We start from the raw sequence: 57,168 nt of genomic DNA on the forward strand, positions 1-57,168 counted from the left end.
GACAGCAGCGAACCACAGGCCGTCGCCGGGGTCCATCTGGGTATCACGCCTTGAGATCGCGCTCCATGAACCACAAGACCCTGGCCCTGCTCTGTCTCGTCGCCGTCTCTGGCTCGGCCCACGCTTCCAGCGACCAGGCCTGGGCCGAACTGGAGCAGGCCATGCAGCGCGCCTGCGTCCAGGCCAGCGGCCTGAAAGACGCCAAACCGCTGGGCCCCGGAACCCAGTTCGACGACCGGGTCGGCTATAGCGCCCTGTTGCTCCAGGGCCAGTATCCACAGAAGCACATGCGGGGCCGCAACGGCATCGAGCTGTGCCTGTACCACCGGCCAAGCCGCAAGGCGGTGGTCAGCGAATGGGACAGCATTGGCCCAGCGCTTAAGAGCCGTTGACTGGCGCATAACTTGCTTCGCCAGGGCCATTCGCAGCGTCGAACAACAGAAAGCCGACGCGCCCTTTCGATCCGCTTTGGTTGCTCACACCATGAACACTCGGTTTTCCTGCGTAGGCTGTGGCAAGTGCTGCCACGACCACCATGTTCCCCTGACTCTCGCCGAAGCCCGGGCCTGGGCGGCCGATGGCGGCCAGGTGATCGTGCTGGTGGAAGCCTTCCTCGGCAATGGCCTGGGTCTGCCGGCACAGCAGCGCGACCATGCCCAGCGCCGTTCCTGCCGGGTGCCCAGCGGCAGTGCCGATGCCTATGTGGCGATCACCTTCGCCGCCTATAACGTCGGTCCCTGCCGGAATCTTGACGAAGACCAGCTGTGCCGCATCTATGAGCGCAGGCCGTTGGTGTGCCGCATCTACCCCATGGAGATCAATCCGCACATTCCTCTGGTTCCCACGGCCAAGGAGTGCCCGCCGGAATCCTGGGAACAGGGCCCGCAATTGATCCTCGGCGGACAATTGGTGGATGAGCAACTGGCCGAACTGATCCAGCGCTCGCGCCAGGCCGACCGGGAGGACATCCAGGCCAAGCAAGCCATCTGCGCGCGACTGGGCATCCGCACCACGGCGCTCAAGGGGGACGGCTTTACCGCCTACCTGCCGGACATGGGCGCCCTGTCCCAGGCCATCGACCAGCTCCAGGCCAACCCGCTCACAGCGCCGGAACAAGCCTGGCGCTTCCACCTGTCCAACGAACAAGTCGCCGCCGAGGTCGCGGCCAGTGGCGCCCAGGTGGCCAGCGATACGCCCCTGGACTACGCCTTCATCCCGCTGCGGGCCGCCTGAGCCCGGCGCCTGGCGGCATCGAGACGCGGCTCAGGCGCGCTTGTGCCAGAACTCCAGGGCCAGTTGGCGCAGATCCCCTGCCAGGCCGGCCACGTCGCCGGAGTTCACATGGCTGAGCTGGCCGGCATGGACGGTCGCCTCGCAGGCATTGCGAATGCCGATGATGTTGCGGTTGATGTCTTCGCTCACCGCGCTCTGCTCTTCCACTGCCGCGGCGATCTGCAAGCTCATCTCGGTGATCTGGTTGACCCGCTGGCTGATGCCGTCCAGAGCCACCGCCGCACGCTGGGCCTGATCGACGCTGCTTTCCACATGCTGGCTGCTGTGCTGCATGGCCTCGACGGCGTTGCGCGCACCGTTTTGCAGGGTGCTGATCATGCGCTGGATCTCATTGGTGGAATCCTGGGTCCGCTGGGCCAACCCGCGCACCTCGTCGGCCACCACGGCGAAACCGCGGCCCTGCTCCCCGGCGCGCGCCGCCTCGATCGCCGCATTCAGGGCCAGCAGGTTGGTCTGCTCGGCGATGCTGCGGATCACCTCCAGCACCCCGGAAATGTCGATGCTGTGGCTTTCCAACTGATGGATGACTTCAGTAGCCCGCTCCAGCTCGTTGGCCAGGCGCAGCACCGCGCTGCGGCTTTCCCCCACCAACAGGTGGCCCTCGCGGGTTTCGCTCTCTGCCTGGTCGGCCGCCACCGAAGCCTGCTGGGCATGGGTGGCCACCTCGGCCACGCTGGCCGCCATCTGGTTGATGGCCGCCGCTACCTGATCGGTTTCCGCCTGCTGCTCCAGGGTGCTGTTGTGGCTGCAATGCAAGTGTTCCACCAACTCGGACGCATGCCCGGCCAGGCGCTGGGAAGCGTCGCCGATACGCCCCACCACCGCGCCGACCTGGGCCTCGAGCATCTGCAGGGCGAACTCGATACGCCCGAACTCGTCCATCCGCCCGGTATAGATGCCCTGGCTCAAAGGGTTGTCACCGATCTGCCGCGCCCGCTGGTTCAGGCGCCCCAGTGGCCGCAACTGCCAGCCGACACCCAACGAGCCCAGGCAGCATCCCAGGGCCACCGCCGCGCCCTGGTACATCCATGACTGGGGCAACAGCCACACCGAGATGCCGAAGGTGCCGATGAAACTGGCGCTGATCCAGGCCCACAGGCGCAAGCGCAGGCTCATCACCGGCAGCAGGTTCCACCAGGATGGCCCCGGGTTGTTCAGGCGGCCATAGGCTCGCTCGGCAGCCTGTACCTGTTGCGGGCTGGGCTTGGTCCGCACCGATTGGTATTCCACCGCCTGGCCGTCGCGGGTCACGGGGGTGACGTAGGCACTGACCCAATAGTGATCGCCGTTCTTGCAGCGGTTCTTCACCATGCCCATCCACGAACGGCCGCGCTTGAGGGTCCGCCACATATGGGCGAACGCCGCCTTCGGCATGTCCGGATGGCGCAACAGGTTATGAGGAGAGCCCAACAATTCCTCACGGCTGTAACCACTGATATTGATGAAATCAGGGTTGGCGTAGGTGATCGCGCTGGTCAGATCGGTGGTCGAGAGGATGTTCGCATCAGGGGCAAAGTCCACGTTTCGCCCAGTAACCGGAAGGTTGATCTTCATGGATAGCGCGCTCGTAATTGTTGGGTGGAGTCAGCAGGGCTGCTGACTCTAAGCGCACTGAAAGCACAAACACTGATCCAGCTCAGTTTTAAAGCAATTAGCCATCATCGTGCTTGAAAAGCGTAAATGGCTGCTTTATCCGCGATTGTCGGCGATCTCAGCGTTTGCCCATGGAGCGTCGAGTGCCCGGAGGCGCTACACCGGGGGTCTTGGCGTGGTAATCGCCGGCACCGTTGCGATAGCTGGGCTGGCTCGCGTTTTTGGCCGCCAGGAATTGCGCGGGCTTGAAAGGAAACTTGAACGCCGGGATCGCGGCTTTGCCTTCGCTGTCGCTGGCGACCGACTCAGCCACAGGCTCTGTGTGCGAAACCGCATTGATATCGGGCTGTACGGGGGATGTCATGGAAACTCCGGGGAGATAGGACAACCGGGACCAGAAACGGACCACGGGGAGCGGCAGTATACCTGCAGGGCCCAGGACTTTGAGCGTGGCGACAGCGCCCATCGAGGCCTTTTCTGACAGCGCTGACAGCTGGCCGTCACGCTGCTGACCCGGTCGCCGGAATATAACTGTCCACAGATCCTGGCCATCCTTCCGACATCACTGCCCCCCGGCGCCTCCCTCCATGTCCATCGCCAAGAAAACCGCCGTCACCGCCGCCCTGCTCGTGGCCCTCGTCGCCACCGGGGCATGGTTCCTGTACCGGCCAACGACCGCCAGATCGGCCGCCCCCACGGCGATTCCGGTACGGGTGGTGGAAGTGCTCCGCCAGGACCTGCCGCGCTACACCAGCGGCATCGGTACGGTGCTGTCGCTGCACAGCGTGGTCATCCGGCCCCAGGTGGATGGCATCCTCACCCGGTTGCTGGTCAAGGAGGGGCAACTGGTCAAGGCCGGCGACCTGCTGGCCACCATCGACGACCGGGCGATCCGTGCCGCCCTGGACCAGGCCCGGGCCCAACTGGCGCAGAACCAGGCGCAGCTCCAGGTGGCCCAGATCAACCTCAAGCGCTACAAGCTGCTGTCGGTGGATGACGGGGTTTCCAAGCAGACCTACGACCAGCAACTGGCCCTGGTCAACCAGCTCAACGCCACAGTCCAGGGCAACCAGGCAGCCATCGATGCCGCCCTGGTACAGCTGTCCTACACCCAGATCCGCTCTCCAGTTACTGGACGAGTGGGTATTCGTACCGTGGATGAAGGCAACTTCCTGCGCATGACCGACAGCCAGGGCCTGTTCTCGGTGACCCAGATCGATCCCATCGCCGTGGAGTTTTCCCTGCCCCAGCAGATGCTGCCCACCCTGCAAGGCCTGGTGCAGGCCCAGGATCCAGCGGCGGTCAAGGCCTACCTGGGGGCCGACGGCGACCACCCCGGGGCGCTGCTGGGCAACGGCCACATGACCCTGATCGACAACCAGATCAACAGCGATACCGGCACCCTGCGCGCCAAGGCCGAGTTCGCCAATGCTCGCCAGGCGCTCTGGCCTGGACAATTGGTAACGGTGAAGATCCAGACCGCCCTGGACCAGGGCGCGCTGACCGTACCGCCGACCGTGGTCCAGCGCGGCCTGGACCAGCGCTTCGTGTACCGGGTCAAGGGCGACAAGGTGGAAGCGGTGCCGGTGCAGGTGCTGTACCAGGATAGCGCCCTGAATATCATTTCCGGGGTCCAGGCCGGCGATGTGCTGGTCAGCGACGGCCAGTCGCGACTCAAGCCCGGCGCGCTGGTCCAGGTGGTGGGCGATCCGCCGCAGGTGGCCCAGGCCCAGGAGTCCAAGCCATGAAAGGCCATGGCTCGATTTCCGCCTGGTGCGTCGACCATCCAGTGGCCACCGTCCTGTTGACCTTCGCCCTGGTGCTGCTGGGGCTGATCGCCTTCCCGCGCCTGCCGGTGGCACCATTGCCGGAGGCCGAGTTCCCCACCATCCAGGTCTCGGCGGCCCTGCCCGGGGCCAGCCCGGACACCATGGCCTCCTCGGTGGCCACGCCCCTGGAAGTGCAATTCAGCGCCATCCCCGGCATGACCCAGATGACCTCCAGCAGCGCCCTGGGTACCAGCCTGCTGACCTTGCAATTCACCCTGGACAAGAGCATCGACACCGCCGCCCAGGAAGTGCAGGCGGCGATCAACACCGCTGCCGGCAAGCTGCCCAAGGACATGCCCACGCTACCTACCTGGAAGAAGGTCAACCCGGCGGACAGCCCGGTGCTGATCCTCAGCATCAGCTCCACCCAGATGCCCGGGACCGAACTGAGCGACTACGCCGAGACCCTGCTGGCCCGGCAACTCAGCCAGATCGACGGGGTCGGCCAGATCAACATCACCGGCCAGCAACGCCCGGCCATCCGGGTCCAGGCCTCGGCGGACAAGCTGGCGGCCATCGGCCTGACCCTTGCCGACATCCGCCTGGCAATCCAGCAGACCAGCCTCAACCTGGCCAAGGGCGCACTGTACGGCGCCTCGAGCATCTCCACCCTGTCCACCAACGACCAGCTGTTCCATCCCGAGGAGTACGGCCAGTTGATCGTGTCCTACAAGAACGGCGCGCCAGTGCGCCTGCAGGACGTGGCCCGGGTGGTGGATGGCCCGGAAGACGCCTATGTCCAGGCCTGGTCCGGCGACCAGCCCGGGGTCAACCTGGTGATCTCGCGCCAGCCGGGCGCCAACATCGTCGAGACCGTGGACCGGATCCAGGCCGCCCTGCCGGGCCTGGAGGCGATGCTGCCGGCCTCGGTGCAGGTCAAGGTGCTGGTGGACCGCACCCAGACCATCCGCGCTTCGCTGCATGAAGTGGAGATCACCCTGCTGATCGCGGTGCTGCTGGTGGTGGCGGTGATGGCGCTGTTCCTGCGCCAGTGGTCGGCGACCCTGATCGTCTCGGCGGTGCTGGGGGTGTCGCTGACCGCCAGTTGCGCGCTGATGTATGTGATGGGCTTCAGCCTGAACAACCTGACCCTGGTGGCCATCGTCATCGCCGTGGGGTTCGTGGTGGACGATGCCATCGTGGTGGTGGAGAACATCCACCGGCACCTGGAGGCCGGCGATGGCATGCGCGAAGCGGCCATCAAGGGCGCCGGGGAAATCGGCTTCACCGTGGTGTCCATCAGCTTCTCCCTGGTGGCGGCGTTCATTCCGCTGCTGTTCATGGGCGGCGTGGTGGGCCGGCTGTTCAAGGAGTTCGCCCTGACCGCCACCTCGACCATCATGATCTCGGTGGTGGTCTCGCTGACCCTGGCGCCGACCCTGGCCGCGCTGTTCATGCGTGCCCCGGTGCATCCACCCCATGGCAAGCCGGGTTTCGGCGAGCGCCTGCTGGCCCTGTACGAGCGCGGCCTGCGCCGGGCCCTGGCGCACCAGAGGCTGATGCTGGGCATCTTCGCCCTGACCCTGGGCATGGCCATCGCCGGCTACATCCTGATTCCCAAGGGCTTCTTCCCGGTGCAAGACACCGGCTTCGTCCTCGGCACCACCGAGGCCGCGGCGGATATTTCCTATCCGGACATGGTGAAGAAGCACCAGGCCCTGGCCGAGATCGTCGCCGCCGACCCGGCGGTGCAGGCGTTCTCCCATTCGGTGGGGGTGTCCGGCAGCAACCAGACCATCGCCAACGGCCGCTTCTGGATCTCGCTGAAAAAACGCGGCGAGCGGGACGTCTCCGCCAGCGCCTTCATCGATCGCATCCGTCCGCAATTGATGAAGGTGCCGGGCATCACCCTCTACCTGCGGGCCGGCCAGGACATCAACCTCAGCTCGGGCCCCAGCCGTGCCCAATACCAGTACGTGCTCAAGAGCAACGACGGTGCGACCCTGGCCACCTGGACCCAGCGCCTGACCGAGAAACTGCGCGGCAACCCGGCGTTCCGCGATATCTCCAACGACCTGCAACTGGGCGGCAGCATTACCCACATCGATATCGACCGGGTCGCTGCGAGCCGCTTCGGCCTGACCGCCAGCGATGTCGACGAGGCGTTGTACGACGCCTTCGGTCAGCGCCAGATCAATGAGTTCCAGACCCAGGTCAACCAGTACAACGTGATCCTGGAGCTCGATACCCAACAACGCGGCAAGGCCGAGAGCCTCGACTACTTCTACCTGCGCTCGCCCCTGACCGGGCAGATGGTCCCGCTTTCCGCCCTGGCGCGCTTCGATGCACCCACCGTAGGCCCGCTGTCGATCGCCCACGACGGCATGTTCCCGGCGGCCAACCTGTCGTTCAACCTTGCTCCTGGCGTGGCCTTGGGCGATGCGGTGATCCTGCTCGACCAGGCCAAGCGCGAGATCGGCATGCCGGCAGCCATCAGCGGCAACTTCCAGGGTGCGGCCCAGGCGTTCCAGAGCTCCCTGGCCAGCCAGCCGTACCTGATCCTGGCGGCGCTGGTGGCGGTCTACATCATCCTCGGGGTGCTGTACGAGAGCTTCGTGCATCCTTTGACCATCATCTCTACCCTGCCCTCGGCGGGCCTGGGCGCCCTGCTGATGCTCTGGCTGTGTGGCCAGGACTTCTCGATCATGGCGCTGATCGGCCTGGTGCTGCTGATCGGCATCGTCAAGAAGAACGGCATCCTGATGATCGACTTCGCCCTGGAAGCCCAGCGCAATGGCGGCTTGTCTGCGCAGGAGGCGATCCACCAGGCCTGCGTCACGCGCTTCCGGCCGATCATCATGACCACCCTGGCCGCCCTGCTCGGCGCCCTGCCACTGATGCTCGGCTACGGCACCGGCGCGGAGTTGCGCCAGCCCCTGGGCATCGCCGTGGTCGGCGGCCTGCTGGTGAGCCAGGCGCTGACGCTGTTCACTACCCCGGTCATATACTTGTGGCTCGAGCGGCTGTTCCACCGGCCACGACCGGCCCTGGCGCCAGCAACCAATTCCTGAGGCGGGTCATGCGCGTCCTGATCATCGAAGACGAAGAAAAAACCGCGGACTACCTGCATCGCGGGTTGACCGAGCAAGGCTACACCGTGGACCTGGCCCGCGATGGCATCGAGGGCCTGCACCTGGCGCTGGAAAGCGACTACGCAGTGATAGTGCTCGACGTGATGCTGCCGGGCCTGGATGGCTTCGGCGTGCTGCGGGCCCTGCGCGCGCGCAAGCAGACCCCGGTGATCATGCTCACCGCCCGCGAACGGGTGGAAGACCGGATCAGGGGCCTGCGCGATGGCGCCGACGACTACCTGGGCAAGCCGTTCTCCTTCCTCGAACTGGTGGCCCGGCTGCAGGCCCTGACCCGACGCAGCGGCGGCCACGAACCGGTGCAGATCGGCATCGCCGACCTGTGGATCGACCTGATCAGCCGCAAGGCCAGCCGCGCCGGTACCCGCCTGGACCTGACCGCCAAGGAGTTCTCGCTGCTCAGCGTGCTGGCCCGGCGCCAAGGCGAGATCCTGTCCAAGACCGCGATTGCCGAGATGGTCTGGGACATCAATTTCGACAGCGATGCCAACGTCGTGGAGGTGGCGATCAAGCGCCTGCGAGCCAAGCTCGACGGGCCTTTCGAACACAAGCTGCTGCATACCATCCGCGGCATGGGCTATGTGCTGGAGAACCGCAGTGCCGAGTAATTCCATCGCCCTGCGCCTGAGCGGGCTGTTCACCCTGGTGGCGCTGCTGATCTTCCTGCTGATCGGCGGGGCGCTCTATCAACAGGTGGACAAGGGCCTGGGCCTGCTGCCGGAAGCCGAGCTGGATGCGCGCTACAGCGTGCTGGAGTCGGCCCTGACGCGCTACGGGAACCCGGAGCACTGGGCCAAGATCAACGCCAAGCTCAAGCTGCTCAGCGAGGAAGACAAGCGCATCCGCTTCTGGGCCATCAGTGGCGACCCGGGCTATGAATACGGCAACCCCGATGCACGGATCCGCGCCTTCGCCCAAGGCCCGCTGGGCATGCGCGACCTGACCCTGGAGGAACATCCCTATCCGTTGCGGGTGCTGGTCAGCCAACTGCCTGCCAAGGAACAGCGCCCGCCCCTGCGCTTTTTGATCGCCATCGATACCGATACCTTCCACCAAACCCAGCACCATCTGTTGATGGCCCTGATCGGCCTGGCCATCGTCGGCGTGCTGCTGGCCTCGGCCCTGGGCTACTGGGTGGCGCGGATCGGCCTCAAGCCACTGATCAAGTTGTCCCAGGAGGCCCAGCGCCTGGCCCCGCCACGGCTCTCCGGGCGCTTGCAGCTGTCACCGCTGCCGCCGGAACTGAGCCAGTTCGTCAACTCGTTCAACTCCACCCTGGAGCGGGTCGAGGTGGCCTACTCGCGCCTGGAATCGTTCAACGCCGATGTGGCCCATGAGCTGCGCTCGCCACTGACCAACCTGATCGGCCAGACCCAGGTGGCCCTGACCCGGGGACGCTCGGCGGAACACTACTTCGAAGTGCTGCAATCCAACCTCGAAGAACTGGAGCGCTTGCGCTCGATCGTCAACGACATGCTGTTCCTGGCCAGCGCCGACCAGGGCAGCAAGGCCACCAAGCTCACCAGCGCTTCCCTGGCCACCGAGGTGGCAACCACCCTGGACTACCTGGACTTCATCCTCGAAGACGCCCAGGTCAGGGTCGAGGTGGAAGGCGACGCCCAGGTCAGCATCGAGATCGCCCACCTGCGCCGGGCGCTGATCAACCTGCTGAGCAACGCCGTGCAGCACACCGCCGCCGGCGAAGTGATCCGGGTCCGGATCGAGGTTCAGGAACGGCAAGTGGCGATCGCCGTCAGCAACCCGGGACAGGGTATCGCCAGCGAGCACCTGCCACGCTTGTTCGAGCGTTTCTATCGAGTGGATGCCTCGCGCAGCAACAGTGGCGCTAATCATGGATTGGGCCTGGCCATCGTCAAGGCCATCGCCCTTATGCATGGCGGCGACGTCTTCGTGCTCAGCGACCGGGGCATCAATACCTTCGGTCTCTACCTGCCCCGCTGAAACCACCGCGACCCCTGACCTGGGACAACAGGCAGTAAAATCCTGCAACCATCGCGCTCTTGACTGTTGTTTTTTTAGTAACAGTCCTTATCCTGTTCGGCTCTTTTTCCAGCCTCATCGTGGTTATATTTTTGTCGTACCGAATTGAACTTGCACTGCAAGAAGGTCTTCAGAAATGTCCAACAGCATGGGTATTGCCAGCGCGTTCGTCTTGTCTTCCCTGTTCGTGGCGCCTGCCGCCATGGCCGAAGAATCCCAGGCTTTCGTCGCACGCAATGCCGCACGCGCCGCCGCGTTCGAACAAGCACAGATCGCCCAGGCGGCCCAGCAGCAGAACAGTCAGCAAGCCCAGAAGATCACTGCCGAGCACAGCAAGGCTGATGCCCGAAAGGACAGTTGATCCAAGCCACCGACTCGTTTCCCTCGATAACTTCTCTGCGCTCTACACCGGAGTAAGTTGTCTTAAAGCCGCTGAATCCAGCGGCTTTTTTTTGTCGTGGAGAAACCCGCAGCACGTTCGTCATCTACAGAACAAGAACGCACCGAATTCAAAATAAAAAATCATCTTCACCCACCAAAGGAGCAATACGTTGTTTAGGACTTCACTGAAGGTCAGCCCGCTATTCATTGCAATCGCTGCAACTATCCCAAGCCTTGGACAAGCCGCCGAGGACAGCGCGACCGAAGGTTTCGTCGCCGGCTCGAGCCTCAAGCTCAACGCTCGCAACTACTACATGCACCGCAACCGCCAGCAGCACAACGATGACAACATCGAGTGGGGCCAAGGCTTCCTGGGGGTTTTCCAGTCCGGTTATACCGAAGGCACCGTCGGTTTCGGCGTGGATGCCAATGCCATGCTCGGCCTCAAGCTCGATGGCGGTGGCGGCACCGATGGTTCGAGCATCCTGCCGATCAGCCGTAGCGGCAAGGACGGCGGCAAAGCCCCGGGCTCCTTCTCCACCGCTGGCGCGGCCCTGAAGATGCGCGCCTTCGACACCGAACTGAAAGCCGGTGACCTGTTTCTCAACAACCCGGTGATCGCCGGTGGCATGAGTCGCATGCTGCCGCAGACCTTCCGTGGCGTGAGCCTGACCAACCACAGCTTCGACGGCTGGTTGATCGAAGGCGGCCAGGCCAGCTTCACCAAGCTCTACAACCAGAGCGGCCACAAGCGCATCGGTACCGCCTACGGCACCTTGCCCAGCAACGATGAAAGCCGCCACCTGAACTGGGCCGGGGTGGCCTGGAGCGGCGTGCCGGGGCTGACCAGCAGCCTCTATGCTTCCGAGCTCAAGGACATCTGGAACCAGTACTACTACGACCTGGACTACACCTACGCGGTCAACGACCTGGTCAGCCTCAACCCGGGCCTGCACTACTACCACACCCAGGACACCGGCAAGGCGCTGCTGGGCAACATCGACAACAACACCTACAGCCTGCATTTCACCGTCGGTGTAGGCAGCCACAGCGTCACCGCCGCCTACCAGCGGGTCAACGGCAATACACCGTTCGACTACATCACCCAGGGTGACAGCATCTACCTGGACAACTCCCAGCAGTACTCGGACTTCAACGGCCCCAACGAGCGCTCGTGGAAGCTCAAGTACGCCTATGACTTCGCCGGCGTCGGCCTGCCCGGCCTGACCTCGGCGCTGTCCTATTCGCGCGGCGAGCTGGACCTGACCAAGGTCAACCCGGACAGCCGTGGTTATGCCAACTGGTACAGCGCCGATGGCAAGAATGCCAAGCACTGGGAACGTGACCTGGATCTCAAGTATGTGGTGCAAGGTGGCAAGGCCAAGGACCTGGCGGTGCGCCTGCAATGGGCTACCAACCGGGGCGGCAATGGCTACGGCGCCGTGGATAACGACACCGACGAATACCGCGTGATCGTCGACTACCCGATCAATGTGTTCTAAGACGCTATAAATAGAAGGCCAGCAGGTTTTGCTGGCCTTTTGTTCATGTGGGATTTATACAGGCGCGAGGGCCTGGCCGCATGCCTGACCAGTTCCCCGTAGAGCCGGTAAATCCTCGAGGTGGTAGAAATCAGAACCATGAGCGCGAGCAATGCGATATCCCCCCCGGGGAAACCCGCATCGACCTCCGAACGACTGTTGATCCTGGCCAGCTCGCTGATCGTCGCGGCCATTCTCAGTATCGTCACCTTCCTGCTGATCCGTGAGCGCGCCGCCGCCGAGCAAGCCGCCATTCGCGCGGCGAACAACATCGTGCAACTGATCGACGCCGACGTGATGCGCAACGTCGAACTCTACGACCAGTCCCTCAAGGGCCTGATCAGCGCTGCCCAGCGCAGCGACCTGCAAGATGCCTCCGCCGCCATCCGCCACCTGGCGTTCTTCGACCGTGCCAGCGCCGCGCCGTACAAGGGCGATATCCTGCTGCTGGATAAAAAAGGCGATGTACTCGCCGACTCGGCCTCGGTGCAGCCACGGGAAGGCAACTTCGCCGACCGCGAATACTTTCGCAACCATATGCAGAACCCGACGCTGGACATGCTGATCAGCCGTCCGTTTCGCGCCCGCACCAGCGAACAGGACTGGCGGATCAGCTTCAGCCGTCGGCTCAACGATGAAGACGGCCACTTCCTCGGCGTTGCCGAAGCGGCCATGCGCCTGAGCTATTTCAACCAGCTGTTCAAGAGCCTCGATATCGGCCGCAACGGCACCATCAATCTGATCAGCCGCGAGGGCATCCTCCTGGCCCAGCAGCCACAACTGGCCGACGACCTGGTGGGCAAGGACTTCAGCCAGCGGCCGAATTTCGTGCGCTTCCTGCGCGAGGGCTATGGCAGCTTCAGCAGTATTTCCAGTGTCGACCAGACGCCCCGGCTGTACACCTTCTCCAAGGTCGGCGACCTGCCGTTGATCGTCATCGTCGCCCTGGCCAACGACGAGGTCTTCGGTTCCTGGCGGCGCACCGCACTGCTGGTCAGCGGTGCTACCGGAGCCCTGTGCATCGCCCTGCTGTGGCTGACCCTGTTGCTGTGCCGCGAGCTGCGCCGCCGGCACAACGCCGAGCAGGAACTGGCGCGTCTGGCCGCTGTGGATGCACTGACCGGGCTGGCCAACCGCCGGAGCCTGGACCTGGCCCTGAAGAACGAATGGGCCAGGGCCCAGCGCTCGCTCCAGCCGTTGTCGCTGCTGATGATCGACATCGATCACTTCAAGTCCTTCAACGACCGTTTCGGCCACCCCCTGGGAGATCAGGCCCTGCGCCTGGTGGCGCAGAACATTGCCGACTGCGTGGGACGCCCTACGGACCTGGCCGCGCGTTATGGTGGCGAAGAGTTCGCGGTGATCCTGCCCGGCACCGATACGGCCGGCGCCTCGCTGCTGGCCGAGAAGATCCGCGCCAGCATCGAGGCACTGCCGGCCATTGCCGAACATGCCGCCAGCCTGACCGTCAGCATCGGTATCAATACCTGGTCGGGCAACCCCGGCACTCGCCAGGAAGACTGGGTCGGCAACGCCGACAAGGCCCTGTACCAGGCCAAGTCCAGCGGCCGCAACCGCGTGGTCTCCAACATGTCCCAGGGCCACTCCAGGCGCAGCGCCTGAAATATCGCAGGCATAAAAAAAGGCCATCCGGGGGATGGCCTTCAAAACAAAAGGAAAGAGAGTATTACTTACACGGCCGCGACTGGACGCATGTAAGAGATCGGTGCAGTGCTGGCATCTTCGAAGGTCACCACTTCCCAAGCATCCTTCTGCTCAATCAACTTGCGCAGGAGTTGGTTGTTCAGGGCGTGGCCCGACTTGAAGCCTTTGAACTCACCTATCAGGCTGTTGCCCAGCAGGTAGAGGTCACCAATTGCATCCAGGATCTTGTGCTTGACGAATTCGTCTTCGTAACGAAGGCCGTCTTCATTCAGTACGCCATCCGAATCGACCACAATGGCGTTTTCCACGCTGCCGCCGAGTGCGAGGTTGTGCTTGCGCAGGTACTCGATGTCACTCATGAAACCAAAGGTACGGGCGCGACTGACTTCTTTTACGAACGAAGTACTGGAGAAGTCCACGCTTGCACTCTGGGTGCGGTCACGGAAAACCGGGTGATCGAAATCGATCTCGAAGCTCACTTTAAAACCATCGAAAGGCACGAAAGTGGCGCGCTTGTCGCCGTCTTCCACTGTCACTTCACGAAGGATGCGGATGAACTTTTTAGCTGCGTCCTGTTCTTCGAGGCCAGCAGATTGAATCAGGAATACGAAGGGTCCGGCGCTACCGTCCATGATCGGGACTTCGGACGCGGAGAGCTCGACGTAGGCGTTATCGATGCCCAGGCCAGCCATGGCCGAGAGCAAGTGCTCCACCGTGTCCACTTTGACGTCACCATTGACCAGAGTGGTCGACATGGTGGTTTCGCCAACGTTTTCCGCGCGAGCAGGAATCTGCACCACAGGGTCCAGGTCGGCACGACAAAACACAATGCCGGTGTCGACAGGCGCAGGCTTGAGGGTCAGGTATACCTTCTCCCCGGAATGCAGGCCTACACCTGTGGCACGGATAATATTCTTCAGGGTGCGTTGTTTAATCATGGCTTGGGCCGCTTCAGCGCAAATTGCGAACTGGTATCAACAAAGGCTGGCGATAATAGCAGACCACGCCTTTGCTGAACACCAATCACCCTAATACCCCTGATGCATTCCATCAATCGGCCTGACGACGCAGGAATGCCGGGATGTCCAGATAGTCCAGATCATCTTGCGGATTCAACTTCGCTGCGGTCGCCGCGTTCGATTGCGCCTGATTACGCATGACGGTCGGACGATCCAGGTCGCGGTAGTTCACCGACGGCAGCTCCTGGCGAGCAGGGGCTGGCGCTTGCGACTGCGCGGACGACATGGAGGTCTGAACGGTATTGTCGATGACCTTCACAGGCTTCTCGATCTTCGCGCCCAGGCCGGTGGCCACTACGGTCACGTGCAACTCGTCACGCATGTCCGGATCGATAACGGTACCTACCTTGACCATGGCGTGCTCGGAAGCGAAGGCCTCGATGATGCTACCCACGTCGGAGTACTCGCCCAGGGACAAGTCGGGACCGGCGGTGATGTTCACCAGAATGCCGCGAGCGCCTTCCAGGTTGACGTCCTCGAGCAGTGGGTTGCGGATCGCCGCCTCGGTGGCTTCGCGTGCACGGTTAGGACCGCTGGCGCAGCCGGTACCCATCATCGCCATGCCCATTTCGCTCATCACGGTACGAACGTCGGCGAAGTCGACGTTGATCATGCCCGGACGCTTGATGATGTCGGAGATACCGCGAACGGCACCGGCCAGCACGTCGTCGGCCTTGGCGAAGGCGGACAGCAGGCTGGCGTCCTTGCCCAGGATGGTCAGCAGCTTCTCGTTGGGGATGGTGATCAACGAGTCGACGCTTTCGCTCAGCGCGCGGATGCCTTCATCGGCGATCTGCATGCGCTTGCGGCCTTCGAACGGGAACGGACGAGTCACCACCGCAACGGTGAGGATACCCATTTCCTTGGCCACTTCGGCGATGATCGGCGCCGCACCGGTACCGGTACCGCCGCCCATGCCAGTGGTGATGAACACCATGTTGGTGCCCGCCAGTACTTCGGCGATACGTTCGCGGTCTTCCAGAGCGGCCTGACGACCGACTTCCGGATTGGCACCCGCGCCCAGGCCCTTGGTCACACCGGTACCCAGTTGCAGGATGGTCCGCGCGCCGATGTTCTTCAGCGCCTGAGCATCGGTGTTGGCGCAGATGAACTCGACGCCTTCGATGTTGCTCTTGACCATGTGATTGACCGCGTTGCCGCCGCCACCGCCTACGCCGATAACCTTGATTACCGGACTTTGCGGGATGTTGTCTACGAGTTCGAACATTTTCCCTCTCCTTTCATTCTCTAATTTTTCGCCTACTGCCTACTGCTTTGTTGCCTGCTGCTTTACTGCGTACCGCTTGAAACCTGTTGCTTGTAACCGCGTATCAGAAGTTGCCCTGGACCCAGCTCTTGATGCGATCGAGCAAGGCGGCCTTGGGCTCGTCGCTGCTGTAGCTGTCGCGGTTGCCAATGCCGGAGAACTGGATGCCGTCGGACTGCTTCTGCAATCCGTACTGCAGCAGGCCGACACCGGTGGAATAGATCGGGTTGCGCACGACGTCGGTCAGGCCCTTAACACTGTGGGGCACGCCCAGGCGGACCGGCATGTGGAAAATTTCCTCGGCCAGCTCCACCGCGCCTTCCATCTTCGAGGTGCCGCCGGTGAGCACGATGCCTGCCGGGATCAGGTCTTCGTAGCCGCTGCGACGCAGCTCGGCCTGGATCAGGGTGAACAGCTCGTCGTAGCGCGGCTCGACCACCTCGGCCAGGGCCTGGCGCGACAGCTCGCGCGGCGGACGGTCGCCGACGCTCGGCACCTTGATGGTTTCGCCGGCACCGGCCAGCTTGGCCAGGGCGCAGGCGTAGCGGATCTTGATCTCTTCGGCGTACTGGGTCGGAGTCCGCAGGGCCATGGCGATGTCGTTGGTCACCTGGTCGCCGGCGATCGGGATCACCGCGGTGTGGCGAATCGCGCCTTCGGTGAAGATCGCCATGTCGGTGGTACCGCCGCCGATATCCACCAGGCACACGCCCAGTTCCTTCTCGTCGTCGGTGAGCACCGCATAGGCAGAGGCCAACTGCTCGAGGATGATGTCGTCGATTTCCAGGCCGCAGCGACGTACGCACTTCTCGATGTTCTGCGCCGCGTTGACCGCGCAGGTCACCACGTGGACCTTGGCTTCCAGGCGCACGCCGGACATGCCCAGGGGCTCGCGCACGCCTTCCTGGTTATCGATCACGTAGTCCTGCGGTAGGGTGTGCAGGACCCGCTGGTCCGCCGGGATCGCTACCGCCTGGGCCGCGTCCAGGACTCGTTCCAGGTCCGCCGAGCTGACCTCGCGGTCGCGGATCGCCACGATGCCGTGGGAGTTCAGGCTGCGGATGTGATTGCCCGCCACGCCGACGAACGCCGAGTGGATGCGGCAGCCCGCCATCAGTTGCGCTTCTTCCACTGCCCGCTGGATCGACTGCACGGTGGACTCGATGTTCACCACCACGCCCTTCTTCAGGCCGCGGGACGGATGGGTACCGATACCGACGATTTCCAGCGAGCCATCGGCCGCGACTTCGCCCACCAGCGCCACCACCTTGGAGGTGCCGATATCCAGGCCGACGATCATTTTGCCGCTTTGCACATTTGCCATGGTCCTGCCTCTTCTTAATTCTTCGCGACGGCGGGCTGCGCCGTCGTGGGTGCCGCCGGATCGCGCCAGCCCACGGCCAGGCCGTTGGCGTAGCGCAGATCGATGCGCGCGATGTTCGTGATCTGTTCTTTCAGCGTTTTTTCATAAATGGCAATGAAGCGGCGCATCTTTTCCACCAGATGATCGCGACCCAGCAGCAACTCGATTCCCGGCCCGGCACTGCCGGCACCGGTGGTCAGGAACCAGCTGCCACGCTCGCGCAGTTCCAGACGGGCAATCGAGAAGCCCAGCGGCCGCAGCATCTGGCTCAACACCTGATACTGCTGCATCACTTGCTGCTGGGCCCGCTGCGGCCCGAACAACTGCGGCAAGTGCTCATAGTTCGCCAGTTCACGCGGGGTGAAGGCCTGGCCCTGGTTGTTCAACAGCGCCTCGTCGCCCCAGCGGGCCACGGGTAGTTGTTCTTCCAGGCGAATCACCACCTGGTCCGGCCACACCCGGCGTACCTCGGCATGGGCGATCCAGGGCATCTGCTCCAGTTCGGTACGCATGCTTGCCAGGTCGATGGTGAAGAAGCTCGCCGCGACGTAAGGCGCGATTCGCTGCTGCACCGCCTGCTGGCTGATGTAGCTCAAGTCCCCCTGCACCGCGATCTTGGTGATCGGGCGGTCGGCATAGGGCAAAAGACGCTGGGCGCCTTCGTAGGTGCCGAACCCCAAAGCCACCAGCAGCACAGGCCAGAACAGGCTTTTCAGGAAGCCGAAGTTGGCTTTGGGCAGGCGCACCGACATCGGCTCTTTGGCCACCATCCGGCTGGCACCCCGCGGCACCGGCTTGCGGCCGGGTGCGGGTTGCTGATGACGAAGCGATGCGCCTTGCATGGTCTTAACCTCGCGCCTCAAGACTGGCTGCCAGGATGGCCAACACCAGTTGCTGGAAATCCAGACCGGCCGCACGAGCGGCCATCGGCACCAGACTGTGGTCGGTCATGCCTGGAGCGGTGTTCACTTCCAGGAACCAGAACTGCCCCTGGGCATCCTGCATCACATCGGCACGCGCCCAACCGGCGATACCGAGCGCCTCACAGGCCTTGGCCGTGAGTTCCATGAGTTCCTGCTCTTTGTCGCTATCGAGGCCGCACGGGATCCGGTACTGGGTATCGGAAGCCAGGTACTTGGCGTCGTAGTCGTAGAACGTGTGGGGAGTGCCCAGGGCGATAGGTGGCAAGACCTGGCCGCGCAGGGTCGCGATGGTGAACTCTGGACCCTGGATCCATTGCTCGACCAACACTTGCGAATCATAGGTACTGGCCGCCTTCCATGCCTCGATCAACTCGGAGCTGGTGGTCACCTTGGCCATACCGATACTGGAACCTTCATGGGCCGGTTTGACGATCAAAGGCATGCCCAGTTCCGCCGCCGCGCAAATACAGTCGCTCTCGGAGCTCAGCACCGCATGGCGTGGCGTCGGAATGCCCAGGCTGTGCCAGACCTGCTTGGTCCGCAGCTTGTCCATGGCCAGCGCCGAGGCGAGGATGCCGCTGCCGGTGTAGGGAATCCCCAGGCACTCCAGCAGGCCCTGCATGCTGCCGTCTTCACCGCCACGGCCGTGGAGGATGATGAAGGCGCGATCGATCTTCTCGCTCAACAGGCGCTGCAGCAGGTCATCGCCGACGTCGATGCCGAAGGCATCCACACCGCCGCCCTGCAGGGCTTCGAGCACGGCCTTACCGGACTTCAGCGACACTTCGCGCTCGGCACTCTTGCCGCCATAGAGCACGGCCACGCGACCGAAGTCGGCCGGGGGCACGGTGGAGAACAGCTTGGCGTAGGCAGCGGTCATTTCGACGCTCCCTTGCCAGCAGCCACGGCTCCGGCGAACAGTGGACTGTTGAGCAGCTTGGGCGCCAGACCGCCGATGTCGCCGGCCCCCTGGCACAACAATATGTCGCCGGCACGCAGCAGCGGCTTGACCAGCGGCGCCAGGTCGACACCGCGTTCGATGTAGATCGGGTCCAGTTGGCCGCGCTGGCGGATGCTGTGGCACAGCTGGCGGCTGTCGGCCCCGGGAATCGGCTCTTCACCGGCCGGATAGACTTCCATCAGCAGCAATACGTTGGCGTCGGTCAGCACCTGCACGAAATCGTCGTACAGGTCGCGGGTGCGGCTGTAGCGATGCGGCTGGTAGACCATCACCAGGCGGCGTTCCGGCCAGCCACCACGCACGGCCTTGATCACCGCGGCGACCTCGGTCGGGTGATGCCCGTAGTCGTCCACCAGCATCACGTTGCCACCTTCCACCGGCAGTTCGCCGTAGACCTGGAAGCGCCGGCCCACGCCCTGGAAGCCCGACAGGCCCTGGACAATGGCTTCGTCGCTGATGCCTTCGTCGGTGGCGATCGCGATCGTCGCCAGCGAGTTGAGCACGTTATGGTTGCCCGGCATGTTCACCGACACATCCAGTGGCTCGCGGTCCCGACGCAGCACGGTGAAGAAGGTCTGCATGCCTTGCTGGCGAACATTGATCGCGCGTACGTCGGCTTCTTCGTTGAAACCGTAGGTCACGGTCGGCCGCTTGACCTGCGGCAGGATCTCGCGCACCACCGGATCGTCCAGGCACATCACCGCCAGCCCGTAGAACGGCAGGTTGTGCAGGAAGTCGACGAAGGTCTTCTTCAGCTTGTTGAAGTCACCGTCATAGGTCGCCATGTGGTCGGCGTCGATGTTGGTCACCACGGCCACCAGCGGTTGCAGGTGCAGGAAGCTGGCGTCGCTTTCATCGGCTTCGGCGATCAGGTAGCGGCTGGTACCCAGTTGCGCATTGGTGCCCGCGGCATTGAGCCGGCCACCGATGACGAAGGTCGGGTCCAGGCCGCCAGCGGCGAACACCGAGGCCAGCAGGCTGGTGGTGGTGGTCTTGCCATGGGTACCGGCCACGGCCACGCCGTGGCGATAGCGCATCAGCTCGGCGAGCATTTCCGCGCGCGGTACCACCGGCACCCGCCGCTCCAGGGCAGTGGCGACCTCCGGGTTGGAAGTGTTCACGGCGCTGGATACCACCAGCACGTCGGCATGGGCGGCGTTCTCGGCACGGTGGCCGATGAAGATCTGCGCCCCGAACGACTCCAGGCGCTCGGTAACGGCCGATGCCTTGAGGTCGGAACCGGATACCTGGTACCCCAGGTTCAGCAGCACCTCGGCGATCCCGCACATGCCCACGCCGCCGATACCGACGAAGTGGATGCGGCGGATGCGGCGCATTTCCGGTTGCGGCATGGCTTTCTGGCTCTCAACCATGGGCCACCTCCAGGCAGATATTCACCACGTCCTGGGTCGCTTCGGGTTTGGCCAGGCGGCGTGCGGCACGGGCCATGTTGTCGAGTCGTTCTGGTTGCATCAAAACCTCTGTCAGGCGCGCGGCAAGGTCCGCTGCGCCAGTCGTTCTTTGCGGCATCAGGAAGGCGGCGCCTTCACGAGCCAAATATTCGGCGTTGCGAGTCTGGTGGTCGTCGATCGCATGGGGCAAAGGCACCAGCATCGAGGGCAGACCGGCGGCAGCCAGTTCGCTGACGGTCAACGCACCTGCGCGACAGACCACCAGGTCGGCCCAGCCATAGGCTTGGGCCATGTCTTTGATAAAGGGCTGCACCTGCGCCTCGACGCCAGCGGCGCGGTAACGCTCTGCAGTGACCTCATCGTGATTTTTGCCAGCCTGGTGGAACACCTCCGGGCGCAGCTCGGGGGCGACCTGTGCCAGGGCTTCCGGCAGCAGCTTGTTCAACGGCTCTGCGCCCAGGCTTCCACCCAGGACCAGCAAACGTGCCTTGCGTCCGGCCAGGGCCTCGCGCGGTGCTTCGAGGAACAGCTCGGTGCGTACCGGATTGCCCGTGGTGCGGCGGCTACCGGAGGCCCCGAAGGTGTCCGGGAAAGCTTCGCAGACTCGGGCGGCCAACGGCACCAGCAGCCGATTGGCGGTACCGGCGACCGCGTTCTGCTCATGAACGATGACCGGCACCGAGGACAATTTGGCGGCAACTCCACCAGGCCCGGTCACATAACCACCAAAACCCAGCACGCAGACCGGCTTGAGCTGGCGCATGATCCGCCGAGCCTGGAGCACTGCCTTGAGCAGCACGAAAGGCGCCTTGAGCAACGACAGCTTGCTCTTGCCACGCAACCCAGTGACGTTGATCAGGTGCAGGGGCAGGCCCGCAGCCGGCACCAGGTCGTTCTCGATTCCCCGCGGGGTGCCCAGCCAGTGCACGCTATAGCCGCGCGCCTGGAACTCCCTGGCACAAGCCAGCGCCGGGAACACGTGGCCACCGGTGCCGCCGGCCATGATCAGCACGTTAGCGCCCATGGGTCGGCTCCTCGGCAAAGTCACTTTCATTGAACTCCATCTCTTCGCTGCCCAGGTGGGTCCTGCTCTCCCACTCGATACGCAGCAACAAGCCCAGGCAGGCACAGCAGATCACCAGGGAACTGCCGCCATAACTGAGGAACGGCAGGGTCAGGCCCTTGGTCGGCAAGAGGCCGACGTTCACCCCGATGTTGATCAGGAACTGGCCGATCCACAGGAACGACAGGCCATAGGCGACGTAGGCGGCAAAGAACTGCCGGGCCTTCTCGGCCCACAAGCCGATGTACATGCCACGGATACAGACGAAGCCGAACAGCGCCACGGTGCACAGCGAGCCCACCGCCCCCAGTTCCTCGGCCAGCACCGAGAACACGAAGTCGGTATGGGCCTCTGGCAGGTAGAACTGCTTCTGTACGCTGTTGCCCAGGCCAACGCCCAGCCACTCACCGCGGCCGAAGGCGATCAGCGCCTGGGACAGCTGGTAGCCGGCGCCGAACTGGTCGGCCCAGGGGTCGGCGAAGTTGGTCAGGCGCGCCATCCGGTAAGGCTGCATCTGGATCAGCAACACCACCGCCGCCACCGCCAGCACCACCATCAGGGAAAAGCGGAACAACCCGACGCCCCCAAGGAACAGCATCGCCGCAGCCGCGCCCATCATTACTACCGTGGCGCCGAAGTCGGGCTCCATCAGCAGCAGGCCGGCCATCGGCAACAACACGATGAATGGCTTGAAGAAACCCATCCAGCTTTCGCGTACTTCCTTCTGCCGCCGCACCAGGTAGCCGGCGAGATAGATCACCACGAACACCTTGGCGATCTCGGAAGGCTGGACGTTGAAGAAGCTGAAGCCGATCCAGCGCATCGAACCGTTCACCTCACGACCGATGCCCGGGACGATCACCATCACCAGCAGGCCGAAGGCGCCGATCAGCATCATCCAGCCCAGGCGCTGCCAGGTGGCGATCGGGATCATCATGGTCACGATGCACGCGCCCAGGCCCAGCAGGATGTAGATCAGGTGCCGGATCATGTAGTACAGCGCGCTGCCGGACTGGGCCGCGGCCACTTCGGTAGACGCCGAGGCGATCATAATCAGCCCCAGGCCGAGCAGCGTCAGGCAGCCGGCGAGCATCGGGAAGTCGAGGTCGACGCCGCGTCCGGTGATGATCGGCGATGGATACGGCTTGATGATGTTCCTCAGGTTCATGCCAGCTCCTCCACGATGCGGACGAACTGGTGACCACGGTCTTCGTAGTTCTTGAACATGTCGAAACTGGCGCAGGCAGGCGACAACAGCACCACATCGCCCGCTTGGGCAACGGCTCGGCACTGGGCCACCGCGTTAGGCAGCGAAGCGGCGCGGATCAGCGGCACACCATCGCCAATGGCCTGGCCGATCTGCTCGGAGTCCCGGCCCATCAGGACCACGGCACGGCAGTTGGCCGCCACTGGATCACGCAGGTCCTTGAAGTCGGCACCCTTGCCGTCGCCACCGGCGATCAGCACGATCTTGCCGCTGATGTCGGCGCCCAGGCCTTCGATGGCGGCCAGGGCGGCCCCCACGTTAGTAGCCTTGGAGTCGTTGTAGTAACCCACGTCATCCAGGTCACGGACCCACTGGCAGCGATGCTCCAGCCCGGCGAAATTGCGCAGCGCCGCGAGCATGGCATCGAACGGCAGGCCCACCGCATGTCCCAGGGCCAGGGCCGCCAGGGCGTTGGACTGGTTATGGGCACCACGGACCTTCAGCTCGCGCACCGGCATCAGGTTCTGGAATTCGAAAGCCAGGTACTTCTCGCCATTCTCCTCACGCAGGCCGAAGGCCTTGAAGTCCGGCGCACCCAGGCCAAAGCTCCAGCATGGCAGCCCCTCACCCACCAGCGGCCGGGTCAGGGCGTCCTGGCGGTTGAACACCACTTGCCGGGCACCGCGGAAAATCCGGTGCTTGGCCAGGTGATAGGCCGGCAGGCCGCTGTAGCGGTCCATATGGTCTTCGCTGATGTTCAGCACGGTGGCCACTTCGGCACCGAGCTGGTCGGTGGTTTCCAGCTGGAAGCTGGACAGCTCGAGGACGTAGAGCTCGACGTCATCACCAAGCAGGTCCAGTGCCGGGGTCCCGAGGTTACCGCCCACGGCGACGCGCTTGCCGGCAGCGGCAGCCATCTCGCCCACCAGGGTGGTCACGGTGCTCTTGGCATTGGAGCCGCTGATGGCGACGATCGGCGCCTTCGCGTTACGCGCGAACAGTTCGATGTCGCCGGACAGTTTCACCCCACGCGCGGCGGCAGCCTGCAGGGCCGGAGTCGCCAGGGCCAGGCCGGGACTCACGTAGAGCTCGTCGGCACGGCACAGGAAGTCGACGTCCAGCTCGCCACAACGCACTTCCACCTGTGGATAGTCACGGCGCAGCGTGGCCAGCTCCGGTGGATTTTCCCGCGTGTCGGCCACCGCAAAAGCAACGCCCCGGCTCGCCAGGAAGCGAACCAGGGACATGCCGCTCTTGCCGAGGCCGACAACGATGCGGAAGTGGTCGGAAGCGATCAGGGACACTCGTTCTACCTCAGCTTCAGGGTTGCAAGGCCGATCAGCACGAGAATCACGGTGATGATCCAGAAACGGACGATCACACGTGGCTCAGGCCAGCCCTTGAGTTCAAAGTGGTGGTGGATCGGCGCCATGCGGAACACCCGCTTGCCGGTCAGCTTGAACGAAGCGACCTGGATCACCACCGACAGGGTTTCCATCACGAACACGCCGCCCATGATGAACAGCACGATTTCCTGGCGCACGATCACCGCGATGGTGCCCAGGGCCGCACCCAGCGCCAGGGCGCCGACGTCGCCCATGAACACCTGGGCCGGATAAGTGTTGAACCACAGGAAGCCCAGGCCCGCACCGATCAGCGCACCGCAGAACACGATCAGTTCACCTGCGCCCGGCACATAGGGGATCAGCAGGTATTCGGCGAACTTCACGTTACCCGACAGGTAGCAGAAGATCCCCAATGCGCCGCCGACCATCACCGTCGGCATGATCGCCAGGCCATCGAGGCCGTCGGTCAGGTTGACTGCGTTGCTCGAGCCGACGATGACGAAATAGGTCAGGACCACGAAACCGGCACCCAGGGGAATGCTCACGTCCTTGAGCATCGGGATCAGCAGGGTGGTATCCACCGGGCTTTGCGCGGTCATGTAAAGGAAGATCGCCGCGCCCAGGCCGAACACCGACTGCCAGAAGTACTTCCAGCGGCTCGGCAGGCCCCGGGAGTTCTTCTCGATCACCTTGCGATAGTCGTCGACCCAGCCGATGGCACCGAAAGCCAGGGTCACCAGCAGCACGACCCAGACATAGTGGTTGCGCAGGTCGGCCCAGAGCAGGGTGCTGACACCGATGGCCGAGAGGATCAAGGCGCCGCCCATGGTCGGCGTACCGGATTTGGACAAGTGCGATTGCGGGCCATCGTTACGTACGGCCTGGCCAATCTGCCGATTCTGCAGAGTACGGATCATCCACGGACCCAGGCACAGTGCCAAAGACAAGGCGGTCAGCACCCCGAGGATCCCGCGCAGGGTCAGGTACTGGAAGACCGCGAAGCCTTTGTAGAACTGTTGCAGGTACTCCGCTAGCAGCAGCAGCATTAATGTTTCACTCCGTCTTTTTCTTGAAGATGGGAGCCACACAGGGCCGCAACGATGTTTTCCATCGCCGCGCTGCGCGATCCCTTGATCAAAATGGTGGTGTTTGGATCTTGCTCGACGTCCAGGGCGGCAATCAGTTCTGCCTGGCTGGCGAAGTGGCGCGCGTGCGCGCCAAAGGCAGTGACGGCATGGGCCATCATCGGGCCTACGGCGTAGAGGGCCGAAACCTTGCCAGCGGCATATGCACCTACGTCGCGGTGCCCCTGCTCCGCCCAATCGCCCAACTCGCCGATGTCTCCGAGCACCAGGACGGTGCGGCCGGAAAAGCCGGCGAGTATATCAACGGCAGCGCACATTGAGGTGGGGTTTGCATTGTAAGTGTCATCGATCACCCGCATGCCATTCCTGGCCAACTGGGCGACAGTACGGCCCTTGACCGGCTGCACCGCGTTCAGGCCAGTGGCGATACCGAACAACGACACGCCCATGGCGTGGGCAGCCGCAGCAGCAGCCAGGGCGTTGGCGACGTTATGGGTGCCCAGCAGGTTCAGCTGGACCTGCTCGGTGCCCTTGGGGCTATGCAGGGTAAAGGACGGGCAGCCACGGGCATCGCGTCCGATATCGGAGGCGTAGAAATCCGCTGCGCTGGCGGTCAGGGCGAAACTCAGCACCTGGCGCCCGGCGGCGCGGGCCTTCCAGATCGAAAATGCCTTGTCATCCAGGTTCAGCACGGCAATTCCGGAAGCATCCAGCCCTTCCAGGATTTCGCCCTTGGCCTCGACGATTTTCTCCGGACCACCGAACTCGCCGACGTGGGCGGTACCGGCGTTGTTGAGGATCGCCACCTGGGGATGGGTCATCGCCACGGTGTAGGCGATTTCACCAATCCGCGAGGCACCCAGCTCGATCACCGCAGCGCTGTGCTCCGGAGCCAGCTCCAGCAGGGTCAGAGGCGCGCCCAGGTCGTTGTTCAGGTTGCCGCGGGTGGCGAGCACCGGGCCGCGGGTACGCAGGATGCTCGCCAGCATCTCCTTGACCGTGGTCTTGCCACTTGAGCCGGTAACGGCCGCCACTGGATGGGTGAAGGCACCACGGTTCAGCGCACCCAGCTGGCCCAGCGCCAGGCGCGTGTCCTTGACCAGCAGCTGCGGCAGCGTGCTGTCGGGAATCTCACGCTCTACCAGCGCAGCCACCGCGCCCTTGCCGGCCACTTCGTTCAGGTAATCATGACCATCGAAGCGCGGACCGGTGAGCGCCACGAACAACTGGCCCGGCTGGATCGCCCGGCTATCGATGCTCACGCCACTAAAACGGGCATCGCCCGCTATCAGGCGGGCGTTCAATGGAGCGGCTACTTCACTGAGTTTCAGGGGCTTAAGCACTGGCCACCTCCCACGCCGCCAAGGCCTTGCCCGCCTCGACGAGATCGGAGAAGGCATGGCGTTGACCGTTGATTTCCTGGTAATCCTCATGCCCCTTGCCGGCCAGCACCACCACGTCATCAGCCGAGGCGGACGCGATCAGGCGGGCGATGGCAGGTCCACGGCCAGCGATGAATTCGACCTGGTCCGCATTCAGGAAGCCGGCGCGGATATCGGAAAAAATCTGCGCGGGGTCTTCAGTACGCGGGTTGTCGTCGGTGACGAGCACGCCATCGGCCAGGCGCTCGACCACCTCGGCCATCAACGGTCGCTTGCCGCGGTCGCGATCACCACCACAACCGAACAGGCACAGCAGGCGCCCCTTGGCATGGGGCCGCAGGGCCAGCAGAACTTTCTCCAGGGCATCCGGGGTATGGGCGTAGTCGACCACGACCAATGGCTGGCGACCTCCGCCCAGGCGCTGCATGCGCCCGGCCGGGCCTTCCAGCTTGGGCAGGACCGCGAGAATCTCGTCCAGCGCATATTCCAGGCCCAGCAAGGCGCCCACTGCGGCCAGCAGGTTGCTCAGGTTGAAACGCCCCAACAGGCTGCTGCGCAGGTGATGTTCACCTTGCGGCGTCACCAGGGTCGCGCGCACGCCGTCGTCATCGAAACGAGCTTCGCGGCAATACAGATAGGCGCCGGCATCTTCCTGGCTGTAGGTAATCAGCCGCGACTCGTGGGCCTCGGCTGCCAGCTTGCGGCCAAAATCGTCGTCGAGGTTGATCACCCGGCAACGCAGGTCGGTCCAGTTGAACAGTTTGGCCTTGGCCTCGCCGTAGGCCTGCATGGTTCCGTGATAATCCAGATGGTCACGGGACAGGTTGGTCAGTACCGCGACGTCGAAGGCCAGGGCGGTTACACGACCCTGATCCAGGCCATGGGAGGAAACCTCCATGGCCACGGCCTTGGCGCCGGCACTCTTCAAGTCGGCCAGGGCCGCCTGGACAGCGATGGGGTTCGGCGTGGTGTGCAGGCCACTTTGCAGCGCGCCATGGAAGCCGGTTCCCAGGGTGCCCACCAGGCCACAACGCTGGCCAAGCAGATCAAGGGCCTGGGCCACTAGCTGGGTCACGCTGGTCTTGCCATTGGTGCCTGTCACGCCCACCAGGTTCAGTTGGCGACTCGGCTCGCCATAGAAGCGCCCGGCGATGTCCGACAGTTGCGCAGCCAGCCCCTTGACCGGGATCAGCGGAACGTCGGTCAGCGGCAGCACTGTGGCGCCTTCTACTTCATAGGCCACTGCCGCCGCACCACGCCGCAGCGCATCGGCGATGTGTTCACGACCGTCGAACCTGGCACCCGGCACGGCCAGGAACAGATCACCGGCACGTACATTGCGGCTGTCCAGGGTCAGTTCGCGGATCAGCAAGTCACGACCGGCGTGGGCAAAAATCTTGTTCAGGCTAAGGGACATCAGCCGCGCCCTCCATTGGCTCGTACAGGGGTGCCGGTGGCATTGGCCTGTTGCGTGGTCGGCAGGTTATCCGGAGTGATGTTCATCAGGCGCAGCGTGCCGGACATCACTTTGCTGAATACCGGGGCCGACACCAGGCCACCGAAGTAACCGGCCTTGCTCGGCTCGTCGATCACCACCACGATGGCGTAGCGCGGATCGCTCATGGGGCCGAAGCCGGCGAACAGCGAGCGGTAGGAGTTCTCGGCGTAGCCCTTGGTGCCCACCGAAGTCTTGCGCGCGGTACCACTCTTGCCGGCAACGTGATACGCCGGGACCTGGGCGCGGAACACCCCGCGCGGGGCCTCGATCACTTGCTGGAGCATGCCCTGCATGGTCTTGGCGACCTTCTCCGGGATCACCTGGGCAGTTTGTGGCGCCTTGTCGGACTTGATCAGCGTCAGCGGGGCGATACGCCCGTTGTTGGCCAGGGCGGAGAACGCGTGCACCAACTGGATCGCGGTCACCGAGATGCCGTAGCCATACGACAGCGTCGCGGTCTCGGCCTTGCGCCACTCCCTGTAGTTGGGGAGGTTGCCAACACGCTCACCAGGGAAACCCAGGCCGGTGTCCTGGCCCAGACCGATCTTCTGCGCCAGGCGGAAGATGGTTTCGCCACCGATGTCGAAGGCGATCTTGCTCATGCCAACGTTACTGGAATTGATCAGGATGCCGGTCAGGTCGAGGATCGGACCTTCAGTCTTGGATACGTCACGAATGGTGTACTTGCCCAACTGCAGGGTGCCCGGATAGACCTCGACGGTGTCGCTGGGCTTCCAGCGACCGGTTTCCAGCGCGGCGCTCATGGAGATGGCCTTCATGGTCGAGCCAGGCTCGAAGACGTCGATCATCGCCCGGTTGCGCATCATCGCCGGCTGCAGGTTGCGGCGGTTGTTTGGGTTGTAGGTCGGCTGGTTGACCATGGCCAGGATCTCGCCGGTCTTGACGTCCATGATCACCAGGCTGCCGGCCTTGGCGCCGTTCTCGACGATGGCGTTGCGCAGCTCGCGATTGGCCAGGTACTGCAGGCGCAGGTCGATGGACAACGCCAAGGGCTTGCCGGCCTTGGCGTTCTTGGTGACTTGTACATCCTTGATCAGCCGGCCGCGCCGGTCCTTGATCACCTGGCGCTTGCCAGGCACCCCGGCCAGCCATTCGTCATAGGCCAACTCGACGCCTTCGCGGCCACGATCGTCGATATCGGTGAAACCCACCATGTGCGCGGTCACTTCGCCGGCCGGATAGAAGCGCCGGAACTCCTCGATGCCATAGACACCCGGGACCTTGAGATCGAGCACCGCCTGGCCCTGCTCCGGGGTCAGGCCCCGCACCAGGTAAATGAATTCCTTGTTGGCCTGGGCCTCGAGACGTTCGGTCAGGACCTTGGGATCCTGGCCCAGCGCCATGGCCAGGGCTGGCCAGCGGTCCTTGGCCAATTGCATTTCCTTGGCATTGGCCCAGAGAGTGGTCACCGGGGTACTCACCGCCAGCGGCTCGCCGTTGCGATCGGTGATCAGGCCACGGTGCGCAGGAATCGGAATATGCCGCACGCTACGAGCGTCACCCTGCCCCTTGAGGAAGTCACGATCGACCACTTGCAAGTCGATGATGCGCCAGGCGATCGCCGACACCATGACCGCCAGCAAGCCCAGCACCACGCGGAAACGCCAAGGATAAAGAGCACCGTCGAGTTTCATGGCGCCACCATTCGGACTTCGGCTGCGCCGGGGATGTGCATCTTCAGTTGTTCGGTGGCCAGCACTTCGATCCGGCTATGGGCGGTCCAGGTACTTTGCTCCAGGATCAATCGACCCCATTCGGCCTGGGCCTTGTCACGCACGCTCAACTCGCCGTACAGCGTATTGAGCAGCTGACGGTTCCAGTGAGCGCTGTAGGACACCGCGATCGCGGAAACCAAAACACCGATGAACAGCAGAAGCATGAAGAAGCTTCCGCCTGGAAGTGGCTTGGCGAAAAGCTTGCTCACCGAAGTTTCTCCGCGACACGCATGACGGCGCTACGGGCACGGGGATTGGCTTTGAGCTCGGCTTCGGAAGCGAACTGCGCTTTGCCGTGGATCTTGATTTTTGGCTGGAAAGCTTCGAAGCGCACTGGCAGGTTGCGCGGCAGGTTGTCGGCTTCACCCTTGGCCAGGCGACGCATGAACAGCTTGACGATGCGGTCCTCCAACGAGTGGAAGCTGATCACCACCAGACGCCCGCCAATTTCCAGGGACTCCAGTGCAGCTTCCAGGCCGGCCTCGAGATCGCCCAGTTCGTTGTTCACGTGGATACGCAGGCCCTGGAACGCCCGTGTCGCAGGGTTCTTGCCCTTCTCCCAGGCAGGGTTGGCCACCTTGAGCACTTCGGCCAGGTCGGCCGTGCGTTCGAAAGGCTGGACTTCGCGGCGCTCGACCACGGCCCGGGCCATGCGGCCGGAGAAACGCTCTTCGCCGTATTCCTTGAATACCCGGGCGATCTCCTCTACCGGGGCGGTGGCGATGAACTGGGCAGCGCTAATGCCTCGGCTCGGATCCATGCGCATGTCCAATGGACCGTCATTGAGAAAACTGAAGCCGCGCTCAGGGTCATCCAGTTGCGGCGAGGACACGCCCAGGTCCAGCAGCACGCCACTGACCTTGCCATCCAGCCCACGTCCAGCGACCTCTGAACCCAGCTCGGCAAAACTACGCTGTACAACGACAAAGCGGCCGTCTTCGGCCGCTAGCGCTTGCCCGGTGGCAATCGCTTGGGGGTCCTTGTCGAATCCGAGGAGCCGCCCACCTGGCCCGAGCTTGCTGAGAATCAGCCGGCTGTGGCCCCCGCGCCCGAATGTGCCATCCAGATAGCAGCCATCAGGACGTACCGCGAGAGCCTCGACGGCTTCGTCAAGCAGTACGGTGATGTGGTTAAAGCCGCTATCAATAGTCACAGGATCAAATCACGCAGTTCATCGGGCATGGCGCCCGGTTGTTGAATAGCTGCCAGGTCAGCTGCAGAAACAGCGTTCCAGGCATCCTCGTCCCACAGTTGGAACTTGTTCAGTTGGCCCACCAGCATCGCGCGCTTATCCAACTTGGCATATTCACGCAGGCGCGGCGGCACCAGAAAACGACCACTACCGTCGAGTTCGAGATCGACGGCATTACCAATCAGCAAACGCTGCAGCCGGCGGTTCTCTTCACGTAGAGAAGGCAGGGCACGCAGCTTGGTTTCTATCAGCTCCCACTCGTCGAGGGGGTAGACGCACAAACAAGGATCAACGGCGTCGATGGTGACGATCAGCTGTCCGGAACTTCGCGAAACGAGCTCGTCACGATACCGGCTGGGCATGGCTAGCCGGCCTTTGGCATCGAGACTGATAGCGTTGGCTCCGCGAAACACGTCAGCGTTTCTCCAAATTTTAGCGTTTTGCGTTCAAAAAACCCACTTTGTGCCACTTTCCGCCACTTGCGCACACTATAGGAATGCGCCCACACCACCGTCAAGGCACGCGGCGACGGAAAACCCTTATAGAACGGAGATTTAGGAGGCTTAGCGGAGGGGTGACGAGAATTCGAGAGACATTCCACGACATCAACTTCATATAGCTCAGGAAGCTGCATCGCGAAGTTAAAGTAATTTATTAAGAGTAAGATTTTTTCGGTATTACAAAAACGCTTCTGCTATTGAATCAAGCAGGGAAGGAAGGGGGTGGAGAGTCGATCTGTAAGCCGGGTTCTGTCGAGGACAGTCATTCCTCTACGATGGCCATCACTGGACATCTTTAGCAACCTACCCGGTTCCAGCGCGGGCCACGCCTTGGAACCCTATTTGGTCTTGCTCCGAGTGGGGTTTACCTAGCCACGAACTGTTACCAGACGTGCGGTGCGCTCTTACCGCACCTTTTCACCCTTACCGGCACCGAAGTGCTTAGGCGGTTATTTTCTGTGGCACTTTCCGTAGGCTCACGCCCCCCAGGCATTACCTGGCACTCCGCCCTATGGAGCCCGGACTTTCCTCCCCCCTCTAATTTTCATAGAGGGCAGCGACTGTCCAATCGACTCTCCGCCGCGCAGGTTAACGGCAGAGCGGTCTCAGGACAAGCGATAAAAGCCTTTGGCCACCCTGCTCCGCTATTTATTGCTCTTTCTGCTTTTCCAGGGCGAGCTGATACAACACGTTCTTGCGCTCGCCAGTGATCTCTGCAGCCAGTGCCGCCGCTCTTTTGAGCGGCATCTCCTTGAGCAACAGGTCCAGAATCCGCATCGTCTCGCTGCTGATGGCCTCATCACCCTGCGGAGCAGTCCACCCCGCCACCAAACCACACACTCCCCACGCTGTTGGTTGGAGTCGGATTCGACGAACCGACGTAATTCGACCAACGGCAACCCCTTGAGGGTCTCGAAAGTCTTGGTCAACTCACGAGCCAGCAACGCCGGGCGATCACCGCCGAACACCGCCTCCATATCCTGTAGGCATTCGAGAATGCGATGGGGGGCCTCATAGAAAATCAGCGTACGCGGCTCTTCGCGGACCTGCTCCAGGCGCGCTCGGCGCCCACTGGCCTTGGCCGGCAGGAAACCCTCGAAGATGAAACGATCCGAAGGCAGTCCTGCGGCGGATAGCGCCGCTATCAGCGCACACGGCCCCGGCACCGGGACCACATTGATTCCCGCGGCCCGGGCTTGGCGCACCAGGTGATAGCCGGGGTCGGAGATCAGCGGCGTGCCGGCATCGGAAATAAGCGCGACATCATCACCCGCCAGTAGACGAGTAATGAAACGACTACCCTCATCACGCTCATTGTGCTCATGACAGGCGGCCAAGGGGGTGGAAATGCCAAAGTGCTGCATCAGGCGCTGGGAGTGCCGGGTATCCTCAGCGGCAATCAGGGACACCTCGCGCAACAACTTCAAGGCCCGGGCACTTACATCGTCCAGGTTGCCGATAGGCGTCGCCACCACATAAAGCGAGCCGGCAACGGAATTCATGGAACCTGGAGCAGTCAAAGCGCACACCTCGCGATCAGCAAAAGCGCCATTGTACGCACTGGAGGCTGATCAATGCGTATCGCGTTCACTCAAGCGCGCCTGACACAGCAACATCTGCATTCGCAAAATAGATGGTTTATCGCCAGCAACATCGCGCCCCGGCCAGTGCTTGGGTACAATTCAACGTTCATTTGATCGAGTATCAGGAACACTTACATGATCGCTTGCCTGCGGCTGTTTATCGCCCTCTGCCTGGCTACCCTTCTGGTGGCTTGCGCCAGCTCGCCCTCCTCCAGCCTTGGCGAACTTCCACGGACACCGGATGCCAGCATCGAGCAACTGCTCGAAGAGGCCGCCACCAGCAAAAACCCCGACAAAGCCGCCCTATTACGCCTGAGCGCCGCCGACCTGGCCTACCGCCAAGGCAATGCCGGACGCGCCGGACAGATCCTGCAACAAGTCCAACTGGACCAACTCAAGCCTGCCCAGCAGATTTTCGCCAGCACCCTAGCGGCGGAACTGGCCATGACGCGCAACCAGCCCAAGGCTGCGTTGACGGCCCTGGGCCATCCGAGCCTGCAACACCTTGGCGAGCTTCCCGCCGCCCAGCAGGTACGCACCCTGAGCGTCCACGCCCGCGCCCTGGAGGCCGATGGCCAGACCCTGGCGGCAGCCAAGGAGCGGATTACCCTGGCCCCTCTGCTCAAGGATGACGCCGCGGCTAAAAACCACGAAGCCATCTGGTCCCTGATCGCCGCCCTGCCTACCGACCAACTGCAACCTGCCGGAAACGACGACCTGAGCGGCTGGCTGAGCCTGGCCCTGGTAATCAAGACCGCAGGCACCCTGGAACAGCAGCAAGCCGCCATCGACAACTGGCGCATCCAGAATCCGAAACACCCGGCAGCGGTTCAATTGCCACAGCCACTGGTCAAGCTCAAGGAACTGGCCAGCCAGCCCGTTTCGAAAATCGCCCTGCTGCTACCGCAGGAAGGCCCGCTGGCAGCAGTTTCCAAGGCCCTGCGCGAAGGTTTCATGGCCGCCCACTACCAGGCACAACAAGCCGGGCAAAAACCACCCAGCATCGAGTTCTATGACAGCTCGCGCCTGAAATCCCTGGATGAGTTCTATCGCAAGGCCCAAGCCGACGGCGTACAGTTGGTGGTCGGCCCGCTGGAAAAGCCACTGGTCAAACAACTGGCCGCCAGCCCACAACTGCCCATCACCACTCTGGCCCTGAACTACAGCGAAGGCGAACAAGCTCCTGCACAGCTGTTCCAATTCGGCCTGGCCGCCGAAGATGAAGCTCGCGAAGCTTCTCGGCGTGCCCGCGCCGACGGCCTGCATCGCGCCGCGGCACTGGTACCCAAGAGCGAATGGGGCGATCGTGTATTCAAGGCTTTCCGCCAGGACTGGGAAAGCAACGGCGGCAGCGTACTGGCCATCGAGCGAATCGACCAACCTGTAGCCCTGGCCCAGCAAATTGCCAACCTGTTCCAGTTGCGCCAAAGCGAAGCTCGCGCCAAGAGCCTGCAGAGCACCGTTGGCAGCCAGGTGGCTGCCCAGCCGTCGCGTCGCCAGGATATCGAGTTCATTTTCCTCGCATCCACTCCGCAACAGGCCCAGCAGATCAAGCCGACCTTGAATTTCCAGTACGCCGGTGACGTTCCTGTCTACGCCATCTCCAACGTCTTCAGCGCCAGTGGCGACCAGAACCAGTACAACGACATGAACGGCATCATGTTCTGCGAGACGCCATGGCTGCTGGACGCAAACGGCACAATGCGGCGCCAGGTCACCGCCCAATGGCCGCAGGCCGGCGGCAGCCTTGGCCGCCTGTACGCCATGGGTGTCGACGCCTACCACCTGGCCCCGCGCCTGGGTCAGCTCAAGGCCTTGCCTGACACCCGCATCGACGGCGAGTCCGGCAGCCTGGGCATGGCCGCCGGCCAGCGGATCGAGCGCCAACTGCCATGGGCCAAGTTCGTCAGCGGCCAGGTCACTCGCCTGCCCGATACTCCGCGCTGATGCACCCCGGATCACGCCTGCAAAGCGGAAGAGATGCCGAAAGCCTTGCGCTTCGGCATCTCCAACAGCAGGGCCTGTGCCTGGTGGCGCAGAACTGGCTGTGCAAGCGCGGCGAGCTTGATCTGGTCATGCTTGACGGCGATACAGTAGTATTCGTCGAAGTCCGCTACAGACAACACACACAATGGGGTGGCGCTCTGGGCAGTATCGATGGGCGCAAGCGCCAAAAACTGATCCTTGCCGCGCAGTTCTTTCTGCAAAGCGAATCACGTTGGTCCAACCACCCCTGTCGCTTCGACGTGGTCGCCATTGACGGCACCCCGGGCCCCCAGGCCCAGTTGAACTGGCTACGCAACGCCTTTGACGGCTGAAAGACGCCGGCAGGCCGCGCCACTTCCACCCAATTTCTTTGCTCTTTGCACTGCGGGCTGCACATTCACGTGCCACCAAGCCCAGCTACTTAAGGTCACACAGATGGACATGCAATCCCGAATTCGCCAGCTTTTCCAGGCCAGCATCGACACCAAGCAACAGGCGATGGACGTACTTGCACCGCACATCGAGCAAGCCAGCCAGGTCATGGTCAACGCCCTGCTCAACGAAGGAAAGATGCTTGCCTGTGGCAATGGCGGCTCAGCCGGCGACGCCCAGCACTTCTCCTCGGAGCTGCTCAATCGTTTCGAGCGTGAGCGGCCCAGCCTGCCTGCCATAGCACTGACCACCGACAGCTCGACCATCACCTCGATCGCCAACGACTACAGCTACAACGAAGTCTTCTCCAAGCAGATCCGTGCCCTGGGCCAGCCTGGCGACGTTCTGCTGGCCATCTCCACCAGCGGCAACTCGGCGAACATCATCCAGGCGATCCAGGCCGCACATGATCGCGAAATGATTGTCGTAGCATTGACCGGTCGCGACGGCGGTGGCATGGCCTCCCTGCTACTGCCTGAAGACGTGGAGATTCGTGTACCGGCCACCGTTACCGCACGCATCCAAGAAGTCCACCTGCTGGCGATCCACTGTCTCTGCGACCTGATCGACAGCCAATTGTTCGGGAGTGAAGAATGACCCCTAATCGCCTCGGCCTCCTGGCCCTGACCCTGTGCCTGAGCCTCACTGGCTGCAGCTCGGTGATTACCGCCACCCGCGACAAACCCATCGACGACGACCGCGGCACCCGCACCTTCGGCAGCAAGATCGACGACTCCCTGATCGAAACCAAGGTCGCCGTGAACGTCGCCAAGGCCAACCCGGACCTGGAAAACAACTCGCACATCGTGGTTACCAGCTTCAACGGCGTAGTGCTGCTGGCCGGCCAGACCCCGCGCCCGGACCTCAAGGCAACGGCCGAACAAGCCGCCAGCGAAGTACAACGCGTCAAGAAGGTGCACAACGAGCTACAAGTACTGCCTCCTTCCGGGTTCCTGGCCCGGCAGAACGACAGCTGGCTGACCACCAAGATCAAGACCCAGATGCTCGCCGATGCCAACGTCCCAGCCTCACGTATCAAGGTGGTGACCGAGAACGGCATCGTCTACATGCTGGGATTGCTGACCAAGCAGGAAGCGGCCCAGGCGACGAACCTCGTGCAGGGCGTCTCAGGCGTGCAGAAGATCGTCAAGCTGTTCGAGTACATCGACTAAGCCTGCCCACAGGCACAAAAAAGGCGATCCCCTCGGATCGCCTTTTTTATTACTTGACCACCTTCAAGCTTGGCCTGCCACTTGGACGCGGCGGCTCACTGTCTGGCGGCGGCATATCGTCATCCGGCTCGACATCCTCCTCGTCATCCAGAGGAGACTCCAGGTCGAAAACCATGCCTTGGCCATTTTCCCGGGCATAGATCCCCAGAATCGCGCCAACCGGCACAAACAAGCTATGAGGCACGCCACCAAAGCGCCCTTCAAAGGTGACTGCGTCGTTATCCATGTGCAGATGGCGCACGGCACTGGGAGAAATATTCAGGACGATCTGTCCATCACTGGCAAACCCCTGAGGCACCTGCACCGCTGGATAATCGGAGTTGACCAGCAAATGCGGGGTGCAATCATTGTCCACAATCCACTCATAGAGCGCGCGGACCAGATAAGGTCGACTGGAGTTCATAACGGCTCCTTAAGCCTTAGCGCATGTCGCGTTCGACACCAGACAGACTTGCCTGGAAAGCCTCACGCGCAAATTGGCGCTCCATATAATCGAGCAACGGCTTGGCTTGCCGCGGCAGTTCAATACCCAGGACCGGCAACCTCCAGAGTATGGGCAGTAGGCAGCAATCCACCAGGCTTTGTTCCTCGCTGAGGAAGAACGGCTTGTCGGCGAACAGCGGTGAAACACCGGTCAGGCTTTCCCGCAGCTCCTTGCGCGCCTGCGCACGCACCGCATCCTTGGTCCGCGAATCGAGTATCAGATCCACGTGCCCGCACCAGTCACGCTGGATCCGATGCATCAGCAAGCGGCTGTTGGCTCGAGCTACAGGATAGACCGGCAGCAATGGTGGATGTGGATAACGCTCATCCAGGTATTCCATCACTACGCTCGACTCCCACAGCGCAAGATCACGATCGACCAGCGTAGGCAAGCTCCCGTAGGGATTCACTTCGATCAGCTTCGGCGGCTGACGGCCCGCCTCCACACTGATGATCTCGGCGCTGACACCTTTCTCCGCAAGTACAATGCGCACCCGATGGGAATAGTGGTCGGCGGGGTCGGAGTAACAGGCCAACCGATTGGTCACGCCCATGGCGATCCTCCTCGCGTGTTGAAATTATCGAAAGCAGAAAAAACGAACGCGCCCTGAGGGCGCCTCTGGTAACCCCCGAATGATACAGGGTTGTTACAGCTTCAGAGACGCCCTTGGGCGCGCACGTTCAACAACTGATGCTTAAAACGCTATCAATGCACATCTTTCCAGTATTCGCGCTTGAGCAGATAGGCGAATACGAAGAAGAAGGCCAGGTACAGCAGCACGTAGGTACCGATACGCTGGTGCTGCAGCTTGACCGGGTTGGCCGAGTAGGCCAGGAAAGTCACCAGGTTCTTGACCTTCTCATCGAATTGCGCCTCGTTGAGGGTCCCGGTGTTTTCCTTGACGGTCAACTGATCGCAAGCTTCGTGGGTCAGCGGAGTGCCGGTCAGCGGGTCGAACTGCTTCTTGCCGTCTTCGACAATCTGCACCTGCTTGCAACCGATCACCTGACGCCCCTGAAGTCCGACCAGAACGTTAGGCATGCCCACGTTCGGGAATACCTTGTTGTTCACACCCCAAGGACGTGCTGGGTCTTCATAGAAGGACTTCAGGTAGCCATACAGCCAATCGGTACCACGAACACGGGCCACCAGGGTCAGGTCTGGCGGAGCAGCACCAAACCAGGTCTTGGCGTCGGCTGGCTGCATGCCGATGTTCATGTGGTCACCGATCTTCGCACCGGTGAAGACCAGCTTGCTCATCATCAGGTCATGAGGGATGCCAAGGTCATCAGCAACCCGCTCGTACCGCTGGAACTTGGCGCTGTGGCAGCCCATGCAATAGTTGGCAAAGGTACGCGCACCGTCCTGCATTGCAGCCTTGTCGGTCAGGTCGATATCGACCTTTTCCAACTCAGGACCACCGTGCTCGGCTGCGAAAGACAATACAGGCATAGCAGCAAGAATCAGTACAGCAAATAGCTTTTTCATCAGCCAGTCACCCTTTCCGGAACCGGTTTGGTCTTCTCGAGCCTGGTGTAGAACGGCATCAGAATGAAGTAGGCGAAGTACAGGAAGGTACATACCTGCGACAGCAACGTACGACCCGGAGTCGGCGCCAGTACGCCCAGCACGCCCAGGATCACGAAGGAGATGCAGAACACCAGCAGCCAGATCTTGCTCAGCCAGCCTTTGTAGCGCATGGACTTGACCGGGCTGCGGTCAAGCCATGGCAGCACGAACAGCACAGCAATCGCAGCACCCATGGCGATAACGCCCATGAGCTTGTCCGGCACCGCACGCAGGATTGCGTAGAACGGAGTGAAGTACCAAACCGGGGCAATATGCTCAGGCGTCTTGAACGGGTTGGCCTGTTCGAAGTTCGGCTTCTCGAGGAAATAACCACCCATTTCCGGGAAGAAGAACACGATCGAGCAGAAGATGAACAGGAACACCACTACGCCGACGATATCTTTCACGGTGTAGTACGGATGGAATGCGATGCCGTCGAGCGGTACGCCGTTTTCATCCTTGTGCTTCTTGATATCGACGCCATCCGGGTTGTTCGAACCCACTTCGTGCAGTGCCAGGATGTGCAGCACCACAAGCCCCAGAATCACGATAGGCAGGGCCACGACGTGCAAGGCGAAGAAGCGATTGAGGGTAATGCCGGAGATCAGGTAGTCACCGCGGATCCACTGGGTCAGGTCGTCGCCGATGACCGGGATGGCACCGAACAGCGAGATGATCACCTGGGCGCCCCAGTAGGACATCTGCCCCCATGGCAGCAGGTAGCCCATGAAGGCCTCTGCCATCAGCGCCAGGTAGATCAGCATGCCGAACAGCCACACCAGTTCACGAGGCTTCTGGTAGGAACCGTAGAGCAGGCCACGGAACATATGCAGGTAGACCACGATGAAGAACGCCGAAGCGCCTGTGGAGTGCAGCAGTCGCAGGATCGCGCCGTACTCGACGTCACGCATGATGTATTCGACGGAAGCGAAGGCTTCTTCTGCCGAAGGGGTATAGCTCATGGTCAGCCAGACACCGGTAACGATCTGGTTAACCAGAACCAGCAGTGCCAGGGAACCAAAGAAATAGAAGAAGTTGAAGTTCTTCGGAGCGTAATACTTGCTCAGATGGTCTTCCCACATCTTGGTGGCGGGGAAGCGCGCATCTACCCAATCCATGAACTTGCTCATCACGCTTTCTCCGTGTCGACGCCAATGACGATGATGTCATCCGACTCATAGGAATGCGGGGGTACTGGCAGGTTCAATGGCGCGGGCTGCGACTTGTAGACACGACCAGCCAGATCGTAGTGGGAGCCGTGGCAAGGGCAGAAATAGCCACCTACCCAGTCCTTGCCCAGATCCGCAGGCGCCACTTCAGGACGGAAGGTAGGAGAACAACCCAAGTGGGTGCAGATACCGATCAACAGAAGAATCTCTGGCTTGATCGAACGCACTTCGGGGTCGACGTAGGTTGGTTGTACCGAGTTCTTGGAGTCAGGGTCAGACAGCTGGCCCTCGATCTTTTTAAGATTCCCCAGGATTTCCTCTGTACGGCGGACGATGAATACCGGTTGACCACGCCACTCAGCAACCATCTGCTGACCTGGGTCGATCTTGCTGATATTCACCTTCACCGGTGCACCTGCGGCTTTCGCCTTGGCACTGGGAAACCATGACCCCACGAACGGGACCGCAGCCCCCACCGCTCCAGCAGCACCCACCACGGATGTGGCTGCCACCAAGAAGCGACGCCGGCCTGCATTCACGCCGTCATTGCTCATTCAGTCCTCTCCCATCAGCTTTGTGGCCTGTTAAATCAGGCATCTACTAAGTAAAAATCTGAACTTATAAAAATTTTGCCGAATGGTAATGAAAACCCCCAATTCTGACAAGGTAATTACCAGGCGGACTCTGCGCCAGGCCTTGTAGTATAGGGCCTCCACGGATGTGGCAAGTTGTCACACGGCAAATTTTGAGCAATAAAAAACGCCCAGCTCCAAAGGAGGCTGGGCGTTTTTTTGAACGCAGTAGCGAATTAACGCTTGGAGTATTGCGGACGCTTACGCGCTTTACGCAGACCCACTTTCTTACGTTCAACTTCACGTGCGTCACGGGTTACGTAGCCGGCTTTACGCAGGGCGCTGCGCAGAGTCTCGTCGTAATCCATCAGGGCGCGAGTGATACCGTGGCGGATTGCGCCAGCCTGGCCACTTACACCACCGCCGATAACGGTAACGTAGATATCGAACTTCTCAACGGTCTCGGTCAGTTCCAGCGGCTGACGAACTACCATGCGGGCAGTTTCGCGACCGAAGAAGCTATCCAGGGAACGGTTGTTGATGGAGATATTGCCAGTGCCCGGACGCAGGAATACGCGTGCGGTTGCAGTCTTGCGACGGCCAGTGCCGTAATTTTGAGTCGCCGACATAATGAACTATTCCGTTAAATCTTCAGTTCTTGGGGCTGCTGAGCAGTATGAGGGTGAGCAGCGCCCGCATATACTTTCAGCTTACGGTACATGTCGCGACCCAGCGGGTTCTTAGGCAGCATGCCTTTTACCGCGGTCTCGATCACGCGCTCAGGGGCTTTAGCGATCAGCTTCTCGAAGTTGATCGACTTGATGCCGCCCGGGAAACCGGAGTGGGAGTAGTACATTTTGTCAGTGGTTTTAGCACCAGTAACACGTACCTGCTCGGCATTGATCACGACGATGTAGTCGCCGGTGTCAACGTGAGGAGTGTACTCAGGCTTGTGCTTGCCACGCAGACGGCTCGCGATTTCGGTAGCCAGACGACCCAGGGTCTGGCCAGCGGCGTCGATGACGAACCAATCGCGCTTTACTGTTTCCGGTTTAGCAGTAAAAGTTTTCATTCTTTATAGCCTCAGGGGCCGCCCAGCAAAATAGACGGCGGATCTTACTGAATAGTGCTTACTTTGACAAGGTCAAAGGCAGCCGAATACAGACGCTTTCGGGGGCTCGGGTCAGCGCGTCTGGCATGCGGCAAGAATCTTCGGCAGGCGGGGCATCACTTCCACCGCAGAAAGAGCTGCAGAATTATCCAGATTGCGAAAAAAAATTCAACCTGCTTTTATGATTGTTTTACCGAGGAAGTACCCATGGACTACCGCCAACTGGGCCGGACCGATCTGAAAGTGAGCGCCATCTGCCTGGGCACCATGACCTGGGGCGAACAGAACACTGAGGCCGAGGCCTTCGCCCAGATCGAGCGGGCCAAGCAGGCCGGGATCAACTTCATCGATACTGCCGAGATGTATCCGGTGCCCCCCAAGGCCGAGACCTACGCCACCACCGAGCGCTACATCGGCAATTGGTTCAAGCAGCGCGGGGACCGTGCCGACTGGATCCTGGCCAGCAAGATCGCCGGCCCGGGCAACACCATCGACTACATCCGCGACAAGCAGCTCAAGCACAACCGCAAGCACATAGTCGAAGCCGTGGATGCCAGCCTCAAGCGCCTGCAAACCGACTGGATCGACCTCTACCAGTTGCACTGGCCGGAACGCAGCACCAACTTCTTCGGCCAGCTCGGCTACAAGCACAACGCAGACGAAGACTTCACCCCGCTGGAGGAAACCCTCGAAGCCCTGGACGAACAGGTCAGGGCCGGGAAGATCCGCCATATCGGCCTGTCCAACGAAACTCCGTGGGGCACCATGAAGTTCCTGGCCCTGGCCGAGAGCCGTGGCTGGCCACGGGCGGTGTCGATCCAGAACCCCTATAACCTGCTCAACCGCAGCTTTGAAGTGGGCCTGGCGGAAATCGCCATCCGTGAACAGTGCGGCTTGCTGGCCTACTCACCCCTGGCCTTCGGCTTCCTATCCGGCAAGTACGAAGATGGCGCCCGCCCCGCCAAGGCCCGCCTGAGCCTCTACAGCCGCTTCAGCCGTTACTTCAATCCGCAGTCGGAAGCCGCTTGCAGCCGCTACGTGGCGCTGGCTCGCGAACACGGCCTGGACCCGGCGCAAATGGCCCTGGCTTTCGTGACCCAACAACCCTTCGTGACCAGCAACATCATCGGCGCCACCACTCTGGAGCAACTGGACAGCAACATCGCCAGCGCCGGGCTGAAGTTGTCGGAAGAAGTCCTGGCCGGGATCGAGGCCATCCACAAGGACCAGCCCAACCCTGCCCCATAAGCAGCCCGCCGTTCCGCTTGCCGGCCAACAGGTAACCGCCCCGTTCGCCGGCAAGCGCTCCACCCGCCTTATAGAGAACGGGCGATGATTTCCTTCATGATCTCGTTGGTCCCGGCGTAGATCCGCTGCACCCGGGAGTCGGCCCACGCCCGGGCAATCGGGTACTCCCACATGAAGCCGTAGCCGCCATGCAGCTGCACGCACTCATCCAGGACCTTGCACTGCAGGTCGGTTCCCCAGTACTTGGCCATGGCTGCCGTCGGTACGTCGAGCTTGCCCTTCAGGTGCAGCTCCAGGCAGCGATCGACGAACACCCGGCCAATCTGGATTTCCGTAGCCATCTCCGCCAGCTTGAACCGGCTGTTCTGGAAGTCGGCGATCGCCTTGCCGAAGGCCTTGCGCTCGCGGGTGTAGTCCAGGGTCCATTTCAACGCCGCCTCGGCACTGGCCAGGCCACCGATGGCCACGCTCAGGCGCTCCTGGGGCAGTTCCTGCATCAGGTAGACGAAACCCATCCCGGCCTGGCCCAGGAGGTTCTCCTTGGGTACTCGTACATCCTGGAAGAACAGTTCCGAGGTGTCCTGGGCCTTCATACCGACCTTTTCCAGGCGCTTGCCCTTAGTGAAGCCCGGCGAATCGGCTTCAACCAGGAACAGGCTGGTGCCCTTAGCCCCAGCCTTGGGATCGGTCTTGGCCACCACGATCACCAACTCCGCCAAGTAACCGTTGGTGATGAAGGTCTTGGAACCGTTGAGCACATACTCATCGCCGTCGAGCACTGCCGTGGTCTTCACGCCCTGCAAGTCGGACCCGGTTCCGGGCTCGGTCATGGCGATCGCCGTGACCAGCTCGCCCGAGACCATCCGCGGCAGGTATTTCTGCTTCAGCGCCTCACTGCCGTAATGCAGGAGGTAGGGCGCGACGATATCCGAGTGCAGGGAGAAGCCAATGCCGCTCAAGCCCAGGCGGCTGACCTCCTCGATCACCACCGTGCTATACAGGAAGTCCGCCCCCAGCCCGCCGTACTCCTCGGGGATGTGCGAGCACAGCATCCCCGCCTCCCCGGCCTTGCTCCACAACTTGCGGTCGATGTAGCCCTGCTTTTCCCATTCGCCATGGAAAGGCACCGCTTCTTTTTCAAGGAAGGTACGCACGCTGTCACGGAAGAGTTCGTGCTCGGAACTGAACAAGGTTCTGGGGATCATGCAGCCACCTGTGGTTGTCATTTATCGGGTCTGGCTGCCAGAGCCTAAGCCCAGCCACCGGCACGGGACACTGGACACATCCGACAAAAAATAAGACGATCCAGCCGTCTGGTGACCACTTTCCCCTATAAGAACAATCGAATTATGTCTAACCAAACTTCCACGCCCTTGCGGCGCGTCAGCATCCTGGCTATCGACCGGGTTTTCGCTTCCACCCTCATGCAAGCCAAGGATTTCTTCCACCTGGCCAGCCTGCGCTACGGCAAACAACTGGGCCATGGCCTGACGCCAGCCTTCGAGACCCGCCTGGTCAGCCCTGATGGCCAGCCGGTGCGCAGCTTCAGCGATGTGATCATGCCAGTGGATGGCCCACTGGGAGATGCCGACGTGATCATCCTCCCGGCCTTCTGGGACGACTTCGACACCCTCTGCCAGCGTTATCCCCAGATATTGCCCTGGCTATGCGCCCAGCACGCCCGTGGCGCCGTGCTATGCGGCGAGGCTACCGGGGTCTTCTGGCTGGCCGAGGCCGGGTTGCTCGATGGCAAGGAGGCCACCACCTACTGGCGCTTCTTCAACACCTTCAGCGAGCGCTTCCCCAAGGTCCAACTCAACCAGGACAAGCACCTGACCGACGCCGACAACCTCTACTGCGCCAGCGGCACCACCTCGGCCTGCGACCTCTACATCTACCTCATCGAGCGCTTCTGTGGCGCCAGCGTGGCCCAGGCCGTAGCCCGGGACATCCTCTATGAGGTCCAGCGCAGCTACGCTCCGGGACGCATGGGTTTTGGCGGCCAGAAGCTGCATCAGGACGTGATCATCCTGCAGATCCAGCATTGGCTCGAAGAACACTTCGCCGACAAGTTCCGCTTCGAGGACGTCGCCCGCGAGCATGGCATGAGCATTCGCAACTTCATGCGACGCTTCCAGACCGCCACCGGCGACAAGCCCCTGCACTACCTGCAACGCCTGCGGATAGAAACCGCAAAAGGCCTGCTGTCAGGCACACGCAAGAGCATCAAGACCATCAGCTACGAAGTCGGCTATGACGATGCCAGCTTCTTCGCCCGACTGTTTCGCCAGCACACCGAGCTTTCCCCCAACCAGTACCGCCAGCAGTTCCAGCAACTGGCGGCATGAAAAAAGGGCCTGCATTGCAGGCCCTTTTTCATTGAGTCGGGATTTACGGCTTGTGCGCCCGCGACAGGAACTCGTGGGACTGCATCTCCAGCAAGCGGCTTAGGGTCCGCTGGAACTCGAACGTCAGCCGGCCACCGGTATAGAGATCCTTGAGCTCCACCTCGGCGGAGATGATCAGCTTGACGTTACGGTCGTAGAACTCGTCGACCATGTTGATGAAACGCCGGGCGATGTCATCGGTGGCGACCCCCATCTGCTCCACGCCGCTGAGCAGCACCGCGTGGAAGATCTTGCCCAGCTCGATGTAGTCGTTCTGGCTGCGTGGGCCGTCGCACAACTCGCGGAAGTCGAACCAGGCCACATCGTCACAGGTGCGCAGTGCACGGATCTCGCGGTTCTCGATGATCAGCACATCGTTTTCCACGGCCTGGGTGCACTCAGGCGTCAGCGCCCGGAAGCTCTTGCGCAAGCTCTCGTGGGCCACTTCGTCCAATGGATAGTGGAACAACTCGGCCTGCTCCAGGTGACGCAGGCGATAATCGACACCACTGTCGACGTTGACGATTTCGGTGTTCTGCTTGATCAGGGCAATGGCCGGCAGGAAGCGGGCACGCTGCAAGCCATCCTTGTACAGGCCGTCGGGCACGATGTTGGAAGTGGCCACCAGGGTCACGCCGTTCTTGAACAACTCCTCCATCAGGGTGCCGAGAATCATCGCGTCAGTGATATCGGATACGAAAAATTCATCGAAACAGATCACCCGCGCCTCCTGGGAGAAACGCTTGGCGATGATGGTCAGCGGGTTCTTCTCGCCGCCCAGGGTCTTCATTTCCTCGTGGACGCGCTTCATGAATCGGTGGAAGTGCGTACGAACCTTTTCCTTGAAGGGCAAGGCTTCGAAGAAAGTGTCGACCAGGTAGGTCTTGCCGCGCCCCACGCCACCCCAGAAATACAGGCCCTTGACCGGCGCCTGGTCTTTCTTGCCAAAGAGCTTGCCGAGCAGACCCGGCTTATTGTGCTCGGCCGCGATCAGATCGTCATACAGGCGCTGCAGATGACGCACAGCGGTTTCCTGTGCAGCGTCATGAAAGAAATCCGGGCGTTTCAGATCTGCTTGGTATCGTTCTAGGGGCGTCATAATTCGTTAGCAAGGCAACAAAAACGGGCCGTCACTTTAGCGACGGCCCTGGGGAATGGCAATCAGCCCTTGGTCGGGAAGATTCCGCTCAATCCTGGGCCGGGGCCAAGGCGATCCGTACTTCTTCGATGGCTGCATCACGGGCAGCAGCGTCGGCAAAGACCGGGCTGTCAGCCACGCTGGCGCCGTCCAGCCAGATACTGAAGCTGTTGGCCTCGGCACGCAGGTCCAGCTCCTGGCCCGATTGCAACTGCTTGCTCGCCGCACCGGCAGCCTTGCCGTCGGCAAAGTTGCGCGACAGCAGCAGTTGCTCGCCATCGGCGGACAACAAGCGGAAGCGGAAGCTGCCATCGTCCTCGCGGAAGCTGACGACACGTGCAGCCTTGACCGCCTTCTTCTTGGTGGTGGCCGCCACCTGGACCTGGTTTTCGAAGGAGCGCAGGCCTACCGCTTCGCGCAACTCGGCCAGGAATGGCGTCGCTACGCTACGGGCCTTGGCCGCTCCAGCCAGGAGGATGTCCTCCAGATCCGCCGGGCGGGCGATCAATTGGTGATAGCGCTCGCGGGCCTCGCCCAACTCGCCGTCCAGCAACTGGAACAGGCGGCTCTTGGCCTCGCCCCAGCCCAGGCCCTGCAGCAGTTCGCTACGGAACTCGGCGGCCTGCTCGGCAGTGGAGAACGCCTGGAACAGGGTGAACAAGTGGGAGTTGTCCGGATCCTTGGCCTCGCCCGGTGCCTTGGAGTCGGTGACGATCCGCGAGATCGCATCCTTCATGTCCTTGGCGCTGGTGAACAGCGGGATGGTGTTGTCGTAGCTCTTGGACATCTTGCGACCGTCCAGGCCTGGCAAGGTGGCGACGCTTTCCTCGATCAGCGCTTCGGGCATGGCGAAGAACTCCTTGCCCTGGCCGAACAGGTGGTTGAAACGCTGGCCGATATCCCGGGCCATCTCCACATGCTGGATCTGGTCGCGGCCCACCGGCACCTTGTGCGCGTTGAACATCAGGATGTCGGCGGCCATCAGCACCGGATAGCTGTACAGGCCCATGGTGACGCCGGCATCCGGGTCTTCACCGGCCTCGACGTTCTTGTCCACCGAGGCCTTGTAGGCGTGGGCACGATTGAGCAGGCCCTTGGCGGCGACACAGGTCAAGAGCCAGGTCAGTTGCGGGATTTCCGGGATGTCGGACTGGCGATAGAAGGTCACGCGCTCCACATCCAGGCCACCGGCCAGCCAGGTGGCGGCGATCTCCAGGCGCGAACGCTGGATGCGCAACGGATCATCGCACTTGATCAGGGCGTGATAGTCAGCCAGGAAATAGAAGGAATCGGCATTGCTATCGCGGCTGGCGAGGATCGCCGGACGGATCGCCCCGGCATAGTTGCCCAGGTGCGGCGTGCCGGTGGTGGTAATGCCGGTGAGGATGCGCGTACGAGTAGTCATGGGTAATCGCTTATCAGACTGCAATCAATTCGAAAGTCGCGGCAGCACCAGATCCTTCAGATCGGTGAGCTTGCCATGAAAAAAGTGCCCACATTCTGCCACTTTCAGCAGCTCATGGGGACGAACCAGGGCCGCGGACCAGTCATAGACCGCCTGCGGATCGATGACCTCGTCGGTCTCCGGCTGGATCAGGGTCAGCGGGCAGTCGTGGGGCAAGGTATCGGTATCGCGCAGGCGAGTCACCGCCGCGGCCACCATGAACAGGTGCTTGAGCCGTATCCCCTGGGCCTCGAGGCGTCCGCCGAGGCTCGCCGCGACGAAGCCGCCGAAGGAAAAGCCCAGCAGCGTCAGTGGCAGCTGTGGATGCTTGGCCCGCAGCCAGTGGGCAGCCGCCTCGGCATCGTCGACTTCACCCGTGCCCATGTCGTGGCTACCTTCGCTGGCCCCGACGCCACGGTAGTTGAAGCGCAGGGTGATCAGCCCGGCATCCCGTGCCGTGCGCTGCAAGGTGGAGATCACCTTGTTGAGCATGGTGCCACCCTGTACCGGGTTCGGGTGGCAGATCAGGGCCACGCCGCGGGCGTCGGGCACCTCCAGATACAGGGCTTCCAGTTGGCCCACGGGGCCGGCAATCACTACAGGGGTTTCACGCATAAGCAAGGAAGGAACTCCGTGACCTCGAAGGGGGTCGACTCGTCTAGCAAATGGTCTGTGCCAATCTATTGCGAGTGAATCGCGGTATACAGCGCAGGTTCGAGCCGTTAACGTAAAGCAAAGCCGTTTATAGAGGAAGGACTCGTGGAACACTCGCTCTTAGTTTGGTTGTTGCCGACTCTTGCCCTGGTCGCGGGTGTCGCCATTGGATTCCTGGTCGCGCGCCTGCTGCCCAACGCCGCGCCTAACCGCACGCAGCGTCAGCTGGACGATATCCAGGAGCGTTTCGACAATTACCAGAACGAAGTGGTGACGCACTTCAACAGCACCGCCACCCTGGTGAAAAAACTCACCCAGAGCTATCAGGAAGTACAGGATCACCTGGCCGAAGGCGCCAATCGCCTGGCCCTGGACGAACTGACCCGCCAGCGCCTGCTGGCCGCCCTGCACTCCGAGTCGGTGCAGGCGCCACGTGAACGCCTGACCCCACCACGGGACCAGGAACCACCACGGGACTACGCGCCAAAGACGCCGAACGCCCCGGGCATGCTCGACGAGCAATATGGCCTGAAGAAGTAAGCGGCTACAGCCAGCCAACAAAAAGCCCGCCCGATCTTCATCGGGCGGGCTTTTTTATGCCTGCGGCTCAAGCTGGTTCGATCAGTAACCCTGCTGCTGGTAGGGCTGCTGATATTGCTGCTGGGCTGGCTGCTGGTACTGCTGGCCAGGGATTGCCTTGAGGTTGACCTCTACCCGACGGTTCTGGGCCCGCCCGTTGACGTCGGCGTTGCTGGCGATCGGATTGTCCGGGCCGGCACCGCGCGAAGACAGGTTGGCGCCACTCACACCCTGGGAAGTCAGGTAGGTGGCCACGCTTTGCGCACGACGCTGGGAGAGGTCCATGTTGTGCTGGCGGCTGCCGGTGCTGTCGGTGTAGCCGACGATCTCGATCTGGTTCTGGTTGAACTCGCGCAGGGAGTTGGCCAGGTTGTTCAACGGCTGATAGAAGCTTGGGGCGATGTTCGCCGAGTCGGTGGCGAAGGTGATATTGCCCGGCATGATCAGCTTGATCTGGTCACCCTGGCGCTGCACCTCGACCCCGGTATTGGCCATGCTGGCGCGCAGCTTCTTCTCCTGCTGGTCGGCGTAGTAGCCATAACCGGCGGCGGATGCACCAACTACCGCGGCGCCGATCAGCGCGCCCTTGCCACGGTTGTTGTGGCTGATCGCGGCACCGGCCAAGGCGCCGGCCAAGGCACCCAGGCCACCATATTTCGCAGTTTTGCTCATGCCCGACGAACCGCCGTCGGCCTGCCCCTGGTTGTCATAGGGGTTAGGCGAAGCGCAGCCGGATAACAAGGCCACAGCAGTAGCGACAACAATCAAACGACGCGAGGTGAACATGGAAAGCTCCTACATATGCATTCTGTAATGCAAAGGACGTTGGCAACGGACCTGTGCCGGCGTTGGAACACACAGAACGGCAAAAATTCCGTGGAACACCGAGCAAAAACTCAAGCTCTCACGAACGGGTTCTGACGCATTTCATCGCCCAGCCGGGTGTCCGGGCCGTGCCCGGCAACCACCGTGGCGTCTTCGTCGAGGGTATACAGACGCTGTTGGATCGAACGCACCAGGGTGGCCTGGTCGCCGCCCCACAGATCCGTGCGCCCGACCCCACGCTTGAACAAGGTGTCGCCGGTAATCAGAAGCTTAGCCTCGGAAAACCAAAAGCTCATGGAACCTGGAGTATGTCCCGGGGTATGCAGGGCCACGCCGCAGCCGCAGGCCAGCTCCTCGTCGTCGCCCAACCAGCGGTCCGGGGCCGGTACTGGGGTATAGGGCACGCCGAACATGCTGCACTGCATCTCCAGGTTGTCCCACAGGAACTGGTCATCCTTGTGCAGGTGCAGGGTGGCGCCGGTCTTTTCCTTCATCTGCCCGGAGGCCAGGAAATGATCCAGGTGAGCATGGGTGTGGATGATGCTGACCACCTTCAGGCCCAGGGCATCGAGGCGCGCCATGATCAAGTCAGGATTGCCGCCCGGATCGACAACTATGGCTTTCTTGGTCAACGGGTCGCCGATGATGGTGCAGTTGCACTGCAACGGGCCGACGGGGAAGGTCTCGCGGATGATCACAGGCTTCAAGGGTTCCATACAGATGTTCCTACACAGTCAACAGGTGTAACGTTCTCATCAAAAGGTGCCGAGAACCCTCGACGGCCATGACAGATTTGATCCCCCCCCATCCGACTTCTTTAGCAGAGACGGGTGGCAGGCTTTCGCGGATAAAGTATCGTCCGACTGCTCTGAGCGATATCTCTTTTTGTCAATCCAGCCTGGCAAAAGCGCTAGGGCAGGACTCCAGCGGACCGTCAGAAGCAACGTGCATACAGCGCCTCATCATCGGAACTCGATAACGCAGTCCAATCGCGACATGCCTAAGTGCGGATGATCGGCTCGCGGGTTACAATGCCCGGCCATGAACTCGCGCCATTCACGATCTTGACGTCGCCGATCCATAACGTGCTGCGACTTGCTTGTAGTGATGAAGGTGACCCATGTCTCCATCCAGATGGTGACATACGTACAGAGACCGTTGACTCAATGGCCACGTATCAACCAGACAGCTCTAGCACTTGGTATCTGGTGCAATGCAAGCCACGACAGGACCAGCGAGCTGAAGAAAACCTGGAGCGCCAGGGCTTCCATTGCTATCGCCCGCAACGGCGATGCCAACGTCTCGTTCAGGGTCGTAAGCAAGACGCTACGGAATCCCTATTTCCCGGTTACCTGTTTATCGCACTTGAACGTGACGACAATTGGGCTCCACTGCGCTCGACGCGAGGAGTGAATCGTCTGGTCGCCTTCAATGGTCAGCCCCTGGCTGTGGCGGAAAGCTTAATAGATGATTTGCGACAACGTGTGACAAACCTGGATGCACCATTGCTGAACAAAGGAGCGAAAGTTCGCATCAGTGACGGCTGCTTTGCAGATCTGGAAGCCATATTCGAAAGCTGCGTTGGCGAGGAGCGTGTTGTATTGCTGCTCAATCTGCTCAACAAACAGCAGCGAATTGAGCTCCCCCGTTCCAGTATTCGTAAGATTTAGGCTACCTCGGCCAGGGGAGGAAACTCCTCCATTGTTTTTGAGGCCTGTCCGATCGTTAGCTCGACTGACAGGGAAAAATATTGAGAACCGTTCTCAGGAATTGACGCTAAATCCTGGGGCGGTAGCGTGCCAAAATCTGGAAAATTTCAGAATCCCGGCCAGGCAGCACATCCACCCGGCACGCCAGCTCATTCGTACACGCAGTGACTGGAAGTTCGGGAAACTCTGATTGAGGGCTCTACCCCCTCCTCCAGAGCCAGCCCTCAGAGACTAGTTCAATACTTCTGTCAGTCATGTCCAAAATGGCAAGGCTTTAAAATCGTGAAAAGCGCAGTAAACGAGAGTGATGTTTAAAGCATGTACAACGTAACTTTATCCAATCACAAGAGCTTTGTTGCTGAACAGAGCAAGAGTCTTGTCGACAGTGGCAAGTCACAAAATGTTGTCTTGGAGTACAGCTGCCGCAACGGTCGGTGCGGAGTATGCAAGTGTAAAGTGCTACAAGGCACCACAACGCTAATCCAGCAAGAGCTAGCCCTCACTGAAGGCGACATGGCAGAAGGCTATATCCTGACTTGCTGCCGGGCTCCCTCGAGCGATATCGAGCTTGATATCGAAGATTTAGGGCAACTCGCAGACATTAAGATAAAGACAGTACCTTGCCGTATCGACTCAATCGAATATCTGACCACGGATGTGGTACGCATCGTGCTTCGTACACCGCCAACCAGCGCCCTCTTCTATTTGGCCGGACAGTACATCGACGTCATAGGTAAAGAAGGCATACGCCGTAGCTATTCGATCGCCAATGCTCATCATGAAGGCGCAAAGCTGGAACTGCATATCCGAAAAGTTCCTGAAGGCGTCATGAGTCAGTACTGGTTCGGTCAGGCGCAGATCAATGACTTGTTGCGACTTGAAGGCCCTCTCGGCACATTTTGCTTGCGTAACCCGACGGCCACTCGCTTGGTGTTTCTGGCCACGGGTACGGGCATTGCTCCAGTCAAGGCAATGCTGGAAAGCCTGGCAGCAAATCCGGATCAAACCGCTGGCAAGCAAATCCACATCTATTGGGGGGGAAGGGTCGAGTCAGATATCTATTGGCAACCAGCGATTGCCAGTATCGACGCTACCTTCACCCCGGTGCTATCCCGCTCAGGTTCCGAATGGTCCGGACGCAAGGGCTACGTTCATACGGCCTTACTCGAGGACGCTCTAGACCTGTCTGATGCCGTGGTCTATGCCTGTGGCTCTGAAGCGATGATTCATTCAGCGCAGCAAGCGCTGACGGCAGCTGGCCTGCCAGTGAAAAATTTTTATTCCGATGCTTTTGTAAGCTCGAATTAACCCGGAGAAATCATGAAAGCAGTTATTTTGGCCGGTGGCCTGGGAACTCGTCTCAGTGAAGAAACCAGTGTCCGTCCAAAACCAATGGTGGAGATTGGTGGAAAACCAATCCTCTGGCACATCATGAAGATGTACTCAGCTCATGGAATCAATGATTTCATTATTTGCTGTGGTTATAAGGGATATGTAATCAAAGAGTACTTCGCCAACTACTTTCTCCACATGTCGGATATAACCTTCAACATGCGTGATAACGCAATGGAGGTGCATGACAAACGAGCCGAACCCTGGAACGTCACGCTGATCGACACAGGGGACAACTCAATGACCGGAGGCCGCCTGCGACGGGTGGCGGACTACGTCAAGAACGAAGAATCGTTCTGCTTCACTTATGGAGACGGCGTCAGCGACGTGGATATCAGAGCGTCCATCGAGTTTCACAAAAAACACGGAAAAGCGGCGACTCTCACTGCAACGCTACCACCAGGCCGTTTTGGCGCTCTCGATATTCAGAAGGGACAAGTCCTTAATTTCAAGGAAAAACCGAAAGGTGACGGCGCCATGATCAATGGCGGCTTTTTCGTACTCACGCCCAAAGTACTCGACTACTTGGTCGACGACAGCACTACCTGGGAACAGGAGCCGCTCATGAAACTCGCTGAAGAAGGCGAGCTGATGGCTTACGAACATTCAGGTTTCTGGCAACCGATGGACACTTTGCGCGATAAGCATTTGCTGGAAGAACTCTGGCAGTCGGGCAAGGCGCCTTGGAAAAACTGGGATTGAACATGAAGTCAACAGTGACTCCAGCCTTTTGGAAAGGCAAAAAAGTCTTCCTGACTGGCCATACCGGCTTCAAAGGCAGCTGGCTGGCACTATGGCTGCAAAGCATGGGTGCAGACGTAAGGGGATTTGCATTATCTCCTCCTACGACACCAGCACTATTTAATGAGGCTCGTGTTGCTGACAGCATGCAATCTCATATCGGGGATATTCGCGACCTGGAGTCCATTACCCAAAACATCGCGGACTTCAGCCCGGAAGTGCTTATTCATATGGCAGCCCAGCCACTAGTGCGCTTGTCTTATCGTGAGCCAGTGGAAACCTATTCCACCAATGTGATGGGCACTTTGCATGTGCTGGAGGCAGCTCGGCGCTGTCCCAACCTCCGGGCAATAGTCAACGTCACCACTGATAAATGTTATGAGAATCGCGAATGGGAATGGGGTTACCGCGAAGACGAACCCATGGGTGGACACGACCCCTACAGTAACAGCAAAGGTTGTGTTGAGCTTCTGACTGCGTGCTATCGCAATTCGTTCTTCAACACTTCACAAGCCGCCGCACTGTCCAGTGCTCGAGCAGGTAACGTCATAGGTGGCGGAGACTGGGCAGAAGATCGTCTGATTCCAGACATCCTGCGAGCATTCGAAAAGAACCAGCCAGTAGTGATACGCAACCCTCAGGCAACTCGTCCCTGGCAGCACGTATTGGAACCACTAAGTGGCTACCTGATCTTGGCCGAGCACCTATGGGCGAATGGCCAAGAGTTCGCCCAAGGCTGGAACTTCGGCCCCAAGGATGAGGATGCTCGTCCAGTTGAATGGATTCTCGACAAGATGGTCGAGTCCTGGGGAGAGGGCGCTCATTGGCAACTGGACGATGCTCCGCAGCCCCATGAAGCCAACTACCTCAAATTGGATATATCCAAAGCCCGTGCTCGCCTGCACTGGACTCCAACCTGGGATTTGGCAACCACTCTTTCTCGTATCGTCCGTTGGCACCGCTCCTTCCTGAGCGGTGCTGATATGCAGGCTCAATGCCTGGATGAAATTAATGCCTATATGGCAGCCATGAATGGCAACGGCAACTAATCAAACTTTTCACGCAGGAACCTTTCATGACTCCCGATCTACTCCGCCAGGAAATCAGCAAACTCGTCGCACAATATGCCCAAACTGCCTTGGCAGGCCAACCTTTCGAGGCCGGTGAAACTGTCATTCCACCATCGGGAAAGCTAATCGGCGCACGTGAATTGCAACTGATGGTCGAAGCCTCGTTGGATGGCTGGCTGACTACCGGTCGCTTCAACGCCGAATTCGAGAAGAAACTCGCAGAGTTCCTTGGAGTGAAGTTCCTTCTGTCTGTCAACTCAGGTTCTTCGGCTAACCTGGTTGCGTTCAGCACCCTGACCTCTCCCAAACTCGGCGAGCGAGCCATCAAAAAAGGCGATGAAGTCATTGGTGTTGCTGCAGGCTTCCCAACTACAGTCAACCCCATTGTTCAATTTGGGGCGATTCCGGTATTCGTCGATGTCGATATGGCCACTCACAATATCGACGCCGAGTTGATCGAAGCAGCCATCACGCCCAAGACCAAGGCAATCATGTTGGCCCATACACTGGGCAACCCTTTCAACCTCGGCAAGGTCAAGGCCCTGTGCGAAAAATACAACCTGTGGCTGGTCGAAGACTGCTGTGATGCCTTGGGCGCCACCTATGACGGCAAACTGGTTGGAACCTTTGGCGACATCGCGACCCTCAGTTTCTATCCTGCGCACCACATCACCATGGGCGAAGGTGGAGCAGTATTCACCAATAACCCGCAACTGAAGGTGATTGCCGAATCTTTCCGTGACTGGGGACGTGACTGCTACTGTGCTCCTGGTTGCGACAACACTTGCGGCGATCGTTTTGGCCAGCAATACGGAAGCCTGCCGCGAGGCTATGACCATAAGTATGTATATGCTCACTTGGGCTACAACCTTAAAATCACTGATATGCAGGCAGCTTGTGGTCTCGCGCAACTGGAGCGAGTCCAAGACTTCATCGATACTCGCAAGCGTAACTTCAAACTGCTCAAAGAACGCTTGGCCAGCCTATCGGAGTTTTTAGAGGTCGCAGAAGCTACACCCAATAGCGATCCATCCTGGTTTGGTTTTCCGGTCACTCTCAAGGAAAGCAGCGGCGTCCAACGTGTGGACCTGCTCAAATTCCTTGACCAGCACAGAATCGGCACCCGCCTGCTGTTCGCAGGCAACCTCACTCGCCAGCCCTACTTCCAGAACATTGAATATCGTGTCGTTGGTGAACTGACCAACACTGACCGCACAATGAACCAGACATTCTGGCTGGGCGTACAGCCTACGTTGGGTCAAGAACACTTTGATTTTATTGGCGAAAAACTTGAAGAGTTTTTCGGGATCGGTTTCTAAACTATGAAAGCTTCGGATGCAGTAGCAAAAGTCCTTGCAGACAATAATGTACTGTATGGGTTTGAGTTGATTGGTGGAATGATCACTCATTTGGTTGACAGTATAAATTTACTGGGAAAAACCAAGTTAGTTTCAATGCACCATGAACAAGGCGCAGCCTTCGCTGCATCTGCAGTATCCCGTGCAACCCATCACAAGACTCTCGGCGTAGCACTGGCAACCAGCGGGCCAGGCGCAACCAACTTGATTACAGGGATTGCCGATTGCTGGCTCGATAGCCACCCTTGCATATTCCTCACTGGCCAGGTCAACACCTCGGAACTCAAAGGGAATAGGGATATTCGCCAGCAAGGCTTCCAAGAGTTGGATAGCGTAGCGCTGGTCTCCAGTATTACTAAGTATGCCCACCAGGTTAAAAATGCGGAAGATCTTATCCCTTGCTTGAAAAAAGCAATACGAATTGCCCAAGAAGGACGGCCGGGGCCGGTGCTACTTGACATTCCGATGGATATACAGAGAGCAGAAATTGACGACTCACTATTAGAGTCCAGCATTGAGTCCAACCCAGAGATTGATACTCATTCAATATCATTGCTGCAGAGGGACATCGAGTTTATCAGTGGCAAAATTCTCAACTCTAAAAAGCCACTGCTACTGATTGGTGGAGGAGCAGTCAATAGCTCAAGATTTCAAGCATGGATAGAACAGATAGAGCAAAAAGGTATTCCTTATGTAGCCAGCCTTAAGGGAGCAGAAAAAATTAAGGCTGGAGACCTCTATCTGGGAATGCTGGGCGCTTATGGTACAAGAGCAGCCAACTATGCCGTACAAAACTGCGATTTATTGTTGGTATTAGGAAGCAGGATGGACGTACGCCAGACTGGCGCTCAAACTGCAGACTTCGCGAGAAACGCCGAAATTATCCAACTGGACTTGCAAGAAGGACAACTGAATAACCGTGTGACTGCTGACTTTTCATATCGTCTGGACTTGCACGATTACTTTTCTCAGTTTTCACCACTACAACTTGGCAACAATAAAAACTGGGAAGACTGGACGAACTCGCTTAAAGACAATTTTGAAAAAACCTTTATAGATGAGTATACCAACTGGACGATCAGTCCCTTCGCTCTATTCACTCAGCTAAATAAATTAACAACAAAAACCGCATTGGACTA

General features: G+C 60.8%; 53 protein-coding genes, 1 other RNA gene and 2 pseudogenes (1 of these 56 running past the window's edge). 22 read left to right on the forward strand and 34 right to left on the reverse strand.

Annotation, left to right across the window (positions count from 1 at the left end):
- The first annotated feature begins 65 nt into the window (after positions 1–65).
- Together C4K40_RS25720 and C4K40_RS25725 are read left to right on the forward strand one after the other, a co-directional pair.
- Complete coding sequence (locus C4K40_RS25720) at positions 66–392, forward strand: hypothetical protein (RefSeq protein ID WP_022640781.1); 327 nt, start codon at positions 66–68, stop codon at positions 390–392.
- A gap of 91 nt (positions 393–483) precedes the next feature.
- Positions 484–1,233: a YkgJ family cysteine cluster protein gene (locus C4K40_RS25725; protein WP_053131895.1), complete on the forward strand. Its 750-nt coding sequence runs from the start codon at positions 484–486 to the stop codon at positions 1,231–1,233.
- Positions 1,234–1,263: 30 nt separating this feature from the next.
- Here the strand turns inward: C4K40_RS25725 and C4K40_RS25730 are convergent, their stop codons facing one another.
- From C4K40_RS25730 to C4K40_RS25735, 3 genes and pseudogenes are all read right to left on the reverse strand, one after another.
- On the reverse strand, positions 1,264–2,319 hold the full coding sequence (locus C4K40_RS25730) for a methyl-accepting chemotaxis protein (RefSeq protein ID WP_371263436.1): 1,056 nt from the start codon (positions 2,317–2,319) through the stop codon (positions 1,264–1,266).
- Between the two features lie 246 nt (positions 2,320–2,565).
- Positions 2,566–2,847 (reverse strand): annotated as a pseudogene (locus tag C4K40_RS32310) (PAS domain-containing protein); the annotation flags it as partial.
- 157 nt (positions 2,848–3,004) lie between these two features.
- Positions 3,005–3,250: a hypothetical protein gene (locus tag C4K40_RS25735; RefSeq protein ID WP_022640784.1), complete on the reverse strand. Its 246-nt coding sequence runs from the start codon at positions 3,248–3,250 to the stop codon at positions 3,005–3,007.
- Positions 3,251–3,473: 223 nt separating this feature from the next.
- Here C4K40_RS25735 and C4K40_RS25740 point away from each other — a divergent pair, with 223 nt between their 5' ends.
- The 7 genes from C4K40_RS25740 (at position 3,474) to C4K40_RS25770 (ending at position 13,350) form a co-directional block, all read left to right on the forward strand.
- Entirely contained in the window at positions 3,474–4,634 is a 1,161-nt protein-coding gene (locus tag C4K40_RS25740) for an efflux RND transporter periplasmic adaptor subunit (RefSeq protein WP_053131900.1), read from the forward strand.
- Positions 4,631–7,726, forward strand: coding sequence for a multidrug efflux RND transporter permease subunit (locus C4K40_RS25745; protein ID WP_053131904.1), 3,096 nt, complete (start codon positions 4,631–4,633; stop codon positions 7,724–7,726). Before C4K40_RS25740 ends, C4K40_RS25745 begins: the two co-directional genes overlap by 4 nt.
- 8 nt (positions 7,727–7,734) lie before the next feature.
- Positions 7,735–8,412 carry a heavy metal response regulator transcription factor gene (locus tag C4K40_RS25750; RefSeq protein WP_053131907.1) on the forward strand — a complete coding sequence of 226 codons (678 nt, stop codon included), beginning with the start codon at positions 7,735–7,737 and terminating at the stop codon, positions 8,410–8,412.
- Positions 8,402–9,766, forward strand: coding sequence for a heavy metal sensor histidine kinase (locus tag C4K40_RS25755; protein ID WP_053131910.1), 1,365 nt, complete (start codon positions 8,402–8,404; stop codon positions 9,764–9,766). Before C4K40_RS25750 ends, C4K40_RS25755 begins: the two co-directional genes overlap by 11 nt.
- A 175-nt stretch (positions 9,767–9,941) precedes the next feature.
- Entirely contained in the window at positions 9,942–10,166 is a 225-nt protein-coding gene (locus C4K40_RS25760) for a hypothetical protein (RefSeq protein WP_022640787.1), read from the forward strand.
- A gap of 190 nt (positions 10,167–10,356) precedes the next feature.
- Complete coding sequence (locus C4K40_RS25765; RefSeq protein WP_053131913.1) at positions 10,357–11,688, forward strand: OprD family porin; 1,332 nt, start codon at positions 10,357–10,359, stop codon at positions 11,686–11,688.
- 138 nt (positions 11,689–11,826) lie between these two features.
- The gene (locus C4K40_RS25770; RefSeq protein ID WP_053131915.1) at positions 11,827–13,350 is read left to right on the forward strand and encodes a diguanylate cyclase; all 1,524 of its coding nucleotides are present in this window, start codon (positions 11,827–11,829) and stop codon (positions 13,348–13,350) included.
- Between the two features lie 68 nt (positions 13,351–13,418).
- Here C4K40_RS25770 and lpxC read toward each other — a convergent pair whose 3' ends face one another.
- The 18 genes and pseudogenes from lpxC to rsmI all read right to left on the reverse strand — a co-directional run bounded on the left by lpxC (position 13,419) and on the right by rsmI (position 32,848).
- On the reverse strand, positions 13,419–14,330 hold the full coding sequence (gene lpxC, locus C4K40_RS25775) for a UDP-3-O-acyl-N-acetylglucosamine deacetylase (RefSeq protein WP_011063304.1): 912 nt from the start codon (positions 14,328–14,330) through the stop codon (positions 13,419–13,421).
- Positions 14,331–14,442: 112 nt separating this feature from the next.
- The gene (gene ftsZ / locus C4K40_RS25780) at positions 14,443–15,639 is read right to left on the reverse strand and encodes a cell division protein FtsZ (protein WP_022640798.1); all 1,197 of its coding nucleotides are present in this window, start codon (positions 15,637–15,639) and stop codon (positions 14,443–14,445) included.
- Positions 15,640–15,742: 103 nt separating this feature from the next.
- On the reverse strand, positions 15,743–17,002 hold the full coding sequence (gene ftsA / locus C4K40_RS25785) for a cell division protein FtsA (RefSeq protein WP_053131918.1): 1,260 nt from the start codon (positions 17,000–17,002) through the stop codon (positions 15,743–15,745).
- A gap of 14 nt (positions 17,003–17,016) precedes the next feature.
- On the reverse strand, positions 17,017–17,883 hold the full coding sequence (locus tag C4K40_RS25790; protein WP_016966667.1) for a cell division protein FtsQ/DivIB: 867 nt from the start codon (positions 17,881–17,883) through the stop codon (positions 17,017–17,019).
- A 4-nt stretch (positions 17,884–17,887) separates the two neighbouring features.
- The gene (locus C4K40_RS25795) at positions 17,888–18,844 is read right to left on the reverse strand and encodes a D-alanine--D-alanine ligase (RefSeq protein ID WP_022640799.1); all 957 of its coding nucleotides are present in this window, start codon (positions 18,842–18,844) and stop codon (positions 17,888–17,890) included.
- Entirely contained in the window at positions 18,841–20,298 is a 1,458-nt protein-coding gene (gene murC / locus C4K40_RS25800; protein ID WP_022640800.1) for a UDP-N-acetylmuramate--L-alanine ligase, read from the reverse strand. Before murC ends, C4K40_RS25795 begins: the two co-directional genes overlap by 4 nt.
- The gene (gene murG, locus C4K40_RS25805) at positions 20,291–21,361 is read right to left on the reverse strand and encodes an undecaprenyldiphospho-muramoylpentapeptide beta-N-acetylglucosaminyltransferase (protein WP_022640801.1); all 1,071 of its coding nucleotides are present in this window, start codon (positions 21,359–21,361) and stop codon (positions 20,291–20,293) included. The genes murC and murG overlap by 8 nt, the downstream gene beginning before the upstream one ends.
- Entirely contained in the window at positions 21,351–22,568 is a 1,218-nt protein-coding gene (gene ftsW / locus C4K40_RS25810) for a putative lipid II flippase FtsW (protein WP_022640802.1), read from the reverse strand. Before ftsW ends, murG begins: the two co-directional genes overlap by 11 nt.
- Complete coding sequence (murD, locus tag C4K40_RS25815; protein ID WP_053131920.1) at positions 22,565–23,911, reverse strand: UDP-N-acetylmuramoyl-L-alanine--D-glutamate ligase; 1,347 nt, start codon at positions 23,909–23,911, stop codon at positions 22,565–22,567. The genes ftsW and murD overlap by 4 nt, the downstream gene beginning before the upstream one ends.
- 5 nt (positions 23,912–23,916) lie before the next feature.
- Positions 23,917–24,999, reverse strand: coding sequence for a phospho-N-acetylmuramoyl-pentapeptide-transferase (gene mraY, locus C4K40_RS25820; RefSeq protein ID WP_022640804.1), 1,083 nt, complete (start codon positions 24,997–24,999; stop codon positions 23,917–23,919).
- Complete coding sequence (gene murF, locus C4K40_RS25825) at positions 24,999–26,381, reverse strand: UDP-N-acetylmuramoyl-tripeptide--D-alanyl-D-alanine ligase (RefSeq protein ID WP_031320471.1); 1,383 nt, start codon at positions 26,379–26,381, stop codon at positions 24,999–25,001. Before murF ends, mraY begins: the two co-directional genes overlap by 1 nt.
- Positions 26,374–27,837, reverse strand: coding sequence for a UDP-N-acetylmuramoyl-L-alanyl-D-glutamate--2,6-diaminopimelate ligase (locus C4K40_RS25830; protein ID WP_022640806.1), 1,464 nt, complete (start codon positions 27,835–27,837; stop codon positions 26,374–26,376). Before C4K40_RS25830 ends, murF begins: the two co-directional genes overlap by 8 nt.
- Positions 27,837–29,573: a penicillin-binding protein 2 gene (locus C4K40_RS25835; RefSeq protein WP_022640807.1), complete on the reverse strand. Its 1,737-nt coding sequence runs from the start codon at positions 29,571–29,573 to the stop codon at positions 27,837–27,839. The genes C4K40_RS25830 and C4K40_RS25835 overlap by 1 nt, the downstream gene beginning before the upstream one ends.
- Positions 29,570–29,863: a cell division protein FtsL gene (ftsL, locus tag C4K40_RS25840; protein WP_003171871.1), complete on the reverse strand. Its 294-nt coding sequence runs from the start codon at positions 29,861–29,863 to the stop codon at positions 29,570–29,572. The genes C4K40_RS25835 and ftsL overlap by 4 nt, the downstream gene beginning before the upstream one ends.
- The gene (gene rsmH, locus C4K40_RS25845; RefSeq protein ID WP_022640810.1) at positions 29,860–30,807 is read right to left on the reverse strand and encodes a 16S rRNA (cytosine(1402)-N(4))-methyltransferase RsmH; all 948 of its coding nucleotides are present in this window, start codon (positions 30,805–30,807) and stop codon (positions 29,860–29,862) included. Before rsmH ends, ftsL begins: the two co-directional genes overlap by 4 nt.
- Positions 30,804–31,259 (reverse strand): division/cell wall cluster transcriptional repressor MraZ, encoded by a 456-nt coding sequence (mraZ, locus tag C4K40_RS25850; protein WP_011063319.1) that lies wholly within the window; start codon positions 31,257–31,259, stop codon positions 30,804–30,806. Before mraZ ends, rsmH begins: the two co-directional genes overlap by 4 nt.
- A gap of 309 nt (positions 31,260–31,568) precedes the next feature.
- Positions 31,569–31,922, reverse strand: an RNA gene (rnpB, locus tag C4K40_RS25855) — RNase P RNA component class A.
- Between the two features lie 72 nt (positions 31,923–31,994).
- A pseudogene (gene rsmI, locus C4K40_RS25860) lies at positions 31,995–32,848 on the reverse strand (16S rRNA (cytidine(1402)-2'-O)-methyltransferase).
- Positions 32,849–33,064: 216 nt separating this feature from the next.
- On the opposite strand from rsmI, the gene C4K40_RS25865 reads away from it, so the two are divergent.
- From C4K40_RS25865 to C4K40_RS25880, 4 genes are all read left to right on the forward strand, one after another.
- Entirely contained in the window at positions 33,065–34,876 is a 1,812-nt protein-coding gene (locus C4K40_RS25865; RefSeq protein WP_022640813.1) for a penicillin-binding protein activator, read from the forward strand.
- The gene (locus C4K40_RS25870; RefSeq protein WP_083456905.1) at positions 34,876–35,247 is read left to right on the forward strand and encodes a YraN family protein; all 372 of its coding nucleotides are present in this window, start codon (positions 34,876–34,878) and stop codon (positions 35,245–35,247) included. Before C4K40_RS25865 ends, C4K40_RS25870 begins: the two co-directional genes overlap by 1 nt.
- A 103-nt stretch (positions 35,248–35,350) precedes the next feature.
- Positions 35,351–35,944 carry a phosphoheptose isomerase gene (locus tag C4K40_RS25875; RefSeq protein WP_022640815.1) on the forward strand — a complete coding sequence of 198 codons (594 nt, stop codon included), beginning with the start codon at positions 35,351–35,353 and terminating at the stop codon, positions 35,942–35,944.
- Positions 35,941–36,519 (forward strand): BON domain-containing protein, encoded by a 579-nt coding sequence (locus C4K40_RS25880; RefSeq protein ID WP_022640816.1) that lies wholly within the window; start codon positions 35,941–35,943, stop codon positions 36,517–36,519. The genes C4K40_RS25875 and C4K40_RS25880 overlap by 4 nt, the downstream gene beginning before the upstream one ends.
- Before the next feature lie 49 nt (positions 36,520–36,568).
- Here C4K40_RS25880 and C4K40_RS25885 read toward each other — a convergent pair whose 3' ends face one another.
- The 7 genes from C4K40_RS25885 to rplM all read right to left on the reverse strand — a co-directional run bounded on the left by C4K40_RS25885 (position 36,569) and on the right by rplM (position 41,445).
- Positions 36,569–36,982 (reverse strand): ClpXP protease specificity-enhancing factor, encoded by a 414-nt coding sequence (locus C4K40_RS25885; protein ID WP_022640817.1) that lies wholly within the window; start codon positions 36,980–36,982, stop codon positions 36,569–36,571.
- 16 nt (positions 36,983–36,998) lie between these two features.
- Positions 36,999–37,616: a glutathione S-transferase N-terminal domain-containing protein gene (locus C4K40_RS25890; protein WP_022640818.1), complete on the reverse strand. Its 618-nt coding sequence runs from the start codon at positions 37,614–37,616 to the stop codon at positions 36,999–37,001.
- A gap of 152 nt (positions 37,617–37,768) precedes the next feature.
- On the reverse strand, positions 37,769–38,551 hold the full coding sequence (locus C4K40_RS25895; RefSeq protein ID WP_031320478.1) for a cytochrome c1: 783 nt from the start codon (positions 38,549–38,551) through the stop codon (positions 37,769–37,771).
- Positions 38,551–39,762, reverse strand: coding sequence for a cytochrome bc complex cytochrome b subunit (locus C4K40_RS25900; protein WP_053131929.1), 1,212 nt, complete (start codon positions 39,760–39,762; stop codon positions 38,551–38,553). Before C4K40_RS25900 ends, C4K40_RS25895 begins: the two co-directional genes overlap by 1 nt.
- Positions 39,762–40,355 carry a ubiquinol-cytochrome c reductase iron-sulfur subunit gene (gene petA, locus C4K40_RS25905; protein WP_031320479.1) on the reverse strand — a complete coding sequence of 198 codons (594 nt, stop codon included), beginning with the start codon at positions 40,353–40,355 and terminating at the stop codon, positions 39,762–39,764. The genes C4K40_RS25900 and petA overlap by 1 nt, the downstream gene beginning before the upstream one ends.
- Before the next feature lie 254 nt (positions 40,356–40,609).
- On the reverse strand, positions 40,610–41,002 hold the full coding sequence (gene rpsI, locus C4K40_RS25910; protein ID WP_022640821.1) for a 30S ribosomal protein S9: 393 nt from the start codon (positions 41,000–41,002) through the stop codon (positions 40,610–40,612).
- Positions 41,003–41,016: 14 nt separating this feature from the next.
- A complete protein-coding gene (gene rplM, locus C4K40_RS25915) occupies positions 41,017–41,445 on the reverse strand; it encodes a 50S ribosomal protein L13 (protein ID WP_022640822.1) in 429 nt (142 codons plus the stop codon).
- Between the two features lie 246 nt (positions 41,446–41,691).
- On the opposite strand from rplM, the gene C4K40_RS25920 reads away from it, so the two are divergent.
- Positions 41,692–42,732, forward strand: a complete 1,041-nt coding sequence (locus C4K40_RS25920; RefSeq protein WP_053131932.1) for an NADP(H)-dependent aldo-keto reductase — start codon at positions 41,692–41,694, stop codon at positions 42,730–42,732.
- A 68-nt stretch (positions 42,733–42,800) separates the two neighbouring features.
- Here C4K40_RS25920 and C4K40_RS25925 read toward each other — a convergent pair whose 3' ends face one another.
- Positions 42,801–43,937 carry an acyl-CoA dehydrogenase family protein gene (locus C4K40_RS25925; protein WP_053131934.1) on the reverse strand — a complete coding sequence of 379 codons (1,137 nt, stop codon included), beginning with the start codon at positions 43,935–43,937 and terminating at the stop codon, positions 42,801–42,803.
- A gap of 243 nt (positions 43,938–44,180) precedes the next feature.
- Here C4K40_RS25925 and C4K40_RS25930 point away from each other — a divergent pair, with 243 nt between their 5' ends.
- Entirely contained in the window at positions 44,181–45,080 is a 900-nt protein-coding gene (locus C4K40_RS25930; protein WP_172681639.1) for a GlxA family transcriptional regulator, read from the forward strand.
- A gap of 43 nt (positions 45,081–45,123) precedes the next feature.
- Here the strand turns inward: C4K40_RS25930 and zapE are convergent, their stop codons facing one another.
- The 3 genes from zapE to C4K40_RS25945 all read right to left on the reverse strand — a co-directional run bounded on the left by zapE (position 45,124) and on the right by C4K40_RS25945 (position 48,316).
- Positions 45,124–46,218, reverse strand: coding sequence for a cell division protein ZapE (zapE, locus tag C4K40_RS25935; RefSeq protein ID WP_031320484.1), 1,095 nt, complete (start codon positions 46,216–46,218; stop codon positions 45,124–45,126).
- A gap of 88 nt (positions 46,219–46,306) precedes the next feature.
- Entirely contained in the window at positions 46,307–47,662 is a 1,356-nt protein-coding gene (locus C4K40_RS25940) for a tryptophan--tRNA ligase (protein WP_053131940.1), read from the reverse strand.
- A 24-nt stretch (positions 47,663–47,686) separates the two neighbouring features.
- The gene (locus tag C4K40_RS25945; RefSeq protein WP_053131943.1) at positions 47,687–48,316 is read right to left on the reverse strand and encodes an alpha/beta hydrolase; all 630 of its coding nucleotides are present in this window, start codon (positions 48,314–48,316) and stop codon (positions 47,687–47,689) included.
- 144 nt (positions 48,317–48,460) lie between these two features.
- On the opposite strand from C4K40_RS25945, the gene C4K40_RS25950 reads away from it, so the two are divergent.
- A complete protein-coding gene (locus C4K40_RS25950; protein WP_011063336.1) occupies positions 48,461–48,895 on the forward strand; it encodes a YhcB family protein in 435 nt (144 codons plus the stop codon).
- An 81-nt stretch (positions 48,896–48,976) separates the two neighbouring features.
- Here the strand turns inward: C4K40_RS25950 and C4K40_RS25955 are convergent, their stop codons facing one another.
- Positions 48,977–49,720, reverse strand: coding sequence for an OmpA family protein (locus C4K40_RS25955; protein WP_022640830.1), 744 nt, complete (start codon positions 49,718–49,720; stop codon positions 48,977–48,979).
- A gap of 110 nt (positions 49,721–49,830) precedes the next feature.
- The gene (locus C4K40_RS25960; RefSeq protein ID WP_022640831.1) at positions 49,831–50,475 is read right to left on the reverse strand and encodes an MBL fold metallo-hydrolase; all 645 of its coding nucleotides are present in this window, start codon (positions 50,473–50,475) and stop codon (positions 49,831–49,833) included.
- 450 nt (positions 50,476–50,925) lie between these two features.
- Between C4K40_RS25960 and rfaH the strand changes: the two genes are divergently transcribed.
- From rfaH to C4K40_RS25990, 6 genes are all read left to right on the forward strand, one after another.
- Complete coding sequence (rfaH, locus tag C4K40_RS25965; RefSeq protein WP_083456906.1) at positions 50,926–51,429, forward strand: transcription/translation regulatory transformer protein RfaH; 504 nt, start codon at positions 50,926–50,928, stop codon at positions 51,427–51,429.
- A gap of 357 nt (positions 51,430–51,786) precedes the next feature.
- Complete coding sequence (locus tag C4K40_RS25970) at positions 51,787–52,776, forward strand: FAD-binding oxidoreductase (protein ID WP_053131946.1); 990 nt, start codon at positions 51,787–51,789, stop codon at positions 52,774–52,776.
- 12 nt (positions 52,777–52,788) lie between these two features.
- Positions 52,789–53,562, forward strand: a complete 774-nt coding sequence (rfbF, locus tag C4K40_RS25975) for a glucose-1-phosphate cytidylyltransferase (RefSeq protein WP_031320489.1) — start codon at positions 52,789–52,791, stop codon at positions 53,560–53,562.
- A gap of 2 nt (positions 53,563–53,564) precedes the next feature.
- Positions 53,565–54,650 (forward strand): CDP-glucose 4,6-dehydratase, encoded by a 1,086-nt coding sequence (rfbG, locus tag C4K40_RS25980; RefSeq protein WP_031320490.1) that lies wholly within the window; start codon positions 53,565–53,567, stop codon positions 54,648–54,650.
- Positions 54,651–54,676: 26 nt separating this feature from the next.
- Positions 54,677–55,990, forward strand: coding sequence for a lipopolysaccharide biosynthesis protein RfbH (gene rfbH / locus C4K40_RS25985; protein ID WP_022640836.1), 1,314 nt, complete (start codon positions 54,677–54,679; stop codon positions 55,988–55,990).
- 3 nt (positions 55,991–55,993) lie between these two features.
- Positions 55,994–57,168, forward strand: the 5' portion of a protein-coding gene (locus C4K40_RS25990; protein WP_053131949.1) for a thiamine pyrophosphate-binding protein. 541 nt of this gene lie beyond the right edge of the window; the window shows 1,175 of its 1,716 coding nt (coding positions 1–1,175); its start codon is at positions 55,994–55,996; its stop codon lies off the right edge, out of view.

Origin of the sequence: Pseudomonas sp. CMR5c (assembly GCF_003850545.1) — a bacterium.
GTDB classification, from domain to species: Bacteria; Pseudomonadota; Gammaproteobacteria; order Pseudomonadales; family Pseudomonadaceae; genus Aquipseudomonas; species Aquipseudomonas piscis.

Excerpts from the sequence above, each read along its gene's own strand:
- C4K40_RS25940 (WP_053131940.1), bottom strand. The coding sequence starts at position 47,662 with ATGACTACTCGTACGCGCATCCTCACCGGCATTACCACCACCGGCACG.
- C4K40_RS25730 (WP_371263436.1), bottom strand. The coding sequence starts at position 2,319 with ATGTACCAGGGCGCGGCGGTGGCCCTGGGATGCTGCCTGGGCTCGTTG.
- ftsA (WP_053131918.1), bottom strand. The coding sequence starts at position 17,002 with ATGGCAAATGTGCAAAGCGGCAAAATGATCGTCGGCCTGGATATCGGC.
- rplM (WP_022640822.1), bottom strand. The coding sequence starts at position 41,445 with ATGAAAACTTTTACTGCTAAACCGGAAACAGTAAAGCGCGATTGGTTC.
- zapE (WP_031320484.1), bottom strand. The coding sequence starts at position 46,218 with ATGACGCCCCTAGAACGATACCAAGCAGATCTGAAACGCCCGGATTTC.
- C4K40_RS25725 (WP_053131895.1), top strand. The coding sequence starts at position 484 with ATGAACACTCGGTTTTCCTGCGTAGGCTGTGGCAAGTGCTGCCACGAC.
- rfaH (WP_083456906.1), top strand. The coding sequence starts at position 50,926 with ATGGCCACGTATCAACCAGACAGCTCTAGCACTTGGTATCTGGTGCAA.
- C4K40_RS25880 (WP_022640816.1), top strand. The coding sequence starts at position 35,941 with ATGACCCCTAATCGCCTCGGCCTCCTGGCCCTGACCCTGTGCCTGAGC.
- C4K40_RS25960 (WP_022640831.1), bottom strand. The coding sequence starts at position 50,475 with ATGGAACCCTTGAAGCCTGTGATCATCCGCGAGACCTTCCCCGTCGGC.
- C4K40_RS25795 (WP_022640799.1), bottom strand. The coding sequence starts at position 18,844 with ATGACCGCTGCCTACGCCAAGCTGTTCTCCACCGTGCCCCCGGCCGAC.
- C4K40_RS25770 (WP_053131915.1), top strand. The coding sequence starts at position 11,827 with ATGAGCGCGAGCAATGCGATATCCCCCCCGGGGAAACCCGCATCGACC.
- C4K40_RS25790 (WP_016966667.1), bottom strand. The coding sequence starts at position 17,883 with ATGCAAGGCGCATCGCTTCGTCATCAGCAACCCGCACCCGGCCGCAAG.
- C4K40_RS25875 (WP_022640815.1), top strand. The coding sequence starts at position 35,351 with ATGGACATGCAATCCCGAATTCGCCAGCTTTTCCAGGCCAGCATCGAC.
- C4K40_RS25895 (WP_031320478.1), bottom strand. The coding sequence starts at position 38,551 with ATGAAAAAGCTATTTGCTGTACTGATTCTTGCTGCTATGCCTGTATTG.
- C4K40_RS25925 (WP_053131934.1), bottom strand. The coding sequence starts at position 43,937 with ATGATCCCCAGAACCTTGTTCAGTTCCGAGCACGAACTCTTCCGTGAC.
- C4K40_RS25955 (WP_022640830.1), bottom strand. The coding sequence starts at position 49,720 with ATGTTCACCTCGCGTCGTTTGATTGTTGTCGCTACTGCTGTGGCCTTG.
- C4K40_RS25900 (WP_053131929.1), bottom strand. The coding sequence starts at position 39,762 with ATGAGCAAGTTCATGGATTGGGTAGATGCGCGCTTCCCCGCCACCAAG.
- C4K40_RS25870 (WP_083456905.1), top strand. The coding sequence starts at position 34,876 with ATGCACCCCGGATCACGCCTGCAAAGCGGAAGAGATGCCGAAAGCCTT.
- murC (WP_022640800.1), bottom strand. The coding sequence starts at position 20,298 with ATGGTTGAGAGCCAGAAAGCCATGCCGCAACCGGAAATGCGCCGCATC.
- C4K40_RS25920 (WP_053131932.1), top strand. The coding sequence starts at position 41,692 with ATGGACTACCGCCAACTGGGCCGGACCGATCTGAAAGTGAGCGCCATC.
- rfbG (WP_031320490.1), top strand. The coding sequence starts at position 53,565 with ATGAAGTCAACAGTGACTCCAGCCTTTTGGAAAGGCAAAAAAGTCTTC.
- C4K40_RS25750 (WP_053131907.1), top strand. The coding sequence starts at position 7,735 with ATGCGCGTCCTGATCATCGAAGACGAAGAAAAAACCGCGGACTACCTG.
- mraY (WP_022640804.1), bottom strand. The coding sequence starts at position 24,999 with ATGCTGCTGCTGCTAGCGGAGTACCTGCAACAGTTCTACAAAGGCTTC.
- C4K40_RS25760 (WP_022640787.1), top strand. The coding sequence starts at position 9,942 with ATGTCCAACAGCATGGGTATTGCCAGCGCGTTCGTCTTGTCTTCCCTG.
- murG (WP_022640801.1), bottom strand. The coding sequence starts at position 21,361 with ATGGGCGCTAACGTGCTGATCATGGCCGGCGGCACCGGTGGCCACGTG.
- rfbH (WP_022640836.1), top strand. The coding sequence starts at position 54,677 with ATGACTCCCGATCTACTCCGCCAGGAAATCAGCAAACTCGTCGCACAA.
- C4K40_RS25720 (WP_022640781.1), top strand. The coding sequence starts at position 66 with ATGAACCACAAGACCCTGGCCCTGCTCTGTCTCGTCGCCGTCTCTGGC.
- C4K40_RS25885 (WP_022640817.1), bottom strand. The coding sequence starts at position 36,982 with ATGAACTCCAGTCGACCTTATCTGGTCCGCGCGCTCTATGAGTGGATT.
- rpsI (WP_022640821.1), bottom strand. The coding sequence starts at position 41,002 with ATGTCGGCGACTCAAAATTACGGCACTGGCCGTCGCAAGACTGCAACC.
- C4K40_RS25945 (WP_053131943.1), bottom strand. The coding sequence starts at position 48,316 with ATGCGTGAAACCCCTGTAGTGATTGCCGGCCCCGTGGGCCAACTGGAA.
- C4K40_RS25865 (WP_022640813.1), top strand. The coding sequence starts at position 33,065 with ATGATCGCTTGCCTGCGGCTGTTTATCGCCCTCTGCCTGGCTACCCTT.
- C4K40_RS25890 (WP_022640818.1), bottom strand. The coding sequence starts at position 37,616 with ATGGGCGTGACCAATCGGTTGGCCTGTTACTCCGACCCCGCCGACCAC.
- C4K40_RS25745 (WP_053131904.1), top strand. The coding sequence starts at position 4,631 with ATGAAAGGCCATGGCTCGATTTCCGCCTGGTGCGTCGACCATCCAGTG.
- C4K40_RS25835 (WP_022640807.1), bottom strand. The coding sequence starts at position 29,573 with ATGAAACTCGACGGTGCTCTTTATCCTTGGCGTTTCCGCGTGGTGCTG.
- lpxC (WP_011063304.1), bottom strand. The coding sequence starts at position 14,330 with ATGATTAAACAACGCACCCTGAAGAATATTATCCGTGCCACAGGTGTA.
- C4K40_RS25740 (WP_053131900.1), top strand. The coding sequence starts at position 3,474 with ATGTCCATCGCCAAGAAAACCGCCGTCACCGCCGCCCTGCTCGTGGCC.
- ftsW (WP_022640802.1), bottom strand. The coding sequence starts at position 22,568 with ATGAACCTGAGGAACATCATCAAGCCGTATCCATCGCCGATCATCACC.
- ftsZ (WP_022640798.1), bottom strand. The coding sequence starts at position 15,639 with ATGTTCGAACTCGTAGACAACATCCCGCAAAGTCCGGTAATCAAGGTT.
- rfbF (WP_031320489.1), top strand. The coding sequence starts at position 52,789 with ATGAAAGCAGTTATTTTGGCCGGTGGCCTGGGAACTCGTCTCAGTGAA.
- petA (WP_031320479.1), bottom strand. The coding sequence starts at position 40,355 with ATGAGCAATGACGGCGTGAATGCAGGCCGGCGTCGCTTCTTGGTGGCA.
- C4K40_RS25735 (WP_022640784.1), bottom strand. The coding sequence starts at position 3,250 with ATGACATCCCCCGTACAGCCCGATATCAATGCGGTTTCGCACACAGAG.
- C4K40_RS25970 (WP_053131946.1), top strand. The coding sequence starts at position 51,787 with ATGTACAACGTAACTTTATCCAATCACAAGAGCTTTGTTGCTGAACAG.
- C4K40_RS25830 (WP_022640806.1), bottom strand. The coding sequence starts at position 27,837 with ATGTCCCTTAGCCTGAACAAGATTTTTGCCCACGCCGGTCGTGACTTG.